Annotated in this window: 55 protein-coding genes (1 of these 55 running past the window's edge); 25 read left to right on the top strand and 30 right to left on the bottom strand. The window is 68.6% G+C overall.

Annotated elements, in window-relative coordinates; genetic code table 11:
- Nucleotides 1-44 precede the first annotated feature (44 nt).
- The 3 genes from IM25_RS03500 to IM25_RS03490 are packed head-to-tail and all read left to right on the top strand — an operon-like array spanning nt 45 to nt 2,450.
- Entirely contained in the window at nt 45-1,196 is a 1,152-nt protein-coding gene (locus tag IM25_RS03500) for an acyl-CoA dehydrogenase family protein (RefSeq protein ID WP_019290840.1), read from the top strand.
- Between the two features lie 26 nt (nt 1,197-1,222).
- A complete protein-coding gene (locus IM25_RS03495; RefSeq protein WP_065995749.1) occupies nt 1,223-1,969 on the top strand; it encodes a GntR family transcriptional regulator in 747 nt (248 codons plus the stop codon).
- A 28-nt stretch (nt 1,970-1,997) separates the two neighbouring features.
- Entirely contained in the window at nt 1,998-2,450 is a 453-nt protein-coding gene (locus IM25_RS03490) for a MaoC family dehydratase (protein WP_019290842.1), read from the top strand.
- A 3-nt stretch (nt 2,451-2,453) separates the two neighbouring features.
- Here IM25_RS03490 and IM25_RS03485 read toward each other — a convergent pair whose 3' ends face one another.
- The 4 genes from IM25_RS03485 to IM25_RS03470 form a co-directional block, all read right to left on the bottom strand.
- Nucleotides 2,454-3,575 carry a PQQ-dependent sugar dehydrogenase gene (locus IM25_RS03485; protein ID WP_033096327.1) on the bottom strand — a complete coding sequence of 374 codons (1,122 nt, stop codon included), beginning with the start codon at nt 3,573-3,575 and terminating at the stop codon, nt 2,454-2,456.
- A 56-nt stretch (nt 3,576-3,631) separates the two neighbouring features.
- The gene (locus IM25_RS03480) at nt 3,632-4,069 is read right to left on the bottom strand and encodes a MaoC/PaaZ C-terminal domain-containing protein (protein WP_065995748.1); all 438 of its coding nucleotides are present in this window, start codon (nt 4,067-4,069) and stop codon (nt 3,632-3,634) included.
- A complete protein-coding gene (locus tag IM25_RS03475) occupies nt 4,066-4,512 on the bottom strand; it encodes an FAS1-like dehydratase domain-containing protein (protein ID WP_019290845.1) in 447 nt (148 codons plus the stop codon). The genes IM25_RS03480 and IM25_RS03475 overlap by 4 nt, the downstream gene beginning before the upstream one ends.
- A gap of 92 nt (nt 4,513-4,604) precedes the next feature.
- Nucleotides 4,605-5,666, bottom strand: a complete 1,062-nt coding sequence (locus tag IM25_RS03470) for an alanine racemase (RefSeq protein WP_019290846.1) — start codon at nt 5,664-5,666, stop codon at nt 4,605-4,607.
- A gap of 71 nt (nt 5,667-5,737) precedes the next feature.
- On the opposite strand from IM25_RS03470, the gene IM25_RS03465 reads away from it, so the two are divergent.
- Genes IM25_RS03465 through IM25_RS03450 form a run of 4 tightly spaced genes read left to right on the top strand, consistent with a single transcriptional unit; the run spans nt 5,738 to nt 9,560 of the window.
- Nucleotides 5,738-7,582, top strand: coding sequence for an N-acyl-D-amino-acid deacylase family protein (locus IM25_RS03465; RefSeq protein WP_033096408.1), 1,845 nt, complete (start codon nt 5,738-5,740; stop codon nt 7,580-7,582).
- Entirely contained in the window at nt 7,579-8,220 is a 642-nt protein-coding gene (locus IM25_RS03460) for a TetR/AcrR family transcriptional regulator (RefSeq protein ID WP_065995747.1), read from the top strand. The genes IM25_RS03465 and IM25_RS03460 overlap by 4 nt, the downstream gene beginning before the upstream one ends.
- On the top strand, nt 8,210-9,082 hold the full coding sequence (locus IM25_RS03455) for an alpha/beta fold hydrolase (protein WP_019290848.1): 873 nt from the start codon (nt 8,210-8,212) through the stop codon (nt 9,080-9,082). The genes IM25_RS03460 and IM25_RS03455 overlap by 11 nt, the downstream gene beginning before the upstream one ends.
- A 4-nt stretch (nt 9,083-9,086) precedes the next feature.
- Nucleotides 9,087-9,560: a nitroreductase family deazaflavin-dependent oxidoreductase gene (locus IM25_RS03450; protein WP_065995746.1), complete on the top strand. Its 474-nt coding sequence runs from the start codon at nt 9,087-9,089 to the stop codon at nt 9,558-9,560.
- A 7-nt stretch (nt 9,561-9,567) separates the two neighbouring features.
- Here the strand turns inward: IM25_RS03450 and IM25_RS03445 are convergent, their stop codons facing one another.
- The 6 genes from IM25_RS03445 to IM25_RS27565 all read right to left on the bottom strand — a co-directional run bounded on the left by IM25_RS03445 (nt 9,568) and on the right by IM25_RS27565 (nt 14,008).
- Nucleotides 9,568-10,338 carry an ABC transporter permease gene (locus tag IM25_RS03445; protein WP_371683127.1) on the bottom strand — a complete coding sequence of 257 codons (771 nt, stop codon included), beginning with the start codon at nt 10,336-10,338 and terminating at the stop codon, nt 9,568-9,570.
- A gap of 47 nt (nt 10,339-10,385) precedes the next feature.
- On the bottom strand, nt 10,386-11,558 hold the full coding sequence (locus IM25_RS03440) for an ABC transporter substrate-binding protein (protein WP_019290851.1): 1,173 nt from the start codon (nt 11,556-11,558) through the stop codon (nt 10,386-10,388).
- Nucleotides 11,555-12,295 carry an ABC transporter ATP-binding protein gene (locus IM25_RS03435; RefSeq protein ID WP_033096325.1) on the bottom strand — a complete coding sequence of 247 codons (741 nt, stop codon included), beginning with the start codon at nt 12,293-12,295 and terminating at the stop codon, nt 11,555-11,557. Before IM25_RS03435 ends, IM25_RS03440 begins: the two co-directional genes overlap by 4 nt.
- A complete protein-coding gene (locus IM25_RS03430; protein ID WP_065995745.1) occupies nt 12,271-13,320 on the bottom strand; it encodes an acyl-CoA dehydrogenase family protein in 1,050 nt (349 codons plus the stop codon). The genes IM25_RS03435 and IM25_RS03430 overlap by 25 nt, the downstream gene beginning before the upstream one ends.
- 7 nt (nt 13,321-13,327) lie before the next feature.
- Complete coding sequence (locus tag IM25_RS03425) at nt 13,328-13,843, bottom strand: DUF4242 domain-containing protein (protein WP_016694511.1); 516 nt, start codon at nt 13,841-13,843, stop codon at nt 13,328-13,330.
- A gap of 114 nt (nt 13,844-13,957) precedes the next feature.
- Complete coding sequence (locus tag IM25_RS27565) at nt 13,958-14,008, bottom strand: hypothetical protein (protein ID WP_367880875.1); 51 nt, start codon at nt 14,006-14,008, stop codon at nt 13,958-13,960.
- A 96-nt stretch (nt 14,009-14,104) separates the two neighbouring features.
- Between IM25_RS27565 and IM25_RS03420 the strand changes: the two genes are divergently transcribed.
- Nucleotides 14,105-14,740, top strand: a complete 636-nt coding sequence (locus IM25_RS03420) for a TetR/AcrR family transcriptional regulator (RefSeq protein WP_019290854.1) — start codon at nt 14,105-14,107, stop codon at nt 14,738-14,740.
- A gap of 26 nt (nt 14,741-14,766) precedes the next feature.
- On the opposite strand, the gene IM25_RS03415 is transcribed toward IM25_RS03420, so the two are convergent.
- Nucleotides 14,767-15,885: an energy-coupling factor ABC transporter permease gene (locus IM25_RS03415; protein ID WP_019290855.1), complete on the bottom strand. Its 1,119-nt coding sequence runs from the start codon at nt 15,883-15,885 to the stop codon at nt 14,767-14,769.
- A 133-nt stretch (nt 15,886-16,018) separates the two neighbouring features.
- On the opposite strand from IM25_RS03415, the gene IM25_RS03410 reads away from it, so the two are divergent.
- Both IM25_RS03410 and IM25_RS03405 read left to right on the top strand, forming a co-directional pair.
- Nucleotides 16,019-17,245, top strand: coding sequence for an acyl-CoA dehydrogenase family protein (locus tag IM25_RS03410; protein ID WP_033096324.1), 1,227 nt, complete (start codon nt 16,019-16,021; stop codon nt 17,243-17,245).
- A 328-nt stretch (nt 17,246-17,573) separates the two neighbouring features.
- Nucleotides 17,574-18,164 (top strand): hypothetical protein, encoded by a 591-nt coding sequence (locus IM25_RS03405; RefSeq protein WP_006552714.1) that lies wholly within the window; start codon nt 17,574-17,576, stop codon nt 18,162-18,164.
- A gap of 16 nt (nt 18,165-18,180) precedes the next feature.
- On the opposite strand, the gene IM25_RS03400 is transcribed toward IM25_RS03405, so the two are convergent.
- Nucleotides 18,181-18,993, bottom strand: a complete 813-nt coding sequence (locus IM25_RS03400; protein WP_019290858.1) for an alpha/beta fold hydrolase — start codon at nt 18,991-18,993, stop codon at nt 18,181-18,183.
- Between the two features lie 22 nt (nt 18,994-19,015).
- On the bottom strand, nt 19,016-20,551 hold the full coding sequence (locus tag IM25_RS03395; protein ID WP_019290859.1) for an ABC-F family ATP-binding cassette domain-containing protein: 1,536 nt from the start codon (nt 20,549-20,551) through the stop codon (nt 19,016-19,018).
- 193 nt (nt 20,552-20,744) lie between these two features.
- Here IM25_RS03395 and IM25_RS03390 point away from each other — a divergent pair, with 193 nt between their 5' ends.
- From IM25_RS03390 to IM25_RS03380, 3 genes are all read left to right on the top strand, one after another.
- The gene (locus tag IM25_RS03390) at nt 20,745-22,571 is read left to right on the top strand and encodes a penicillin-binding transpeptidase domain-containing protein (RefSeq protein WP_065995744.1); all 1,827 of its coding nucleotides are present in this window, start codon (nt 20,745-20,747) and stop codon (nt 22,569-22,571) included.
- 21 nt (nt 22,572-22,592) lie between these two features.
- Nucleotides 22,593-24,272, top strand: coding sequence for an NTF2-like N-terminal transpeptidase domain-containing protein (locus IM25_RS03385; protein ID WP_050993558.1), 1,680 nt, complete (start codon nt 22,593-22,595; stop codon nt 24,270-24,272).
- A gap of 104 nt (nt 24,273-24,376) precedes the next feature.
- Nucleotides 24,377-25,114 carry a sulfite exporter TauE/SafE family protein gene (locus IM25_RS03380; protein ID WP_006552709.1) on the top strand — a complete coding sequence of 246 codons (738 nt, stop codon included), beginning with the start codon at nt 24,377-24,379 and terminating at the stop codon, nt 25,112-25,114.
- A gap of 21 nt (nt 25,115-25,135) precedes the next feature.
- Here IM25_RS03380 and IM25_RS03375 read toward each other — a convergent pair whose 3' ends face one another.
- The 5 genes from IM25_RS03375 to IM25_RS03355 form a co-directional block, all read right to left on the bottom strand.
- Nucleotides 25,136-26,608 (bottom strand): peptide MFS transporter, encoded by a 1,473-nt coding sequence (locus IM25_RS03375; protein ID WP_033096407.1) that lies wholly within the window; start codon nt 26,606-26,608, stop codon nt 25,136-25,138.
- A gap of 129 nt (nt 26,609-26,737) precedes the next feature.
- Entirely contained in the window at nt 26,738-27,118 is a 381-nt protein-coding gene (locus IM25_RS03370) for a DUF3054 domain-containing protein (RefSeq protein WP_006552707.1), read from the bottom strand.
- Between the two features lie 134 nt (nt 27,119-27,252).
- Nucleotides 27,253-27,807 carry a YceI family protein gene (locus tag IM25_RS03365; protein WP_033096323.1) on the bottom strand — a complete coding sequence of 185 codons (555 nt, stop codon included), beginning with the start codon at nt 27,805-27,807 and terminating at the stop codon, nt 27,253-27,255.
- Between the two features lie 89 nt (nt 27,808-27,896).
- Nucleotides 27,897-29,018 (bottom strand): lysylphosphatidylglycerol synthase transmembrane domain-containing protein, encoded by a 1,122-nt coding sequence (locus IM25_RS03360; RefSeq protein WP_232333388.1) that lies wholly within the window; start codon nt 29,016-29,018, stop codon nt 27,897-27,899.
- An 84-nt stretch (nt 29,019-29,102) separates the two neighbouring features.
- Nucleotides 29,103-30,602 (bottom strand): adenylate/guanylate cyclase domain-containing protein, encoded by a 1,500-nt coding sequence (locus IM25_RS03355; RefSeq protein ID WP_033096322.1) that lies wholly within the window; start codon nt 30,600-30,602, stop codon nt 29,103-29,105.
- Nucleotides 30,603-30,776: 174 nt separating this feature from the next.
- Here IM25_RS03355 and macS point away from each other — a divergent pair, with 174 nt between their 5' ends.
- The 3 genes from macS (at nt 30,777) to IM25_RS03340 (ending at nt 33,342) form a co-directional block, all read left to right on the top strand.
- Complete coding sequence (gene macS, locus IM25_RS03350; protein ID WP_065995742.1) at nt 30,777-31,979, top strand: MacS family sensor histidine kinase; 1,203 nt, start codon at nt 30,777-30,779, stop codon at nt 31,977-31,979.
- Complete coding sequence (locus IM25_RS03345; protein WP_006552702.1) at nt 31,979-32,605, top strand: response regulator; 627 nt, start codon at nt 31,979-31,981, stop codon at nt 32,603-32,605. The genes macS and IM25_RS03345 overlap by 1 nt, the downstream gene beginning before the upstream one ends.
- A 62-nt stretch (nt 32,606-32,667) precedes the next feature.
- Nucleotides 32,668-33,342: a DUF1707 SHOCT-like domain-containing protein gene (locus IM25_RS03340; RefSeq protein WP_006552701.1), complete on the top strand. Its 675-nt coding sequence runs from the start codon at nt 32,668-32,670 to the stop codon at nt 33,340-33,342.
- A 57-nt stretch (nt 33,343-33,399) separates the two neighbouring features.
- Here IM25_RS03340 and IM25_RS03335 read toward each other — a convergent pair whose 3' ends face one another.
- Genes IM25_RS03335 through trmB form a run of 3 tightly spaced genes read right to left on the bottom strand, consistent with a single transcriptional unit; the run spans nt 33,400 to nt 38,201 of the window.
- Nucleotides 33,400-36,756 (bottom strand): MMPL family transporter, encoded by a 3,357-nt coding sequence (locus tag IM25_RS03335; protein ID WP_033096321.1) that lies wholly within the window; start codon nt 36,754-36,756, stop codon nt 33,400-33,402.
- 9 nt (nt 36,757-36,765) lie between these two features.
- Nucleotides 36,766-37,458 carry an NYN domain-containing protein gene (locus IM25_RS03330; RefSeq protein WP_006552699.1) on the bottom strand — a complete coding sequence of 231 codons (693 nt, stop codon included), beginning with the start codon at nt 37,456-37,458 and terminating at the stop codon, nt 36,766-36,768.
- Nucleotides 37,455-38,201 (bottom strand): tRNA (guanosine(46)-N7)-methyltransferase TrmB, encoded by a 747-nt coding sequence (trmB, locus tag IM25_RS03325; protein ID WP_006552698.1) that lies wholly within the window; start codon nt 38,199-38,201, stop codon nt 37,455-37,457. Before trmB ends, IM25_RS03330 begins: the two co-directional genes overlap by 4 nt.
- Nucleotides 38,202-38,336: 135 nt before the next feature.
- On the opposite strand from trmB, the gene IM25_RS03320 reads away from it, so the two are divergent.
- The 4 genes from IM25_RS03320 (at nt 38,337) to IM25_RS03305 (ending at nt 42,892) form a co-directional block, all read left to right on the top strand.
- A complete protein-coding gene (locus tag IM25_RS03320; RefSeq protein WP_033096405.1) occupies nt 38,337-38,981 on the top strand; it encodes a hypothetical protein in 645 nt (214 codons plus the stop codon).
- Nucleotides 38,978-40,363: a hypothetical protein gene (locus tag IM25_RS03315; RefSeq protein ID WP_052039943.1), complete on the top strand. Its 1,386-nt coding sequence runs from the start codon at nt 38,978-38,980 to the stop codon at nt 40,361-40,363. Before IM25_RS03320 ends, IM25_RS03315 begins: the two co-directional genes overlap by 4 nt.
- A gap of 38 nt (nt 40,364-40,401) precedes the next feature.
- Nucleotides 40,402-40,779, top strand: coding sequence for a DUF6802 family protein (locus IM25_RS03310; protein WP_006552695.1), 378 nt, complete (start codon nt 40,402-40,404; stop codon nt 40,777-40,779).
- A 280-nt stretch (nt 40,780-41,059) separates the two neighbouring features.
- Nucleotides 41,060-42,892, top strand: a complete 1,833-nt coding sequence (locus IM25_RS03305) for a phosphoenolpyruvate carboxykinase (GTP) (protein ID WP_033096320.1) — start codon at nt 41,060-41,062, stop codon at nt 42,890-42,892.
- 420 nt (nt 42,893-43,312) lie between these two features.
- Here IM25_RS03305 and IM25_RS03300 read toward each other — a convergent pair whose 3' ends face one another.
- Genes IM25_RS03300 through IM25_RS03290 form a run of 3 tightly spaced genes read right to left on the bottom strand, consistent with a single transcriptional unit; the run spans nt 43,313 to nt 45,584 of the window.
- On the bottom strand, nt 43,313-43,789 hold the full coding sequence (locus tag IM25_RS03300; protein WP_019290872.1) for a VOC family protein: 477 nt from the start codon (nt 43,787-43,789) through the stop codon (nt 43,313-43,315).
- Between the two features lie 59 nt (nt 43,790-43,848).
- Nucleotides 43,849-45,018, bottom strand: a complete 1,170-nt coding sequence (locus IM25_RS03295) for a zinc-dependent alcohol dehydrogenase (protein ID WP_033096319.1) — start codon at nt 45,016-45,018, stop codon at nt 43,849-43,851.
- Nucleotides 45,018-45,584 carry an SRPBCC family protein gene (locus IM25_RS03290; RefSeq protein ID WP_019290874.1) on the bottom strand — a complete coding sequence of 189 codons (567 nt, stop codon included), beginning with the start codon at nt 45,582-45,584 and terminating at the stop codon, nt 45,018-45,020. Before IM25_RS03290 ends, IM25_RS03295 begins: the two co-directional genes overlap by 1 nt.
- A gap of 471 nt (nt 45,585-46,055) precedes the next feature.
- Between IM25_RS03290 and cysK the strand changes: the two genes are divergently transcribed.
- Nucleotides 46,056-46,991, top strand: a complete 936-nt coding sequence (gene cysK / locus IM25_RS03285) for a cysteine synthase A (RefSeq protein WP_033096318.1) — start codon at nt 46,056-46,058, stop codon at nt 46,989-46,991.
- Nucleotides 46,992-46,999: 8 nt separating this feature from the next.
- Complete coding sequence (epsC, locus tag IM25_RS03280) at nt 47,000-47,578, top strand: serine O-acetyltransferase EpsC (RefSeq protein WP_006552687.1); 579 nt, start codon at nt 47,000-47,002, stop codon at nt 47,576-47,578.
- Between the two features lie 88 nt (nt 47,579-47,666).
- Here epsC and IM25_RS03275 read toward each other — a convergent pair whose 3' ends face one another.
- Both IM25_RS03275 and IM25_RS03270 read right to left on the bottom strand, forming a co-directional pair.
- Entirely contained in the window at nt 47,667-49,115 is a 1,449-nt protein-coding gene (locus IM25_RS03275) for an aldehyde dehydrogenase (protein WP_006552686.1), read from the bottom strand.
- Between the two features lie 73 nt (nt 49,116-49,188).
- Entirely contained in the window at nt 49,189-49,710 is a 522-nt protein-coding gene (locus IM25_RS03270) for a nucleoside deaminase (RefSeq protein ID WP_033096317.1), read from the bottom strand.
- Between the two features lie 110 nt (nt 49,711-49,820).
- On the opposite strand from IM25_RS03270, the gene IM25_RS03265 reads away from it, so the two are divergent.
- Nucleotides 49,821-50,237: a hypothetical protein gene (locus IM25_RS03265; RefSeq protein WP_006552684.1), complete on the top strand. Its 417-nt coding sequence runs from the start codon at nt 49,821-49,823 to the stop codon at nt 50,235-50,237.
- Between the two features lie 6 nt (nt 50,238-50,243).
- Here the strand turns inward: IM25_RS03265 and IM25_RS03260 are convergent, their stop codons facing one another.
- From IM25_RS03260 to IM25_RS03250, 3 genes are all read right to left on the bottom strand, one after another.
- The gene (locus tag IM25_RS03260; RefSeq protein ID WP_024102052.1) at nt 50,244-50,675 is read right to left on the bottom strand and encodes a CBS domain-containing protein; all 432 of its coding nucleotides are present in this window, start codon (nt 50,673-50,675) and stop codon (nt 50,244-50,246) included.
- Nucleotides 50,676-50,781: 106 nt separating this feature from the next.
- Nucleotides 50,782-51,684: an ROK family protein gene (locus IM25_RS03255; protein WP_033096316.1), complete on the bottom strand. Its 903-nt coding sequence runs from the start codon at nt 51,682-51,684 to the stop codon at nt 50,782-50,784.
- A 22-nt stretch (nt 51,685-51,706) separates the two neighbouring features.
- Nucleotides 51,707-52,462, bottom strand: a complete 756-nt coding sequence (locus IM25_RS03250) for a class I SAM-dependent methyltransferase (RefSeq protein WP_006552681.1) — start codon at nt 52,460-52,462, stop codon at nt 51,707-51,709.
- Nucleotides 52,463-52,627: 165 nt separating this feature from the next.
- On the opposite strand from IM25_RS03250, the gene IM25_RS03245 reads away from it, so the two are divergent.
- Nucleotides 52,628-53,857, top strand: coding sequence for a glycosyltransferase family 4 protein (locus tag IM25_RS03245; protein WP_033096315.1), 1,230 nt, complete (start codon nt 52,628-52,630; stop codon nt 53,855-53,857).
- Here the strand turns inward: IM25_RS03245 and IM25_RS03240 are convergent.
- Nucleotides 53,768-55,519 (bottom strand): hypothetical protein, encoded by a 1,752-nt coding sequence (locus IM25_RS03240; RefSeq protein ID WP_033096314.1) that lies wholly within the window; start codon nt 55,517-55,519, stop codon nt 53,768-53,770. The two genes, IM25_RS03245 and IM25_RS03240, sit on opposite strands and share 90 nt — an antisense overlap.
- 42 nt (nt 55,520-55,561) lie before the next feature.
- Between IM25_RS03240 and IM25_RS03235 the strand changes: the two genes are divergently transcribed.
- Nucleotides 55,562-56,796 carry the 5' portion of a lipopolysaccharide biosynthesis protein gene (locus tag IM25_RS03235; RefSeq protein ID WP_084294953.1) on the top strand. Its footprint extends 67 nt past the window's final position, so 1,235 of the gene's 1,302 nt are visible here — the first part of the coding sequence; its start codon is at nt 55,562-55,564; its stop codon lies beyond the right edge, outside the window.

Genomic DNA, 56,796 nt, shown 5'->3' with positions numbered 1-56,796 from the left:
AAGTTGCCGGGTCCGTGTGGCCCGTCCCCAACGAAGGATGCCCCGTGACCTACCTGAACGACGAAGAGACTTTTCTGGTCGAGACCGTCCGCGACTTCATCGATCGGGAGGTCAAGCCGTCGGTGCAGGAGGTCGAGCACGCCAACGAGTACCCCGAGAAGTGGATCGAGCAGATGAAGCAGATCGGCATCTACGGGCTCGCCGTGCCCGAGGAGTACGGCGGCTCGCCGGTGTCGATGCCCTGCTACGTCCAGGTCACCGAGGAACTCGCCCGCGGATGGATGTCGCTGTCGGGTGCGATGGGCGGGCACACCGTCGTCGCCAAGCTGCTGACCCTGTTCGGCACCGAGGAGCAGAAGAGCAAGTATCTGCCCAAGCTCGCCACCGGTGAGATCCGGGCGACGATGGCGCTGACCGAGCCCGGCGGCGGCTCCGACCTGCAAGCGATGACGACGACCGCCAAGCGTGACGGCGACGAGCTGGTCATCAACGGTGCCAAGACGTGGATCACCAACGCGCGTCGCTCGGGGCTGATCGCGCTGCTGTGCAAGACCGACCCCACCGCGCAGCCGCGCCACAAGGGCATCTCCGTCGTGCTCGTCGAGCACGGCCCGGGCCTGACCGTCTCACGCGACCTGCCCAAGCTGGGTTACAAGGGCGTCGAGTCGTGCGAGCTGAGCTTCGATGGCTACCGCATCTCCGCCGACGCGATCCTCGGCGGCGAGCCCGGCAAGGGCTTCGCCCACATGATGAAGGGCCTCGAGACCGGCCGTCTGCAGGTCGCCTCCCGCGCCCTCGGTGTCGCGACCGCTGCACTCGAGGATTCCCTCGCCTACGCGCAGCAGCGCGAGAGCTTCGGTCAGCCGATCTGGAAGCACCAGTCCATCGGCAACTACCTGGCGGAGATGGCCACCAAGCTCACCGCGGCCCGGCAGCTGGCGCGCTACGCGGCGGAGAAGTACGACAGCGGCGAGCGCTGCGACATGGAAGCCGGTATGGCCAAGCTGTACTGCTCGGAGATCGCGATGGAGATCGCCCTGAACGCGGTGCGCATCCACGGCGGCTACGGCTACTCCACCGAGTACGACGTCGAGCGCTACTTCCGCGACGCGCCGCTGATGATCGTCGGCGAGGGCACCAACGAGATCCAGCGCAACGTCATCGCGAGCCAGCTCGTAGCACGCGGCGGACTGTGACGACCGGCCGCTAGGATCGGTCCGTCATGGACTACAAGGTGCGGGAAACGGAACCGGCCTACGCGCAACTCGCGCGCCAGCTCCGGGAGGCCGTCGAGGCGGGACGGTACAGCGACGGCACGCGGCTGCCCACCGAGGCCGAACTCGCCGAGGAACACGGCGTGAGCCGGCAGACGGTGCGTCGCGCCTTCCAGGATCTCGTGGCCGACGGCATCGTCTACCGTGTTCCCGGCCGCGGCACCTTCGCGAACGAGTCGGGCCGGCGTTATCGGCGCCAGCTCGGCTCGATCGAGGATCTGCTCGCTCTGTCGGCCGACACGGTCATGCAGATCGTCTCGCCGTTGCGGCGCGGGGTCGACATCGATGCGGCGAGCCGGCTCCGCCTCGACACCGACGTGCTGTACACCGCGGTCTTCAAGCGTCTGCACGACGGAATCCCCTTCGTACTCACCACCGTTCATCTGCCCGAACCCGTCGCCGCGCACGTACTCGACTCGCCGGAGCTCCAAGCGGGTGCGTCCAGCCGGAACACGATGATCGGCCTGCTCGAACCCCATCTCGACAGTCCCATCGTCGAAGCCGCACAGTCCATCACGGTCGCGCTCGCCACCGAACAGGTGGCGACCGAACTGAATTGTGAAGTAGGACATCCCTTGCTGCGCGTCGACCGGTTGTACTCGAACGACGATGGCGTGCCCACCGAGTTGTCGGTGAGTTACTTTCTGCCCGAGCACTACACCTATCGCGTCCCCCTCAGGCGAGCCGGTCTCTGACCGTCGCCGCACATCGACAGGAGCAACAATGCGGGTTCTCAACGGAATCGACGAGGTCGAGAAGGCCGTCGGCGAGCACCTCGGCTACAGCGATTGGCTCGAGATCGACCAGAAGCGCATCGACCTGTTCGCCGAGGCCACCGGTGATCACCAGTGGATCCACGTCGACCCCGAGCGTGCGAAGGACGGCCCGTACGGCAAGACCATCGCCCACGGTTACCTGACCCTGTCGCTGCTGCCGGTGCTCGGCACCCAGATCTTCTCCCTCGAGGGCCTGAAGATGAAGGTCAACTACGGCAGCAACAAGGTTCGCTATCCCGCGCCGGTCCCCGTCGGCTCGCGGATCCGTGCCGGCGCCGAGTTCACATCGCTCGAGCGCACCGCCAAGGGTGCGAACCTCGTCGTCGGATACACCATCGAGATCGAGGGTGGAGCGCGTCCGGCACTGGTCGCCGAGACGGTGGTCGTTCTCGTCCCCTGATCGTCAGGAGATCTCGATCCGGAGGATGCGGTCGTCGTCGTCGGTCGGGCTGCCGCGACCGTCCCGATTGGACGTCGTCAGCCACAGTGAGCCGTCCGGCGCGGCGACGACGGTCCGCAATCGTCCGTACTCGCCGACGAAGAAGTCGGTCGCGGTGACTGCGGTGTCCTGCACATCAGTATCCGGGATATCGATGCGCCAGAGGCGTTCTCCGCGCAGGCCTGCCATCCACAGGCTGCCGTCGAACCATGCCAGGCCCGACGGCGACGCCTGCGAGACCGGCCAGGTGAGGACCGGATCGACGAATTCGCCGGAGCCCCCGGCCCCTTCGGTCACGGGCCAGCCGTAGTTCGCACCGGCCGTCACGAGATTCAGCTCGTCGACGTCGTTCTGCCCGAACTCCGACGCCCACAACCGTCCCCGGTCGTCGAATGCGAGTCCCTGCACGTTGCGGTGACCGAGCGAGTACACCGGCGACGCCGGATCTGGGTTGTCGGGCGCGGGTTCGCCGTCGCCGGTGATGCGAAGAATCTTGCCGCCGAGTGATTCCGGATCCTGGGCGAGTTCGCGCTCGCCCGCCTCGCCGGTCGCGACGTACAGCATCCCGTCGGGACCGAAGATCATCCGCCCGCCGTCGTGGATCCGTCCGGCCGGGATACCGTCGAGGATCACCTCCGGTTCGGCGAGCGTGGTGCCGTCGAAAACGGCTCGGAGGACCCGGTTGTCGCTGCCGGTTGTCACGTACAGGTACACGAAGCGGTCGGTGTCGAAGGTCGGCGACACCGCGATTCCCAGCAGTCCCGATTCGCCCTGCGCGAGGGTCTCTCCGACGCGACCGACCTCGCGGACCTCGCCGTCGGTGATCTCGACGATCCGGCCGGTGTTGCGCTCGGTCACCAGTGCAGAACCACCGGGAAGAAAAGCAACTCCCCACGGAGTGTCGAGACCGGACGCGACGGTGCCGGTCACGCGCGGAGTACCTGTCCCGGGCGTCGAGGGCTCGGTGACGGTACGGCTCACCCCGGCGGGACCCTCCTCGACGGACGGACTCGACGGGGACGCACATGCCCCGAGGTACACGGCTGTTGCTGCGGCGGCCAAGCCGGCGAGAAGTGTCCGCGACATGGGTCGATCCTCTCTTACCGAGGTCCGTTCCGTCGGCGAATTCCCGGCGCTCGGAGTCAGGACGAGAACGCGAGCCGGACCTGGGTCTTGCCGAGCACCCGCCGGTCGTCGACGGATACGGTGATATCGATCCGTGCGGTGCGCTCCGCCTCGTCGAGGTGGCCGACCTTCGCAGACACCGACAGGACGGCACCGTGCATCGGGTCGACCACAACGGGTCGCGTGAACCGTGTCTCGTAGGAGACGCCCACGGTGGGATCGCCGAGCCGTTCCGTGAGGGTCTGCAGGGCGAGGGCTGCGGTGAGCATTCCCTGGCAGAGCACGCCGGGGAGCCCTTCGCCGGCTGCGACGACGTCGTCGTAGTGGATCGGGTTGAAGTCGCCCGAGGCACCGGCGTAGCGGACCAGATCGCTGCGGGTCACCGTCAGTTCGGTCTTCGCGATGACCGCACCGACCTCGAGTTCGTCGAATCGTATTGCGGTGCCGAGTGTCATGCGTCGTCTCCTCGGTGAAGCAGTGTCGAAGTGACTACCGCGACCAGATCGTCCGTGTCGTCCCGGATCTCGCAGATCGTGGACAGGATGTGGTTGCCGGCGCGTTCGGTGACCTCCGTGATGGTGAGCGTCGCGGTCAAATCGTCGCCGGCCACGATCGGGCGCCGGTGCTCGACCTTCTCCGACCCGTGCACCACCCGGTGCAGCTCGAGACCGGTACCCGGCGTCTCCAGAAGCTGTGTCACCGACGGACTCTGGACGACGGTGGTGAAGGTCGTAGGAGCCACGACATCAGGGAAGCCGGCGGCCCGGGCTGCCTCCGGGTCGAGATGGATCGGATGCGTCGATCGGACGGCGCGGGCGAATTCCCGGATCTTCTCCCGGCCGACGAGATAGGACGTCGGCGGAAAGATGCGTCCGGCAAGGTCGGGGTTCAGCGGCATCAACGCAGCGTAGCGACGTACGGGGAGGATCGGTGTCGTGTTCGTGACCTACACGCCGAATTCGAGGTGATCGTGTGGGGACCGTCTCGGGATCACGTGTTGCACCCTCGTGCCGCGACCTTCCATCGCTCGACTACCGCGTCGCCGGAGACCGTGATCAACTCGTCCGCGAGGTTCACGGCATTGCACACGTGGTTGGGGATCACCCGCACCCTGTCGCCGAGTTGTGGGCGGGTCGATGCCTCCGGCCACTGCACCGTCGCGTGATGCTCCGACAGTGCGGTGATGCGCGCGTCCGGTTCCCCGAGGATGCGTCCGTACCCCGTGGCCCACGCGGCTCGATCGGCGCCGAGCACCTTGGAACCGGCATCGAGCACGATCACCTCGTCGCGAGCGGAAACGACGGTCGCCAGGGCGGTCAGCGCGATGTCGGATTCGCTCACCGCGCCGAGTTCGAGTTGCTGCGCATCACCGAAGACGTACACGCCGGGACGCAACTCGGTTGCAACCGTGGGCACGTCGAGATGTGCCGTGGGGGAGGAACCCCCACTGATCACGGTCGGCTCGATCCCCGCTGCTCGTAGCGACGCCGCTGCTGCCGCCAGTGCGTCGGCTTCCTCCCGTGCTGCGCTGTCGGGCGCGTCGGGTGCGTACGAGTGGCCGGGGAAGGTGAAGACGCCGCGCACGTCGAGGCCCGCCTCGCGGGCCGCCGACGCCACGGTTCCGGCCTGTTCGGGCAACACGCCGGTGCGGTGGTGCCCGCTGTCGATCTCGACGAGCACCCCGATCGCGGTGCCGGCGTGCTCGACGAATTGCCGGGCTCCGGTCGCGGAATCGATCCCGACCGTCAGGCGCACCCGGTCGGTCAACGCGCGCAGCCGTGCACCGCGGGCAGCGTCGACCCACAGCGGGTACGCGACGAACAGGTCGTCGAAACCCTCGTCGGCGAAGACTTCGGCTTCGGAGACGGTCGCGACCGTCAGGCCGCGGGCTCCCGCACCGAGCTGGCGTCGTCCGATCTCGGAGCACTTGTGCGTCTTCGCGTGGGGTCGCAGCGACAGGCCTCGTGAGGCGGCGGACTGCGCCATCCGCGCGATGTTGCGGTCGAGGATGTCGCGGTCGACGAGCAGTGCCGGGGTGGTGTCGAGGTCCATGGCCGAACCGTAGACCGTCGGAACCGGGAATTTAGAGAGTGCGCGGCCTCTTTTTCATGTACCCTCGCGCCATGAGTGGTGTGGATCACAATTATGGGGATTTCGACGTCATCGTCCGAGGTGGTCTCTGGTTCGACGGGACGGGCGCACCCGGCGTCGTCCGCAACCTCGGTATCCGCGACGGAGTCGTCGTCACCGCGACCTCCGACGACCTTCCTGCCGGCCCGAACACCGAGGTCGTCGACGCGCACGGCCGCTGGGTGATGCCGGGCTTCGTCGACACCCACACCCACTACGACGCCGAAGTGCTCGTGGGTCCGGGTCTGTCCGAGTCGGTGCGGCACGGCGTCACGACCGTGCTCATGGGCAACTGCTCGATCTCGACGGTCTTCGTGCCGCCGGTCGACGCTGCCGACCTGTTCAGTCGCGTCGAAGCACTCCCGCGCGAGCACGTCCTCTCAGCCCTCGAGAAGTCCAAGACTTGGAGCACGCCCCGCGAATACATCGAGGCGCTGAACAAGCTTCCGCTCGGCCCGAACGTGACGGCCTTCGTGGGACATTCGGACGTCCGCGCGTCGGTGATGGGGCTCGGACGCTCTACCGAGTCGGCGAACCGACCGACCCGGGCCGAACTCGCCGAGATCGACGCCCGCATCGAGGACGCCCTCGACGCGGGCTTCCTCGGCGTGTCGACGATGACGAACCCGTGGGACAAGATGGACGGCGACCGCTATCGCTCGCGCACCCTGCCGTCGACCCACGCGTCGTGGTCGGAATTCCGCCGCCTGCACAAGATCCTGCGCCGACGCGGTCGCACCCTGCAGGCCGTGCCGAACCTCAACACCAAGTACGACGTCGTGTTCTTCGCCCTCGCCGGCACGGGCATCGGGCGCAAGCCGATGAAGACGTCGGTGCTCGCAGCGGCCGACACGAAGGCCGAACGGTGGGTCAACCGCATCTTCGGTCCGATTGCATTCGCGGCCAACCGGATCGGCAAGGGTGCCTTCCGCTGGCAACACCTGCCCACGACCTTCGAGGTGTACTCCGACGGCATCGACCTCGTCGTCTTCGAGGAATTCGGATCAGGCCGTGCCGCACTGCATCTGCAGGACGAACTCGTCCGCAACGACCTGCTGCGCGACGAGGCCTACCGCCGCTGGTTCCGGCAGGACTTCGAGAAGAAGTTCTCACCGCGCGTGTGGCACCGCGATTTCGACGACACCCGGATCGTCGAATGTCCCGACGCCTCGCTCGTCGGCCGGTCGATCGGCGACGTCGCGCGCGAGAGGAAGCTGCATCCTGTCGACACCTTCCTCGACCTCGTCGTCGAGTACGGCAGGAAGTTCCGGTGGCACACCGTGATCGCCAACGACCGAAGCAAGGTCGCCGACCGGCTCATCCGCACGCCCGGCGTCACCGTCGGGTTCTCGGACGCCGGCGCCCACCTGCGGAACATGGCCTTCTACAACTTCGCGATCTGCCTGCTCCGCCGCGTCCACGACGCCGAGAAGAAGAGCGTCCACGACGCCGAGAAGGCGGGCAGGCCGTTCCTCCCGCTGCCCGAAGCCGTCCACAAGCTCACCGGCGAACTCGGCGACTTCTACGGAATCGACGCCGGCCACCTGCGGGTGGGCGACCGCGCCGACTTCGTCGTCGTCGATCCTGCCGGACTGAACGCCGACGTCGATGCCTATCACGAGTCGCCGCTCGAGGAGTTCGGCGGAATCCGCCGCATGGTCAACCGCAACGACCGCGCGGTGACGGCGACGGCGGTCGCCGGCCGGGTGGTCTTCCGCGACGGCGAGTTCGTGCCCGGTTACGGACATACCGTCGGCACCGGCCGGTTCCTGCGCGCCGGGGTGGAGGAGCGCGGACCCGCGCCGATGCGCATCTCGGCGGGTGAGCCCGTCGCGTGAGTGCATCCGTAGTACGCCGTACCCAGCAGGAGCGCAGGGAGGAGACGATCGGCCGCATCCTCGACGCGACCATCACTGCCCTCGCCGAGCTCGGTTGTACCGCGACCACGATCGGTGAGGTGTGCCGGCGCTCGGGGGGGTCGTCGGGTGGGGTGTTCCGGCACTTCCCCACGCGACTCGACCTGATGATCGCGGCGGCCGACGCCGTCCGGGAACGCCAGTTCGCGAACTTCGAAGCGGGTCTCGCGGCGCTCGGTGACGAGCACGCGGACATCTCCGAGTCGCTGCGGGTGTGCCTCGAACTGCTGCGCACCGCCTGCCGGGCCCCGATGAACGCAGCCTGGTACGAACTGCTCGGCGCGGCGCGCACCGACCCGGCGTTGCGGGAGCATCTAACGCCGATGGCCGAGCGCTACCACGCCCAGATCGTCGATCTCGGCAGGTCGCTGCCTGTCGCGGCACGGTTCCCGGCCGACGTCTTCGACACCCTCCTGCTGTCGCTCGTGCACATGTTCGACGGCGAAGCGCTGGCGTCGACGGTGCATCCGCAGCCGGAACTCGAGGTGCGACGGATCGAACTGATGGCCCGGATGTTGGCGCTCGTCACATCTGACATAAGTTCGAATAATGAGCAATAGTGGATCTGCTCCTCAGTGGTTCGTCGACGCCCTGGCCACGCCCGTCGAGACCGGGAAGGTCGAGGCAGCCGGTGCGACCATCGCCTACCGGGCGTGGGGCGAATCCGGTCTGCCGGGCATCGTGCTGGTCCACGGCGGCATGGCGCATTCGGGGTGGTGGGACCACATCGGCCCGCAGCTTGCCGCCGGACGTCGTGTCGTCGCGCTCGATCTGAGCGGTCACGGCGACAGTGACCACCGCGAGCACTACACCCTGGAAGCGTGGTCCGCGGAGGTCGTCGCTGCGGCCCGCGCCGGCGGTATCAGCGGTCCACCGGTCCTCATCGGTCACAGCATGGGCGGGATCGTCTCGTTCGCCGCCTCACATCTCCACGGCGACGAACTCGCCGGTGTGGTGATCATCGATTCGCCGATCCGCGACATGACGCCCGAGGAACTCGAGATGCGCGCGAAGGCCGTCGCGAACGCCGGACCGCCGAAGGTGTACGCCGCGGCGGAGGACGCCGTCGCCCGATTCCGCCTCGTGCCGCCGCAGGACGACGCCGAACCCTACGTGCTCGAGCACATCGCCCGCGGATCGCTGAAGCAGGTCGACGGCGGCTGGTCGTGGAAATTCGACAATCTCCGCATGGGACGTGAGGGGCGCCGTAGCCTCGAGGCGATGAGTCCGGGATGCGCCGTCGCCTACTTCCGCTGCGAACGCGGCATCATCGACGACGCGCTCTACGGGCGGATGGTCGACAATCTGGGTCCTGATGCGTTGTTGATCGATCTTCCGGCCTCGGGCCACCATCCGATGATCGATCAGCCGCTGGCCGTCGTCGCCGCAGCCCGGACGCTGCTGGCAGCCTGGGGGAGATGACCGCATGAATCCGCTCCGACCGGTCGCCGTCCGTATCGGAGCGTTGCCGTGGTTGCCGCGGTATTCACAGCCGATCATCGCGGTGGACAAGACCATCCAACGGGCCACGCGCGGCAAGGTCACCCTGCTCGCGATCGCGGGACTGCCCTCGCTCGTGCTCACCGTGAAGGGCCGCAAGAGCGGGGTGCCGCGGTCCACACCGCTGCTGTGTGTGCCGCACGACGGGGGATGGCTCGTGGTGGGGTCGAACTGGGGACACCCGAAAGCCCCGTCCTGGGCGATCAACCTGCGCGCGGCCGACCAGGCGCAGGTGCTGTACGACGGGCACGAGCACGCGGTGTCGGTGCGGATCGCGGAGGGCGACGAACGCGCGCGGCTGTGGCAGGGGCTGCTGGAGACGTGGCCGAACTACGCGCTGTACGCGAAGCGCACCGACCGGGTGCTCCCCGTCTTCGTACTGACGCCGCTCGAGTCCTGATCGCAGGTCAGAGCGGGCGGTCGGCTTCCTCGACGCTCACCGGCCTCCGCCGTTCGCGCAGCAGGTGCCGCGCCGCCCAGTCGAGCCAGAACCCGAGGAAACCGATCACGACGATCACGGCCATGACCTGGTCGTAGGCGAGCTGGTCGCGGGCGTTGAGGATCTGGTAGCCGAGACCGGACCGCACGCCGAGCATCTCGGCGGGGACGAGCACGACCCACGCGATACCGAGACCGACCCGCAGACCGGTCTGCACCTGCGCGCGGATGGCCGGCAGGACGACGGTGATGAGCAGTTCGAGTCGCGTCGCACCGAACGAGCGGGCCACCATCAGATAGCCCTGGTCGATGCCGTGCACACCGGCCGCCGTGTTGATGACGATCGGCCAGATCGCGGCGGCGGCGATGAGGAAGAATACGGGCTGGTGGCCGATGCCGAACAACGCCACGGCGATCGGCGCCCACGACAGCGGCGAGATCATCCGCAGGAACTGCATGATGGGCATCGTCGCGCGCTCGACCAACGGGTTGAGTCCGATCAGCAACCCGAGCGGGATGCCGAGCGTCGCGGCGATCAGCAGACCCACCAGCAACCGCCACAGGCTCGCGAGCGTGTCGGGCAGCAGGACGCCGCGTGCGAACAGGTCGACGATCGCCGGGAAGACGTACTGCGGGGCGAAGTCCCGCACGAGCGAATCCGGCGCGACGAGCACCGTCGTCACCAGCCACCACAAGGCGATCGCGATGACGATGGCGACGGCCTGGGGGACGAGGGGCAGCTGCCGGACGGTGCGGGCCGTCTCCGGCGCCGTGCCGGTCGGGGCGCTCACGAAGGATCGACCTCCTCTGTGCGGGTGAGATCGGCGGGAAGGCCGAAGGCATCGGTGCCGTCGACGCGGGTGAGGGATGTGCGGACGAAGCGGTCGTCGACGAGGTCGTCGTGCACCGTCGCAGGGTCGAGACGAGAGAGGAACCGTGTGTCGCCGTCGACGACGGTGTCGTGCATCGCCTCGATCAGTGCCGCGGTGAAGGTCGGGAAGGGGAACGGCTGGTACCCGATGCGTTGCGGCTGCCACTGCGGGTGCATCGTGCCGGCCTCGCGGTCGGGATAGGTGAGGGCCTTCGTGATCGCGGGCAATGGCTGCGGAAGGTATCCGGCGGACAACATCGCGGCCGCGGCCTGACGGTCGGCGCCGATCTGCAACTGGGCGGAGACCACCGAGTCGGTGAGGGACTGTACGGCGACGGGGTCGCGTTCGATCAGGTCCTCGTGCACGAGCAGGGCGCAGCACGCGTGGTCGCGCCACACATCACCGAGGAAACGGTGGATCCGCCCCACCCCGCGGACCTCCGCGGCGGCGTTGAACGGATCGGCGACGGTGAACGCGGCGATCGAGCCGTTCGCCAGGGCCGGGATCATGTCGGACGGACCCATCACGACGAGGCCCACGGTACGGGCGGACTTCGACGGCGCCTCCCGCACGACCGGTGTCAGTCCGTGCGCCCGCAACAGCTGTTGCAGAGCAATGTTGTGGATCGACCACCAGAACGGGATCGCCACCGTCTGACCTGCGAGATCGCTCAGGTCGGTGATGTGCGGGGCGACCGTCAGCGCCGAGCCGTTGGTGTGGTTCCAGCCGAGGATCCGCACGGAACTACCCAGGCCGTACCGCAACTGGACCGCCATGGGCATGAGCAGGTGCACGACGTCGACGCGCCGGCTGATGAAGGCTTCGGCGAGCGACGCCCAACTGCGGAAGAGCACCGGCTTCGCGGAATCGACGACGCCGGAGGGATACAGGCTCGACCCGTGCGCGACGAGCAGCGGCGCGGCGTCGGTGATCGGCAGGTAGCCGATGCGCAGTTGCCCCGTGCGATTGGCGCGGTCGGTGGTCGCGGTGCGCGCGAGGTCGATCGTGCCGGCAATACCCCCGGCTGCCGCGAGGCCGAGCGCACCGCGCATGAGGGTGCGACGGCTGAACAGGCCCGGATCGGTCATGTCGCGGACAGCGACGAATCGCGGTAGTGCGCCAGGATGGCCGGACGCAGCGCGTCGCGGTCGAGCGCAGACATGCCGCCGAGCGCCCATTCCTGCTGCACCACACCCGAACTCCCGAACAGTGCGATGCGGTCGGCGAGTTCGAGCGCCTCGTCGATGTCGTGGGTGACGAGGACCGTCGTGAAACCGAGATCGCGCGCGAGTTCGCCGAGCCACGACCGCAAATCGGAGCGGGTGGCCGGGTCGAGGGCGCTGAACGGTTCGTCGAGCAGCAGCAGTCGCGGACGCACCGCGACGGCGCGGATGACGGCGATGCGCTGGGCCTGACCACCGGACAGCTGGTCGGGGTAGTAGCCGGCGAGCGCGGAGAGGCCGAAACGCTCGAGGAGCGAATCGGCGTAGGCGGTGTCGAACCGCTCGCGGTGCGCGGCGAACCGTCCACCGAAGGCGATGTTCTCGCGCACGGTGAGCCACGGCATCAGGAAGGGCTGCTGGAAGACCATCCCGGTGTGCGGACGGTTGTCGCCCTCGGTGTCGGGCCAGTCGACGGAACCGCGATCGAGGTGATCGAGACCCGCGACGATCCGCAGCAGCGTCGACTTGCCGCTACCGCTGCTGCCGAGCACCACGAGGAACTCGCCGGCCGCGATATCCAGATCCACCCCCTGGAGAACCGGGCTACGGCGACCGGCGAAACTCTTGTATCCGTTCGCTATTCGTACTGCGACAGTTCCCACCGCAGCTGTCCTTCCGACGGCGATTGAATGGGCAGGAAGGCCGCCTCACGGAATCGGCGGTTGGTGGCGCTGGCCGTCGCGTATCCGGCACCGCCGCGCAGTGTCGCTTCGAGGCGGGTCGCGGCGACGGCGACGACCGAACCGTCGAGACGCAGGCGGATGAACTCCGCAGGAGCGATCGAGGTGGGATCGGTGGCGAAGCGGTACAGCCGTTCGCGCAGTGACTCGTACTGCGCCGAAAGCTCTTCGTACTCACCGGTGAACTGCTCGCCCAGTCCGTGCAGACGGCCGACGGCCTCAGTGAGCGATGCGCGTGCCATGCCGACGCAGAACGAGGTCTGCAGCATCATGAAGGTGGGCCGGATCGAACCGCAGAAGTTTGCGAGATCCTCGGTGAGGATGTGCGACTGCGGAATCCGCACACCATCGAGCTTCAGCGAGGTCGACGACGTGGCGCCGAGTGCGAGCAGTTCGGGTGAATCCGCGATGGTGATGCCCTCGGCGTCGGCGCGGACGACGGCGACGAGGCGATCACCGTCGGCGGTGCGGGCCGGGAAGACGATCACCGAGTCGGGAAAGACGTTGGACGCCCAGTGGATCGGGCCGGTGACGGTGATGCCGTCGTCGGTTCGTTCGGCGACGGGGGGGAGCTCGCCGAGACCGGCAAGATGCTTGAGCGCCGCGGCCATGGCGGTGACGCCGATCGTGCGGCCGGACGCGAGGTCGTCCCGGTAACGATCGCGCAGGAACTGCGGTGCGCGATCGATGTATTCGAGCGCCATGCGCTGCGCCCACAGCGAGAAGCCGACGGTGAGCGATTCGGCGGCGACCTCGTCGATGACCGCGACCATCTCGGAGAGACACTCCCCGCTCAGCCCCTTGCGGAGCAGGCCGAGCTCGCCTGTACGGGCGATGTCGGTGCGGATGTCGGTTTCTCCGCGATCGAGAGCAGCTGCGCGATCGCGTACGAACTCTGCGATCGCCGCGCGCTGTTCCTCGCTCGTCCGGTCAATGGCCGCGGTCATCGGATGCTTATCCTTCGAGGGAGTGGAGACGGTCGATGGGCGTGCTGACGACCTCGCGGGCGCGCACGACGGCGGCCTCGTCGGGGGCGTTGTAGAAGCACAGGCACTTGTCCATGTCCTCGCGGACGTAGGTGCGCAGGAAGCTCACCTCGGGGACGTCGGCGTACTTCGGTGAATTCGCCTTCTTGCGCGCGAGGTAGGTCTCCATGTCGATGGTGTCGGGGATGTCCCACTCGACGAGGTAACCGGCCTCGGGGCGGGTGGCCTTGATCTGGTCGAGCTCGGCGCCGACCAGACGGACCTCGTTCGGGCCGACGATCTCGGCGACATCGAGGGAGGCCGACTCGAGCTGGGCGGGGCGGCAGGCGTCGAACTCGGCGATCGCGAAGACACGCGTGCCGCCAGTGGTGACCTGCGATTCGATCAGTTCGCCGCCGGCGGCGACGACAGCATCGTCGAAGGCCTTGATGGCAGCTTCGGCCTGGCCCTCGGTGGGGACGAGTTCGTAGAGATACAGCGACATGGGGTCACCTTCCGGGAAAGCGGGTTGGAACTGTGACCGGTCCGGGCACGGCGGGGCGCCGTTTCGTCTTCGGACGGGGCGACTACGGCATGCGGCGCACGCAGACGAGGCCGGTCAGAGAGAGGAGCGACAACACGCAGCAGTCGACACCCGCACGAGATCCACGTGCAGGCGGCGAGTCAGAAGGCTGTGTGTCACGTGCTCCACCGTACTGTGAATAGAACGGTCTGTCTATCGCGCCCTGTCCGTTACTCTGGGTACGTGCGTACGTTCGTCGAGAGTGAATCGATCGGCACTCCGAAGGGCACGGCCGGTCCGAAGGGGAGAGCCGAGCGATCGCCGTCCAAGCCCTCACCCTCCACACGTCTGCTCGACACCGCGAGCACGCTCTTCGCCGAGCACGGCATCCGTGCGGTGGGCATCGACCGCATCCTCGCCGAGGCCGGCGTCGCCCGCGCGAGCCTCTACTCGTCGTACGGGTCGAAGGATGCACTGGTGCTCGCCTATCTGGAGGATCTCGACCAGCGCGACCGGCAGCGGTGGCACGCCGCCGCCGAACCGCTCGACGATCCGATCGCGAAGATCCTCACCTTCTTCGATCTCGCGATGCAGTCGGCGCCGAAGAAGAACTTCCGGGGATGCCAGTACGCCAACGCCGCGACGGAATTCCCCCAGGAGCCTCTCGAACCGGTGCTCGCGCACCGGGAATGGCTGAATTCGACGCTCGTCGACCTGCTGAATCTCGCCGGGGTGACCGAATCCGAGGTGGTGGCCGGGCGCGTGCAACTGATCTACGACGGTGCCTTGTCCGGCAGCAAGTTCGAGCACTCCGTCGAACCGATCCGGCTCGGCCGCGACATGGCTGCAGCGGTCATCGAGACGCATCTCCCCCGCTGACCCGGGGTCCGCGTCGACCTGTGGACTCAGCCTGCCGAGTTACTCCGTTGCTGTGTGCGGCGCTCCGTGGTCGCGGAGATTGCCGGCCGCGGCACGAGAGCGCGGAAACACACGCTGGCCAACACGAAGGTGCCGAGCGTCCCCAGCACCGCGGCCACACCCGTCGAACCGGGACGGTCGTCGATGGTGTAGTCGGCCAGTGCGCTGTCGGCGAGCCGATGTTCCTCGACGTCCCGTGCCATGCAGTCGCCTGTGAGATCCTCGGCGAGCGAGTCGATCTCGCAGCCGCGTGAGGTGGCCACCTCGAGAGCGCCGGGGGTGTCGACGGCGAGCGGCGCGAGGATCCCCGCGACGACGAGCGAGGTGAACGCCAGGCCGATGAACAGCGTCCCGCGAGCGCGCGGACGCGGAGGCGGGGGCGGCGAGGCGGTCGCGTCGAGAGGATTGACCGGAAGCCGGGTGAGATGGACGGATTCCGGGGAGATCCGCGCAACGGCGAGCACGACGGCGGCCGTCACCACACCCTCGACCAGCCCGACGGGAATGTGCGTGGCGTAGAGGAATCCGATGTTCGACACCGGAACCGCAAAGGTGCCGCCGAGGGCGTACTCGACGACGAAACCCGTCACCGCCGCGAGGACCGAGACGAACCCTGCGACGAACGAGACCAGACCGAGCATGACGAACCGCCGCACCCCGTGGTGTTCGCACAGTGCGCGCAGCGCCGTCGCGGCGAGGAAACCGGCGGCGATGGCGACGAGCACCATGTTCGTGACGTTGGCGCCCAGTGCCGACAGGCCGCCGTCGGCGAAGACGAAGGCCTGCACCACGAGGACGATCGTCAATGCGACCGCACCCACGAACGGGCCGAGCAGGATCGCCGCGAGCGCGCCGCCCACGACGTGGCCGCTCACGTCCGGCAGCACCGGAACGTCGACCACCTGCAGGGCGAACAACAGGGCGCAGACCACCGCCGCAGTGGGCACCGACCTCTTGCTCAGGTCGCTGCGTGCGTACCAGGCGGCGATGCTGACCCCGATCACGGCGATGACGAAGAACCACGCGGACGCGCGGTCGGCGATCAGGCCGTCGCCCATGTGCAGGGCGAGGACGTCCGTGCCGGCGAACCCACTCGTATCGACCATCTCCGATGTCCCTCCCGCCGACGGAGTGCTCTGCGGCGAAGGCTAGTACCGGCATCGGGGAGGCGGAGCGTTTTCGAGAGCTCGGCGGGACGGGAGCCTGGGCAAAAAGTGAAACCCGTTCTATATTTGCGTCATGTACGAGTGGTCCGACACAGACCTCATGTTCCGCGATGCGCTTCGCGGTTTCATCGAGAAGGAAATCCGCCCGCACGTCGACAGTCTCGAATCGGGAGAACTGCCGCCGTACGACATCATCCGGAAGTTGTACGCGACTTTCGGCATCGACGAGATGGCCCGTGAGTCGCTCGAACGCGCCCTCGCGAAAGAGGAACGCGGAGAGAAGCCTTCGGGGTCGTCCGGTGGTACCGGCGGGTCGCCGGGGATGGCGGCGTTGCTCAATATCGAGATCGCCGGGGTGAGCCTCGGGCTCATCGCCTCGCTGGGCGTCAGCCTGGGCCTGACCGCGGGCACGATCCGCAGCCGCGGCACCCTCGCGCAGAAGAAGCGATGGCTGCCCGAGTTGGTGACCTTCGAGAAGGTCGGAGCGTGGGCGATCACCGAACCCGATTCGGGTTCGGACGCCTTCGGCGGGATGAAGACGACGGTGCGCCGCGACGGGGAGGACTACGTCCTCAACGGCCAGAAGACCTTCATCACCAACGGTCCGTACGCCGACGTGATCATCGTGTACGCGAAGCTCGACGAGGGCGACTCCTCGGTGGATCGCCGCGACCGCAAGGTGCTCGCATTCGTGCTGGACAAGGGCATGGAAGGGCTCACCCAGAGCCCGCCCTTCAAGAAGATGGGCATGAACTCCTCGCCGACGGGCGAGCTGTTCTTCGACAACGTGCGCCTGACCCGCGACCGGCTGCTGGGTGAGACCGAGGACGGCGGTCGCAGCGACGGCAAGGACAGCGCGCGCGAATCCTTCGCCACCGAACGTATCGGCATCGCCTATCTGGCCCTGGGCATCATCGAGCAGTGTCTGAAGCTGTGCACCGAGTACGCGAAGTCGCGGAAGCTGTGGGGCAAGGAGATCGCACAGTTCCAGTTGATCCAGCTCAAGCTCGCCGAGATGGAGATCGCGCGGGTGAACGTCCGCAACATGGTCTTCAGCGCGATCGAACGTACGCAGGCGGGGAAGCCGGTGAGCCTGTCGGAGGCGTCGGCGATGAAGCTGTACTCGTCGCGGGCTGCGACCGAGGTGGCGATGGAGGCCGTGCAGCTGTTCGGAGGAAACGGATACATGGCCGAATATCGCGTCGAACAACTTGCGCGTGATGCGAAATCGTTGATGATCTACGCCGGTAGTAACGAAATTCAAGTAACACATATCGCGAAGGGATTGCTCGCACAGTAAGCCCTGAATACGACCGCTCGAAATTAGCAAAAAGGACAATTTTCGGAGGGGGGATGACAATTCCCCCACTGTGTCGACTATTGTTCGCCATGAGAAAAGTTATGCCGGTCGCCGACGAGGGGAGCGACCGGTCCGGAGGGGAGTCCGAGCGGAAATCGGGGGAGCGATGTACGCGGAACGAAGGGACGGCGAAAAGCCGTCGGTCACGACGGACGGCAGGAGCGCTCGCGCAGAGCGCACCCGGCAGGCCGTCATAGAGGCTCATATCGCGCTCATCAGGGCGGGAGAGCTCAAACCCACAGGGGCGCAGATCGCCTCGCGGGCCGGGGTGTCCCTGCGATCGTTGTGGGGACACTTCGGCGACCTCGAGACATTGTTCGCCGTCACCGGCGCCGAGCTGATGCGGCGCCAGGTCGACGCCTACGAGCCGATCGATCCGTCGCTGCCGCTCGAGGAGCGGATCGACGCCTACTGCAGGCAGCGGGCGGAGATGCTCGAATACATCGCGCCGTTCGCACGGTCGTCCGAGATCCGCGTGCCGTTCTCGCGCGAGTTGCAGCGCAACCGCGTGCGTTATCTCGACCGGGCGCGATACGAGATCAGGGCGTTGTTCTCCGACCAGTTCGAGGGCGTCGACGGCACCGTCCGCACCCACATCGAGAACCTGCTGGGTGTGTCGACGACCTGGCCCACCTGGGTGTCGCTGCGGGACGTACTGCGTTTGCCGGTGCCCGAAGCCGTCGAGGTCATGAAGCGGTCGGTGTCGGCGCTGCTCGCGGAGGCATCCGGAGCCGGCCGGCAGCAGGCGGTGGCCCGTGTTGCGCAGGAGAAGGCCGCGGTCGCACCGCACCGGAGGGCGCAGCAGTCCCGGCCGGTGCCGGCGATGACACCGCGGGAACAGGTCGTCGTCCCGGCCTGAGCGCCCGGCCTGAGCATCAGAGCGTGTCGGTCGGTTTCCGACCGGCGCGTGCCGAGAGAAAGGTCTCGACCGCAGGCAGCGCGGCCGAGACCGTCTCGGCATGGTCCACCCCGCGCAGGATCGCGAGTCGCGCACCGGGGACGGTGCGCGACAACGCGCGGGTGTCCTCCACGCGCAGGCGATCGTCCGACCCGACGACGGCGAGCACGGGCACGTCGATGCCGGCGAGCATCTCGTCGTCGATCCCCGGCTCCCGATCCGACCGGCGGAAATAGGCGGCGAGAGCCTGCGCGTCGTTCTTCAGGAAGGCCGAGCGCGTCGCGGGATCGACCGGCGTGCGACGCCGCTCCTCCCAGGCACGGACGAAACCGTCCATGCCCTCGCGCTCGAGCACGTCGACGGTGCCGGGGAAGAACATCGCGTCCATCGATCCCGCCTGGGGGCGTGCGCTCCCGCCGAGCAGCGTCAGACTCGACAGTCTGTCCGGAGCGTCGACGGCGAGCGCGAGTCCCGCACGGGCGCCGAACGAATAGCCGACGTAGTGCACCCGGTCGACCCCGGCCGCATCCAGGACGGCCAGCAGGTCCCCGACGATCGCGTCCATCGCGTAGGCGTCCTCGTCGTGAGGGGTGTCGCTGCGGCCGTGCCCACGCAGGTCGGGCATGACCAACCGGAAATCCCCACTGAGCGCCTTCACGTAGCCGAAGGCCCGCCACACCGCCGACGACAGGGCACTGCCGTGGACCAGCAGCACGACCGGTGCCCCCTCGGGACCTGCCGTGGTGAACCGGATCCGGGTGCCGTCGGCGGGATTCGTCGCGTGGCTCATCCCAGCAGTATCGCCGAACGGCTCACCGCCCGAGATCGACCGACCGATCCACCTCCACCTCCTCCAGGAATCGTTCGTCGTGCGAGACCACCACGAGCGCACCGCTGTAGGCACGCAGGGCCTGGGTCAGGTGCGCGAGACCGGCCAGGTCGAGGTTGTTGGTGGGCTCGTCCAGCAGCAACAACTGCGGAGCGGGATCGGCCGCGAGCACGATCGCGAGCGCGGCCCGCAGTCGTTCCCCACCCGACAGTGCCCCCACGGCGACCTCGGCGTGCCGGCCGCGGAACAGGAAGCGCGCCAGACGTGCCCGCACCTGCTGCGGAGTCAGGTGCGGCGCACGATCCTCGGCGTTCTCCGCGACCGAACGATCGTCGTCGAAGATGTCGAGCCGCTGCGGGAGCAACGCGAAGGGAACGTGGGGTTCCGCCTCGACGATGCGGTGCAGCAGGGTCGTCTTCCCCGACCCGTTGGGGCCGCGCAGCGCGATCCGTTCCGGCCCGACGATCTCGAGCGGTGCGTCCGCCACACGCCGGCCGGGTGGAACCGCGGTTCCGGGCAGGTCGATGCGGATCTCCGGATCGTCGCGCACGGCGTCCTTCGCGCGATCGAGGTTCTCCCGTGCAGTGGTCAGATCCTCCTCGTGCTCACGGCGGAATCGCCCGGCGGATTCCTGCGCCTGCCGTTTGCGCGCGCCCATGACGATCTTGGGTTCGCGCTTCTGCTCGTACATCTTCTGCCCGTAGCGTTGCCGCCGGGCGAGCGTGACGTGCGCCGCCGCCAATTCGCGTGCCTGGCGCCGCACGTCGTTACGGGCGTCCCGCACTGCGGCCCGTGCCGCCTCCTGCTCCTCCGCGACGATCCGTTCGTACTCGCCGAATCCGCCGCCGAACAGGCGCAGAGCCCCGTTGCGCAGTTCGGCGATCGAGTCCATGCGGTCGAGCAGTTCCCGGTCGTGCCCGGCGACGAGCACCGTGCCGGGGAACCGGTCGAGCGCATCCTGCAGGCGCGCACGTCCGTCGGCGTCGAGATTGTTCGTCGGCTCGTCGAGCAACAGCGCGTCCGGCTCGTCGAGCAGGCGTGCGGTGAAGGCGAGCAGCACCGTCTCCCCGCCGGAGAGCTGACCGACGGTGCGGTCGAAATCCCCGACGTCGTGCAGGATCCGGTCGAGGCCGACGCGATGCATGAGCGCAAGAGCGCGGTCCTCGATGTCCCACCGATCGGCTACGACCTCGAAGTCCCGATCGTCGAACGATCCTGATTCGATGTGGCGCAGGGACTTTCGGATATCTCCGATGCCGAGGACGGAATCGACCGGCACCGTCGGATCGAGGGTCACGTCCTGAGGGAGGTAGGCGACCCGTCCCCGCACCGTCGACGAACCGGAGGTCGGGCGGAGTTCACCCGCGATCAACCGGAGCAGGGTGGTCTTCCCACTTCCGTTGCGTCCCACCAAGCCGATCCGCCCCGCCGGGACGACGGCGTCGAGATCCTGCACGGCGATGGTGCCGTCCGGATGGGCGTACGAGAGTGCGGACAGCGTGATACCGGATGAAGACATGATGGCTCCCGAAGGGTGAGGGTCGATTGCGCGAGTGCGCGGGGGACGGGACCTCTCACAGGAGCAACGGACTTCTCCGATCGACGGGTACGGGATGCGAACACCATGGTGAGCTCGCACCGTCCGGGATGCAACCGAATATTTCACCCCGACTCCTACCTGCGATAACAGGCACGGGCTCGAAAGTGCAGGCATGATCGGGACCGTGTGGATCCGACTGATCGGTATGGGAGTCGCGACAGCCACGGTGCTGTCGCTGTCGGCGTGTGCCCTCGGCCCCGATCAGCCCGAGACGATCGCGGAAGAGTTCGCTGCCGCTCTCGACGCCGGCGACGTCTCCGGAGCGGCAGCGCTGACCACCGATCCGGTGGCCGCGGAGTCCGCGATCGATGTCCTCTTCGCCGGCCTCGGCCACGACGACCCGACCGTGAGTGTCGCGGGGACGGGCGACGGCGACACCTTCGACCTCGACGTGACGTGGAACTTCGGGGAGGGCCGCGACTGGTCGTACCGCACCACCGGCAGCGCGACGGAGGACCCCGAGGCCGACGCGTGGCGGGTCCGCTGGGACCCCACGGTGCTGTCACCGGAACTGGCGGGCGGCGCGTCGCTGGAGTATCTGACCACCGTCGGCGCCCCGCCGACGATCTTCGACCGGGCCGGGCGGCCGCTCATGGGGGAGCAGGTCGTCACCGTCGTGAACCTGGATGCCACCGCCGATCCCGCCGCGGTCGCTCCCGTGCTGGCCACGGTCGTCCCGACGATCACGGCGGAGAGTCTCGCCGAGCAGGTCGCGGTGGCCGCCGGCGGCGCTGCGGGAGTGATCACACTGCGTGAGGAGGACCTCGCACCGATCGAGGATCGCCTCGCCGCGCTGCCCGGCGTGACGCTCGTGCCGCAGACCCGTCTGCTCACCACCGAGCGCGACCTCGCCTCGCCCGTGTGGTCCGGCCTCGCCGAACTGTGGCAGGAGGGGCAGGACGCCTCGGCCGGCTGGGTGATCCGGCGGGGCGCGGCGGACGGCACGACGAGCCAGGTCGCCGGCGAAGCCGGACCGGAGGCACCCGACCTGACCAGCACGATCGACCTCGACCTGCAGCGACGGGCCGAGGAGGTCCTCGCGGGTTTCGACACGCCCGCGGTGATCGTCGGGATCGAACCCTCGACGGGCGCGATCCGCACGATGGCCCAGAACGACGCGGCCGACGCCGAGGGGCCGATCGCCGCGACCGGCCTCTATCCGCCGGGGTCGACGTTCAAGGTGGTGACGACGGCGGCGGCGCTCGATGCCGGGCTCGCCGAACCCGACACCGTGCTGCCGTGCCCGGGCGTCGCCTCGGTCGGCTCACGAACGATCCCGAACGACGAGAACTTCGATCTCGGCCCCGTGCCGCTGCACACCGCGTTCGCGTTCTCGTGCAATACGACCATGGGGCAGCTCGCTCTGGACCTGCCGCCCGACGCCCTGCGCGCCACCGCGGAACGCTTCGGTCTCGGCATCGATTACGTCACGCCCGGTCTCGTCACGGTCACGGGTAACGTGCCGGTCGCAGACACCGATGCTGCCCGCGTGGAGGCAGCGATCGGACAAGGTCGGGTGACGGCGTCGCCGTTCGGGATGGCGCTGGTCGCAGCCTCGGCGGCGAACGGCCGCACGCCGGTTCCGACGATCGTGGAGGGGCAGCCGGCGACCGCGGATCGGGAGGCCGAACCGATGCCCGGGGACGTGCTGACGGCACTGCGAGAGATGATGCGCGAGACTGTGATCGAGGGTACAGCCGGCACGTTGCGCGACATTCCCGATCTGACGGGGAAGACGGGGACGGCGGAGTACGGTGACAACGTCGGGGCGCACGGCTGGTTTATCGGATCACAGGATAATCTTGCCTTTGCGGTGTTCGTGTCGGGGGCGGACGGCTCCGCCCCTGCCGTCGAGGCGGCGGGGCGATGGCTGAGGGGGGAGGACGGGTGGCGCAATTGTGATGTGTTCGTGCACAATGCGTGCTGGTATCTCGTGTGACTGAAGTGAAGGTTGTTACATATGAGATTTCGTGATTGGCGGGGGAAGCGGGGGCGCATCGTCGCGCTGGCCGTGTGCCTCGTCGTGGCTGTCGTCGCTCTGACGACGGTTGTGTTCTCGGATTCTCGAAGCGAGGCGCAACGCCTCGTCGACGACTTCGTTGCCGCCCTCGACGATCGTGATGCGGGCGCAGCGGCGGCCCTGACCTCCTACCCGAACGCGGCGGAGGAAACGATCTCGCAGATGTACGACGGTCTGTCCGACGGCACCGTCGACTACGACGTCACCCAGCTGGTCGAACTCAACGACGACTCGGGATACTTCACGCTCTCCGCCGGCTGGAATTTCGGTGAGGGCAAGGACTGGTCGTATCAGGTCACCGGTTCGGTGCGGAAGCTCGCCGTCGGCTGGCGTGTGTCCTGGGACCCGGAGGTCGTCGTCCCCGACCTGTCCGGCGGACGCACCGTCCACCACGTGCGCACCGACGCCGCGCCGCCGAAGATCTTCGACCGCACGGGCCGCCTCCTCATGGAGGAACAGACCATCAACGCCGTGGTGCTCGACCCGGCGGCGATGCCCGACCCCGTCGACACCACCACTCGTCTCGCGGCGGTTCTCGAGCCGGTCGCACCCGTCATCACCGCCCAGCTGATGCAGGAGCGGATGGCGGAGAACCCCGGAAACCGGATCACCGCGGTCAAGCTCCGCGACCAGGACTACCAGTTCCTCGAGGGCGGCATCGTGTCGATCCCCGGGGTCGAGGTGCTCACGACACCCACCCTGATCAGCGCCGATCGGCGGATCTCCACGCCGCTGCTCGACTCGCTGCGCTCGGCCTGGCAGCTCGAACGCGACCGGACGGCAGGCTGGGCGGTCACCCTCGAGGATCCCGAGGAGGGCCCGATCCAGGTGGCGGGCTTCCAGGGCCCGCCGCCTCCGGACCTGCAGGCGACCGTCGACTCCCAGGTGCAGCTCGCCGCGAAGGAAGCGGTCGTCACCGCAGGTACCCCGGCCGCGGTGGTCGCCATCCAGCCCTCGACCGGTGGCATCCTCGCCGCCGACGTCAACAACTGGGCCATGGAACTCGGTCCCGTCATCACCCACGGTCTCTACCCGGCCGGCGGCGTTCTCGATCCGGTCCGGCTCGCGGCCGGCCTCGAGCACGGCGTCGATCCGAACGACGTGGGATCCGATGACGTCGCCTCGACCGCCCGTCGCCTCGGCCTCGGCGTCGACTACGACGTGCCGGGCTTCGAGTTCGAGACCTCGCAGATCGGGCACAACCGCTCCGGAGTTGTCCAGTTCGCCGGATCGGATTCCGACGAGAACCTGATCACGCCGCTCGGCGCCGCGGTGCTGGCCGCCTCGGTCGCACGGGGCAGCGTCGCTGCCCCGACGATCGTGCAGGGCCAGGAGACGGTCGTCCACGACGCCCCCGAGGCGCTGCCCGGTTCTGTGATCGACGCCCTGCGCGGCATGATGATCGACAACGTGCAGAACGGTCCGGCGTCCTTCCTCCGCGGACACGCCGGTCTCGCGGGTATCGCCGCGGCGAGCGGTGAGGACCGCTGGTTCTTCGGCTACACCGGCGGCGACCTGGCCTTCGCGGTCTTCGTCGCCGATGCCGACGGCGGCGACCGCGCGATCAAGATGGCCGACACCTTCCTGCGCAAGCTCGGAGAACCCCTGCTCGGGGAGTGATCGGCCGGAGGCCGGTCCATGGTGCGCTGATCCGCCGGAGGCCGGTCCATGGTGCGCTGATCCGCCGGAGGCCGGTCCGCGGCGTACAGGTACGTTGAGCGACCGTGACCGTCCTCGACCTGGCACTGCTCGTGGTTGCCGGATTCTTCGCGGGTGTCGTCGGGTTCGTCACCGGCCTGGCGTCGATCGTCTCGTATCCGGCGTTGCTCGCCGTCGGCCTCCCGCCGGTCGCGGCGAACGTCACCAACACCGTCGCGATGGTCGGTGTGGGTGTCGGGGCGCTGACCAATTCGGCGCGGGAGGTCGTCGACACCGGCCCCCGCGTGTGGTGGTGGACGCTCTACGCCGCGCTCGGCGGCGTGGTCGGCGCGGCTGTCCTGCTCGTCGCGCCGCCCGACTCGTTCGAGGCGATCGTTCCGGGTTTCGTCGCGCTCGCCGCTCTCGCGCTGCTGCTCCAACCACGCATCCGCACCCTGGCCGGCGGTCGCGACCTGCCGCGGGTGTTCTCCGTGGCGGTCTTCGTCGTCGCGGTCTACGGCGGATACTTCGGTGCCGGCGCCGGCGTCGTCTTCTACGCGCTGGTGCTTATCTGCACTTCCGAGCAGATTTGGCGCGCGAGCATCCTCAAGAGCTACCTGCTCGGCGTCGCCAACCTGGTCGCGGCGATCGGGTTCGCAGTCTTCGGACCCGTGCACTGGGGTGCGGCGGCCGCCATGGCCGTCGGCGCGTTCGCGGGTGGCTACTGCGGTCCGCCGCTCGTGCGGCGCATACCCCCGAACCTGCTGCGCGTGGGTGTCGCGCTCGCAGGGTTCGGGTTGGCGGTATGGCTCGCTCTCCGCTGAGCAGCGTCCTGTGCAGTGGTGCTACTGCACGCCGTGCATGAGCTTCTTGATGTGCGGCGCGAAGAGGGCCAGCACGATGCCCACTGCGATCGACGCTCCGCCGATCCACAGGTAGTACGGCACCTCGTTGTTCTCGTCGTAGAACCCCGCGAGGGTGCCGGCCATGGCCGTACCGCATGCGACGGACAGGTAGAACAACGCGACCATCTGCGTGTGGAAGTTCTTCGGCGCGAGCTTCGTCGACAGCGACAGTCCGACGGGGGACAGGAACAGCTCGGCGAAGGTGAACAGCAGCAGGATGAAGACCAGTCCGAGCAGCGGAGCGCTGTTGGGGCCGCCACCGGCCATGGGGATGAAGCACAGGAAGGCGATGCCCATGATGATCGTGCCTGCGGCGAACTTGATGGGCGACGAGGGCTGACGCGGTCCGAGTTTGGTCCACACGGCGGCGAAGACACCCGCGAACAGGATGATGAAGACCGGGTTGATCGACTGCACCCAGGACGGCGGGAACTCCCACCCGAACAGATTACGGTCCAGGCGTGTGTCGGCGTAGACGGCGACCATCGTGAACTGTTGCTGGAAGAGCGACCAGAACACCGCGCTCGCGATGAACATCGGGATGAACGACAGCACCCGGCTGCGCTCGACCGGCGTGATCTGCTTGCTCGACAGCATGAGGACGAAGTAGGTGATCGTCGCGATGATGGTCAGGGCGACGACGATGTCGGACATGTTGCTCGTCGTGACGAGGCCGGTCAGCGCGGCGACCGCGATGAGGACCACGGCGACCAGGCCGATCCCGGCGGCTTTCGTGCGCGTCTCGGCGGGAAGCGGATGGGGTGGCACCTTGCCGATGTCGCCGAGATGCTTGCGGTAGATCGTGTACTGCAGCAGGCCGAGGAACATGCCGACCGCGGCGAGACCGAAGCCCCAGTGGAAGCCGTAACGTGTCTGTAGGAAGCCGGTGAGCAGCGGGCCGACGAGCGCGCCGATGTTCACGCCCATGTAGAAGATGGAGAAACCGGCGTCGCGTCGCGGGTCCTGCTCGTCGTAGAGATCGCCGACGATCGACGTCGCCGTGGCCTTCAGACCACCGCTACCGAACGCGACCAGCACCAGGCCGATACCCACCCCGACGAAACCGGGCAGCACCGCGAGCGCGATGTGGCCGAACATGATGAGCACGGCGCTGTAGAACAGGGTCCGTTCGGAACCCAGCAGCCGGTCGGCGATCCACGCCCCGAGAATCGTCGACAGGTAGACCGTGCCGCCGTAGGCGCCGACGATGGAGGTCGCAGCCCCCTGGCTGATCCCCAGCCCGCCCTCGGATGCCGAGTAGTACAGGTAGTAGATCAGGATGCCTTGCATGCCGTAGAAGGAGAATCGCTCCCACATCTCGACACCGAACAGGTTGGCCAGGGGTAGTGGCTGACCGAAGAACCGATGGTCGGATCGTGACCCGGTCAGAGTAGGTGGTTCCAGCGTGGACATGATCTCCACTGTTCCACCGCACGGGGCGCGAGCGCGAAAAATTCGCGTATCCCGCGGTCGCAGATCACACTTCGCGTGTGAGTGCGAGAGCTGCGACCGGAGGGTCGGTACTGGTCGACCTCGGCGAGGTCAGTGAGCGTCGACTTTGCGGTGCTGGAGCAGTCCGACGACCACGCGCCAGCCCACCAGGAACAGGCCCAAGAAGATCGTCGCGACGATGATGAAGGCGGTTGCGGTGCCCTGACCGGTGACGGCCCGCAGCAGCATCCCCACGACGAGGGTGCTCACCCACACGAGCAGTCCGGTGGGAACGGCCGCGAAGGCGTCGAACTTGTCGCGGTAGAGCCACGCGGTGAAGAACCATCCGACGGTGAGGCCGCCGAGGAACGGCCACGCCGTTCCTGCGAGCCCCACGAGATCGAGCACTTCGTCGTGACTGGAACGACCGAGCACGGCGAATACGACGACGAGAACGACGTCGATCGCCAACGCCGGGATGTACTTCTTCACGGGTCCAGAGTAGCGGCGGCGCGGGGCGCGTCGGAATCTCCGGCGCGTGCTCTCGAGCACGATCCGGACCGGTAGAGCGGGTGGAACGCGGCAGCGGCCCTGCCGGAGCAGGGGCGCTGTCTGTGCGAGAGGGGTCAGGCCTGCAGGCCGGCCTCGATCTCGAGGGTGATGGTGATCTTGTCGCCGACGACGGCTCCGCCGCCTTCGAGCGGCATTTCGATGCTGATGCCGAAATCCTTGCGGTTGATGACGGTGGTGGCCTCGAAGCCGGCGACCGGGCCCTGGCCCATGCCGGGGTTGACGCCGTTGAACTCGAGCTTCAGGTCGACCGGGCGGGTGACGCCGTGGAGCGTGAAGTCGCCCGTGACGATGTAGTTATCACCGTCGGCACGCACGTCGGTCGAGGTGAAGGTGGCGACGGGGAACTGCTCGGCGTCGAAGAAGTCGGCGGAGCGGACGTGCGCGTCGCGGTCGGCGTTCTTGGTGTTGATCGACTTGACGTCGATCTCGGCGGTCACCGATGCGGTGCCGTCCTCGGCGACGGTGATGGCGCCGGAGAAGTTCTCGAAGGTGCCGCGAACCTTGCTGACGACGAGGTGCCGGACGGTGAAGCCCACGTTCGAGTGGACGGGATCGATGGCCCAGGTGCCGGTGGTCAGGCCGGGGAAGGTGGTGGTGGCGGTCGTCATGGTGGTCCTCCTCGATGGTCAAACTTTCAACTGCTTGTCGACAACCATGCCACCAAATAGTTGCATGCGCAACTACATCGTGAGGTGGATCACGCCGGCTCGGGATTCTCGACCGGACGACGCCGCCGCTCCAGGGCGCTGCGCTCGTGTTCTGCGCGCTCGGCGATCGGATCGATCTCGTCGGGTCCGTTGCCCCGGTACATCGCGGCGACGGTGGCCCAGCCCGCCAGGGCCACGAACGCGAAGCTCACCATCCGATACACGAAGACCGCTGCCAGCGACTGCGACGCGCTCAGCCCGGCAGCGGTGAGCGTCGCGATGAGGGTGCCGTCCACGAATCCGAGGCCGCCCGGTGCGAGCGGCACGCTGCCCACGGCCTTCGCCGCCGCGAACGCGATGAACACCCCCGCCACCGACGGGGAGCCGCCGACAGCCCAGCACGCCAGTCCGAGGCACGCGACATCGGCTGCACGGTGCACGGCCGACCACGCCACCGCGGCCACACCGTCGCGACGCGCGAGTTCGACGGACTCGAGCTGCGCGAGGGTGCGTTCGAAGACGTCGAAGCCGGTGTCCCTCGGCTTCCTCGTGATGCGGTTGACCCGACGGAGCACCCACGTGCCCGCCGCCTCGATCGACGTGGGGTTCTTCGCGACGTACCGCAGGCCGAAGATCAACGCGATCGCGCCCGCGAGCGACAACACGAGAGTGACGGGGCTGATCCGGCTGCCGACCGCGAACGCACCGATCATGCCCACCGACGCCAGGGTCACGGCCGCGATGACGCCGGAAACCGCGAGTTGCCACGAGGCGACCACGGGGGTCGCACCCCACTTGCGGGTCTGCTTGTAGGTGAAGGCCGTGGAGAAGACCGGACCTGCGGGCAGGGTCACCGCCATCGCCGTGCTGCCGTAGATCACCGACGCCGAACGCCAGTGCCCGACGCGCACCCCGCCGGCGCGGAGCAGTCGCTGCTGCACTCCCGCGAAGCCGCTGAGGGAGATCATCTGCGCCAGCACGGCCGCCGCGAACCAGCCCCAGTGCATCTCCGTGACCGCGCGCCACGAGTCGCTCATCGTCGGCCACAGGTAGATCGCCTCGACCGTCAGCAGAGCCACGAGGGCGATCGCCGACACCCACTTGATCCACCGGAACGAGCCCCGACGCGGCGTGGCGTCGGGGCATGGAGGATCGTCGTGCGGCTGCGCCACGCTGTTCACCGTAACCGACCGTCGGGTCACGAAGAGGGCGCTGTGGCCGTTCCGCGTCGTTCGCGGGTGTCGCGGGACGGACCGTCACTCGTCCGTCGAAGTGTCCGTCCCGTTCGCTTCTCCGGGGGCTCCGGGATAGCGAACCGGCCATGCGAGATGGGTCATCCGCCGCCGGCCGCGAAGCTGCACCTCGTCGCCGAGTTCCCAGTGGCTGCGCTCCTCGTCGTCCGCGAAGTACAACGCGCTCGACGACGCGAGAACCCTACTCGGACGCAGTTTCGCCAGCTCGGTCAGGCGCGAGGCCTCGTTGACCGGGTCGCCGATCACCGTGTACTCGAAGCGCTCCGCCGCGCCGATGTTGCCGGCCACCGCGAGTCCCGCCGACACGCCGATCCCGACATCGAGTCCGGTGATCTCGTCCAGAGCGAAACGCAGTTCGCGGGCCGCCGCGAGCGCCGCCGTGGGGGCGTCCGGCCGGTCGAGGGGAGCGCCGAAGATCACCAATGCCGCGTCGCCCATGAACTTGTTGACGAAGCCGTGATGATGGTCGACCACCTCGACGACGACACGGAAGAACTCGTTGAGCAGTTCGACGACCTCGCTCGGCGGGCGCTCGGCGGCCGTCGCCGTCGAACCCACCATGTCGACGAACAGCACCGCGACGTAGCGCGTCTCACCACCGAGCTCGGTGCCGTACTGCAGGGCCCGGCGCGCGACGTCCTCACCGACGTGCTGACCGAACAACTCCCGCAGACGCCGGCGTTCGTCGGACTCGGCCATCATGCGGTTGAAGCCGACCTGTAGGCGTCCGATCTCACTGCCGTCGAACACCTCGACCTGCACTCCCGAGGCGCCGCGTTGCACGCGTTCGATCGCCCAGCGCAACTGCTTGATCGGGTCGGAGATCTGCGCCGACGTCAGCAGCGACAACACGAGCGCGAGACCGATCGACGTCACCGCGAGAGCGAGCACGGACAGGGCGAGCGCGTCGGCGTCGAAGTCGGTGTTGGCGCTCAACTGCGTCACGCACAGCAGCACGATCCCGGCGACCGGCATGAGCGTGCCCAGGCCCCAGGTCATGGCCAGGCGCGTGCCGACGCCGGGAGCCATCGTCCGGTCGAAGTTTCCCTCGCTCAGCGCCCGCGCGGCGACCGGCCGCAGGATGCGTTCACCGAGCATGTAGGTGAAACCGAAGGTGCTGGTCGCGGCCATTGCGACGGTGACCGAGACCGCCACCGCGAGCGACGGCATCTCCTCGGCGGTGAGGGAGACGAAGAGCACGCCGCCGAGCAGCCACAGACCGAGGTGCACGATCGCCTGTCGCAGCGGGGCGTGCAGGGCCGCCATCTGTTCGGCCCGGGTGGGCGGGCCGCCGCGGAGCTGCCACCGGACGACAGAGCGCAGCGTGATCGCTGCGGCGCCGAGGCTCACGATGCCGGCGAAGACCAGGTACACCGCGAAGACCGCGAAGTTGCGGACCCGATCCGCGATGATGGCGTCGGTCTCGGCGATGGGGATGCCGTACCGGACGAAGGCGAACACGAGCATCGCACCGAACAGGTTCGACGCGCCCATGGAGACCATGTAGAGCGGCCAACGACTCCGCAAGGTGGCGGCGACAGCTCGGTACGACCTCAGCACGACTTCAAATCAAACCACTGTGCGGACGGTCACAGGATGGGGCGGTCACTGTTGGAGGCGCGGAGTGGTTGGATTCACTCGCCCCACCTACTGTGACGAAAGGTGCGAAACGTACATATGAGGCCGCCTCCGACCGGTCCCGACGCGGATGCACCCCTGTGGCGGGCCGCCCAGGTCTTCCGGCTCGTGACCGTCGCATATGCGGTGGGATCGCAGTTCTCGACCGTCGTGAACTACACCCGTCCGGGCTTGTCGTGGTTCTTCACCGGGGTGCTCGTGACGTGGTCGCTCGTCTCGGCGGTGTTGCTCTCCCGCGAGGCACGACTGCGCCGCACGGTCACCGTGGTGGACCAGATCCTCGCCGTCGCGTTGATGGCGGCGACCCGGCTGGTCGCCGACCACGACTGGTACAGCAACCACCAGACCATGCCCACCACGCTGTGGGTCGCCAACGCCGTGCTGTCGGCCGCGATCCTCGGCGGTCCGCTCACGGGCATCGGCTCGGCGCTGCTGATGTCCGTCGTCAGCGCGGTGGTGCGCGACCAGATCAACCTCGACCTGTGGCGCGACGCGACGGCGCCGGTGCTCGTCGCGTGCGGTGTGGCAATGGGTTTCGCCACCACCACCGCGCGTAGTGCGCACCGGCAACTCGAGCAGGCCGTGCGCGTGGCAGCGGCCACCGAGGAACGGGACCGGCTCGCCCGGCAGGTGCACGACGGCGTGCTGCAGGTGCTCGCGCTCGTGCAGCGGCGCGGACTCGAGCTGGGCGGTGATGCGACGGAACTCGCCGAGTTGGCCCGCGAACAGGAGACCGCGCTGCGCCAGCTGATCTCCGAACAGGACACCGACGTCGACCGCGGCGGTGAGCATGCCGACCTCACCGCCCTCGTCCGGGCCAGGGCCGGGACCGGTGCGACGGTGTCCGCGCCCGCCGGCCCGATCATGATCCCGCGGGATCGAGCGGAGGAACTCGCGGCGCTCACGACAGCGGCGCTGTCGAACACGCAACTGCACGCCGGCGCCGGTGCCGCCGCCTACATCCTCCTCGAGGATCTCGGCGACGAGATCGTACTCAGCATCCGGGACGACGGCGTCGGGATCGAACCGGGCAGACTCGACGAAGCTCGCGAACAGGGACGCATGGGGGGGTCCAAGTCGATCGTCGGGCGAGCGGAATGGCTCGGCGGCGTCGCACTGCTCGACAGCGATGTAGGCGAAGGAACCGAATGGGAGATCCGGGTACCGAAGGGGAATGAGTGGCCGAGCTCAGCGCGGAAACACACGAGAACAGCACAGAGGAACGCAGCACCGTCAGCGTGATGGTGGTCGACGACCACCCGATCTGGCGCAACGCCGTCGGACGTGACCTCGAGGAGGCCGGGTTCACCGTCGTCGCCGAGGCCGACGGTGTCGCGAGCGCCGCGCGCCGTGCCGCCGTCGTCCGCCCCGACGTCGTGCTCATGGACATGGCGATGCCCGACGGCACCGGCACCGAGGCGACCCGCGCGGTCCTCGAGGTCTCCCCGGACAGCCGGGTGCTGGTCCTGTCGGCGTCCTCCGAACGCGACGACGTCCTCGGCGCGGTCAAGGCGGGCGCGTCCGGCTATCTCGTGAAGAGCGCCTCGGTGCACGAACTCGTCGACGCCGTCCTCGCGACCGCGCGGGGACAGGCCGTCTTCACCCCCGGACTGGCCGGGCTCGTGCTCGGCGAGTACCGCCGGATGTCGAACGACGTCGCCGACCGGAGACCCCCACCGACCCTGACCGGCCGGGAGACCGAAGTGTTGCGTCTCGTCGCGAAAGGGTTGTCGGCGAAACAGATCGCAGCGCGACTGACGCTCAGCCACCGCACGGTGGAGAACCACGTCCAAGCGGCGCTACGCAAACTGCAGCTCGCCAACCGCGTCGAACTCACCCGCTACGTCATCGAACAGGGCCTCGAATAGCGCCCCGCACAGTGGCTCCGACGACTTCGGAGGCATACCGTTCGTCCCGTTAAGCTCAAGGCATGGAACCGAAGGATCTGCGGGTGTCGGACGCCGAGCGCGAGCACGTCGGCGAACTTCTGCAGCGGGCGGTCGGGCAGGGAATGCTCTCGCTCGGGGAGTTCACCGAACGGATGGACACCGTCCTCGCGGCCAAGACCCGAGGCGACCTGAACCAGGTGCTCGTCGACCTGCCCGGTATCCAGATCCGGCCCGAGTTCCAGGAGCAGAATCTGCCGGGCATGTCGCAGGCGCACTATCCGGCGCCGAGTGCGGCCGGCTACCCCGCGCCGAGTGCAGCTGCTTTCCCCGCGACCGGCCAGGGCGCTCCTCTCGTGATCAAGGGCCGCGTCTCCGGCATCGAACGCAAGGGTCGCTGGCACGTGCCGCCCGCCGTCGTTCTCGACACCGTCGCGTCCTCCGTGACCCTCGATTTCACCGAAGCGGTGATGCAGACGCAGGTCGTGCGGATCGACGTGAGCGACTACCTCAGCTCGATCAACATCGTGCTCCCCGCCGAGGCCACGGCCGACGTCAACGGCGTCGAGAACGTCGCGTCGAGCGTGTCGTCGAAGGTGCGCGGCGGAGCGCCGTACGGACCGCTGCACGTCGTGGTGACAGGCAAGGTCCGCGGCGGGAGCTTCAACGTCACCCATCCGCTGTCCACGCGGCTGCGGAAGTTCTTCAACGGCAGCTGACCCCGGAAACACCCGAGGCGACCCGCTCTGCGGGTCGCCTCGAGTTCGTTCGTCAGATCAGTCGCGACGCTGCCGGGCGATCAGCTCACTGACGCTGATCGAACGGCCGCTGTCGGGACCGTGGCGTCCACGCCTCCGCGACTCCGCGTCGTTCTGCTCCGGCTGCGATTCGTCCGCTCGCGCTTCCGGCCGCTCGCCGGCCGGGCGGGGCGGCTGCTCCGGACCACGGGACCGGGAGGGCAGAGGCGGACGGGGACCGTTCTGTGTCGGCGGCTGCATGCCCTGCGTCGGCGGCTGCTGAGTGCCCGGCACGGGCGGTCGGGCAGGTCCCTGCGCCGGAGGTCGCTGGGCCTCCGATGTCGGGGGACGTTGCGAGTCCGGCGCCGAGGGGCGCGGTGCGTCGGAAGTGGGCCTCGGTCGCTGGGCCGAAGACTCCCCGCCGGGCGACGTACGGCGCAACTGCGACAGCCAGTTCTCGATCGCCTGCGGATCCCGTCCACGACCGGTGCCGGGTTCGCTCGGACGCGGAGCCGGGGCACCGGGCAGAGCTTCCGCATCGCCCGGGACAGCGGGCGGTCGGATGAAGGACTGCGGCAGCGGCGGAGGAACCTCCCCGCGCTGACGGCGGGGGAGCGGAGGCACCGACGACGGCGACGACGGGTCGGACGCACCGCGCTGTGTGGCATCGAGCGCACCGCGCTGTGTCTGATCGAGCGCACCGCGCTGTGTCTGATCGAGCGCACCGCGCTGCGTGACATCGCGCTGCGGCATCTCGGGGGCACGACGTTCGGGCTTCTCCGGGACCCCCTTCTCCGGGCCTCCGAGCCCCGGAAGAGCCGAGCCGTTGCGCTCGTCCACCGGCGGCCGACCCTCCGGGCGACGACGCGGCTCCGGGATCGGACGCGACGGACGCCCCGGACCCGTACCGGGCTGCACCGGACGGCTCGCCGGCATCGGACGCCCGGCTGCGGGCGGCACCCGTTCGCCGTTCCGCGGAGCAGCAGGGGGACGACCGGACGCGGGCGCGGCCGGACGGACCGGGGGGCGGCCCGGGGCCTGCCGTCGCACCGGCGGCGGCGTGAGATCGCGGAGCTTGCGCTGTTCGGCGGCCGGCCTCGGCGGAGCGATCTTGGGCAGCGGCTGCGTGAGGTCGGAGCCGCCCTCGAAGGCACCTGCCGGGAAGCGGTGCGCGCCCGTGGCCGCGACCGTCGCCGGCCCGAACATGCCGACGGTGATGAGCTCGGGAACGTCCTCGGGCATCAGTTCGTCGGCGAGGATCGGCTCGCCCAAGCCGATCTTCTCCTGGATCCGCTTCATCCACGCCGGAGCCCACCAGCAGTCGTCGCCGAGCAGCTTCATCACGGCGGGCACGAGGAACATGCGGATGACGGTCGCGTCGATGATCAGCGCGGCGATCATGCCGAACGCGATGTACTTCATCATCACCAGCTCCGAGAACCCGAAGGCACCGGTGACGACGATAAGGATCAGGGCGGCCGCGGTGATGATGCGACCGGTGTGGGCGGTACCGATACGGATCGACTCGGTGGTGCTCGCCCCCATCGATCTCGCCTCGACCATTCTGGAGAGCAGGAACACCTCGTAGTCGGTCGACAGGCCGTACACGATCGCGATGATCAGCACGAGCACCGGCGACATGATCGGCCCCGGGGTGAAGTTGAGCAGGTCGGCGCCGTTGCCGTCGATGAAGATCCAGGTGAGGATGCCCAGCGTCGAGCCGAGACCCAGGGCGCTCATCAACACGGCCTTGACCGGCAGCACGAGCGAGCCGAACGCCAGGAACATCAGCAACGTCGTCAACAGCACGACGACCACGACCATCAGCGGCAGGGTCTCGAGCAGGGCCCCGATGGAGTCCTGCTCGATCGCCGGGGTGCCGCCGACGAGCACTTCGACACCCTCGGGCCATTCGGCTGCGTGCAGGTACTCGACGGTGTCGGCGGACTCGTTGCGGTCGGTCAGACCGGCCTTGAGCACACGGACGCCGTCCTTCGCGGGGCCGGTGATCTGGAACTTCTCGACGAGGCCGGGAGCCTCGCTGGCCGTCGTGATGATCTTGTTGAGGTCGCCGCCCTCGGCGCCGCGGACCACGAGCTTGACCGGCTCGGCGCGCTGGCCGGGGAACAGTTCGTCGAAGGTCTCCTGCGCGACGCGCGTGGGGTGCTCGGGCGGCAGGTAGGTCTCGTTGATGCCGCCGAACTTGATGCCGGTCAGCGGCATGATGAGCAGCAGCAGGCCGATGACCGTCGGGATGGTCACCTTCATCGGGTTGACCATCACCCAGCGGCACAGGCGGCCGAGGAAACTGTTCTCGACCTGCTCGTTCGACTGGATCTGCCCGAAGCGTTTCATGCCGAACTTGTCGATGCGCCTGCCGAGGATGCTCAGGATGGCGGGCAGGATCGTGATCGACAGCAGGGCAGCCAGTGAGACCGCCGAGATCGCGCCGTAGGCGACCGACTTGAGGAAGCCCTGCGGGAACAGCACGAGACCACCGAGGCTGGTGACGACCATCGTCGCCGAGAACACCACCGTGCGACCTGCGGTGACGACGGTGCGTCGCACCGCCGCCGGGGTGTCGTAACCCTCGGCGAGTTCCTCACGGAACCGCGACACCATGAACAGGCCGTAGTCGATCGCCAGGCCCAGGCCGATCAGTGAGACGACCGGTGCGACGAACGAGTTGACCTCGGTGAAGTTGGTGATCAACCGGACGATGCCGTTCGCCGCGACGATCGTGAGACCACCGGTGATCAGCGGGAGAGCGGCCGCGACGACGCCACCGAAGACGAAGAACAACAGGATGCCGACGGCCGGGATCGCGAGGATCTCCATGCGCTTGATGTCGTTGGCCATCGTGTCGTTCAGTGCGCCGGAGATCGGCTGCAGACCGGCGAGCTGCACGTCGACGCCGTCGATGTAGAAGGCGTCCTTGATCTCGCGGAAGTTGCCGGTCAGCTCCGTGTCGTCCTCGCCGGCGATCGCGACCGACGCGATCGCGTGCTGACGCGACGGATCGGCCAGCGACGGCAGCGACGGCGCGTCGTCGGTGGGCCAGTACGCACCGTTGATCTTGAGGATTTCGTCGGGATGCTCGGCGACCAGCGAGTTCAGGCTGTCGGTGACCTTCGCCGCGAACTCGGGATCGTCGACCGTGCTGCCCTCGGGTGCCGTGTACAGCACCAGCACGTCGCCCGCGGTGTCGCGGCCGAAGGTGCCGTCGGCGAGCTTGGCAGCGGCGACGGACTCCGAACCGGGATCGTCCCAGCCGCTCTGGCTGAGGTGATCGTTCAGGCTCAGCCCGTACCCGGCGAGCGCGAGCAACCCCGCGACCATCACCGCAATGACGGTGAAGCGCGCGCGGTAGACGAGCTCTCCCCAACGGTCGAACACGTAAGTCTCCTATTCGGCGACGCTCTTGCGCCCCACCAGGAGAGCAGAAAGCGGTCGGAACGGCTGCAGCCAGGCACCCTCGTCGGGCAGCGATTCCAGGCTGACGCGGGGCAGCGGTTCGCGGAACACACCGGGAATGTCCTCGAGATCGAGGAACTGGATGATCTCGGAGGTCACCGCCCAGCTGGCGTGCTCGCGGAAACCGAGCACCTGGGTCGCGATGCCCTCCTGTGCGAGCCGCTCGAGGGGTTCACGGAACGCCTGCCCGTCGGCGGAGGCCACCATGACACCCGCGAGACCTTCCCGGTGCCTCAGCTCGATGTGGTCCAGCATGTCGGAGTCGACATCGCTGTCCTCGTCGATCTTCGGCTTGGCGAACACCGCGAAGCCCACATTACGCAAGGCCTCGACCCAGGGGCGGACGACGTCCGCGCTGCCGGGGGCGATATTGGTGAACACCGTGGCTTCGGGTTCGAGGGTCGCGGAGTGCAGACGCGACAGTTCGGCGGTGCGTCCGAGCAGCCACCGGCCGAGAGCGTCGAAGCGCGGGCGGTAGGCCGCGGTGGGCCGGCCGCCGAGGATCGCGCCGAGGCCCATGTCGAGGTTGGGTGCGTCCCAGACGAGCAGGACCTTTCGGACCGGCTCGACACCGTCGATCGCGGAGGGGTCGGTCACGCCGGGAAGCTCTTCATGGACACTCATGCTCCGATCTTCCCCCAGACGAACTCGTTGATAGCGCTACCCACCTGGTGTGCCTTGTCCTCGAACTTGGTGACGGGGCGTTCGAGGCTGATCGGGGAGGTGCCGGTGAAGCGGGCGAGGCGCGGTTCGGCATCGCCCACCTCGGCGATGGCCTCGGCGTAATCGGCGTGGTCGGTGGCCACGTGCAGCACTCCACCGGGCTTCAATCGGTCGGCGATCAGGGCGAACGTCGGGGCCTGCAGGAGTCGGCGCTTGTGGTGGCGGGCCTTGGGCCACGGATCCGGGAAGAACACCCGCACGCCGGTGAGTGACGCGGTGGTCAGCATCTTCTCGAGCACCTCGACGGCGTCGCCGCGCAGGATCCGCAGGTTCCGGATCGGCGCGTCGGTGTTGCAGCTGCGTTCGATGTTCTGCAGTGTCTGGGCGATGCCGGGCTTGTAGACCTCCACGGCGATGAGGTTCACCTCGGGCTCGGCTTGGGCCATAGCGACCGCGGCGGTTCCTGTTCCGGATCCGATCTCGAGGACGAGGGGCGCGGAGCGACCGAACCAGGCGTCGACGTCGAGCGGTTCGTCGCCGACTTCCTTGCCGAGTTCGGGCCAACGACGGTCCCAGCACTGCTGCTGGGGGTCGGTCAGCGATCCACGGCGGGACCGGAAACTCGTCACCCTGGGGTATAGGCGGTTCCCGCGGGTCGGGCGCTCCTCGAGCGTCTCGGTGGTGTGCTGATCGGCTTCGTTCACCGGTCCATTGTCGCGTATTCCGAGAGTGTGTGGCGGGAGTGACCTGAGTGGCCACAGTGTTTTCTCAGGGAAGCATTCGTTCGGCTGCCTGTCAGCGATCTCTCTGCGACAATTTCCGCCGACGATCGGGGGATCATGACGGGGGAGTTGTGGCACCACCTCGCCGCGCAGGTCGAACAACTGGATGCGCAGGCAGGGCGGTTGATTCGCAGGGCGCTGACCGAGCATACGGCCGCGCTGCGGGTGCAGGTCGCGGGGCGGGCCGGGACCGGCCGGGAGAGCGTCGAGACGCAGGTACGCGAACTGCTGCTCCGCAGGGTCGATATCGAGGGTGGGCGAGTAGACGCGGCCGTGGGCGGAGTGGCAGTGGACACGCCGGACGGTCCCGACCCGGTCCTCGACGGTGACGTCGTCGTCTACGTCGTGCCGCGTCGTCTCGACCCGGCCGTCGCCCATCCGGCCGACCGCGCCGCGCTGACGGCCGTGGATCCTTGTCGCCTCGTCCTTGTGGTGACGGGTGGGACGGATGACAGCGAGTGCGCTCTCGTCGCGCGTGCGACGGGGGTGCCGCCGGATCAGGTGGTCGCGGTCCGCGATGAGGAACTGCTCGGAGAACGGCTCGCCGCGCGTGCGGTCGTGGCGCGCCGCCTACGTGACGAGGAGCTCGCCCGGGTCGTGGCGGGTGTCCCGGCGGCACCGCAGGTGCGCGAACTCGTCGAACAGACACTCGACCTGGTCGGGCTGGGCCCGATGGAGTCCGTCGCCGCGGGACTACGGTGACACCGCCGAGCGGACTCGTGGATCCGGCCGACGACGTCCTGCGCCGATGGAACCCGCGCGGATGGATGGGACTGCACCGGCCGGCCGCGACCGGCGTGCGGGTCGTCGGAGTGCCCGGTTCCGGCGCCGGCACGCTGGCAGCGGAGCTACGACCTCTGGGCGGGCTGGACATCACGGACGATGGCCGCGCCGTCACCCTCGTGGTGTTCGACCCGTCGGCGACGATCGGCCGCACCGAACTCGACCTCGTCCGCTCGGCGGCAGCCGAGTCGATCGAGGTCGTCTGCGCACTGACGGGCATCGACCGCTTTCCCGACTGGCGTGCGGTCCGCGACGCCGACGTCGAGATCCTGCAGCGGCACGCATCCTGGCTGCCGAGGGTCGTGGTCCTGCCCGTGAGCGCCGCGGCCGCTCGGCGGGCACGCGAACTCGAGGACGACGTGAGCGAGGCGGTCCGGCAGACCCTGCTCACCGCGTCCGGACTCGTCGAACTGCGGGACGTCCTGGCCGCCACGGTCCGGTCGTCGCACGACCCGCGACGAGCACGCGCCGCGGTCGTCGCCGCCACCCGGCCGATGATCGAGGAGGAGATCGGACGACTGAGCGCGGAGGACGAGGAAGGGGGCCTGCGTGCGGAGCGCTCCCGCCTCACCGCCGCAGCACCGCCCGCGACCTCCGGCCCCGACCTGCGCCGGCTGCAGGTGACGCTGTTGCAGGAGGTCGCGATGCGCGTGCGGGCGGCGTCCACCGCCGCGGGCGAGGTGCTCGAGACCGCGGACGCGGATGCGGTGGTCACGACGATCGACACCCACGTCGACGACCTGTGCGCGCGGCTCACCGACGAGGCGGCCCGGATCGCACCGGGCACTCCGGCGCCGGAACCCACGCGCACCGCCCGCCCACCGCAGACCGCGCGGTCGATGGAGGACACGCTGACGGTGGTCTTCGGTGCGTCGGCAGGCGCGGGTCTCGGCAGACTGCTCCTCACCCCGTTCGGGGACCTGCCGGGCTGGATGTCGCTGGTGGTCGCGATCGCGTGCGCGGTTCCGGCCGCCGGATGGCTGATGCGGATCCGTAGGCGAATCGCCTACCGCGACCGGATGCGGCGGTGGATCGCCGACGAGCTCGCGACCGTACGGGCGGAACTCGACACCTGGATCCGCACCCGCATCCACGAGACGGAACTGCAGTCCACCGCGCTCGCGGTCGCTGCGCGCGACCGGCACGCGACCCGCGTGCGGGAACGCGTCGCCGCGATCGACGCGGAGATCACCCGTCGCCGGGGCGAGCGGCGTGCCCGCACCGCCGCGTGCGAACGCGACCTGGCGGCACTCGGACACATCCCGGAACCGCAAGGTGCCGGGGTGCGTCCAACCGGATAGGAGCGATCCGGCGCGTGCCGGGTCGGAAAGGGGAGACGATGGCCGAGTTCGCCGGCTCGGGTGGCACACCCCAGCCGTTCACCGATCCCTTCGATCCGTCCGGGTTCGATCCGTCCGAGTTGGCCGCCTGGGCCGACGAGCTCGCCCCGACGACCGACCTCGACGGTGACGGCGCCGCCGAGACGGTCGTCGCCGATACCGAGCACTGGGGAGTCGGTGGCGACTGGGGCGACGGTCTGGTGGTGGCCACCGACACCGATCTCGACGGCAGCAGCGATCGCCTCTCGGTGATCGCGGACGACGGCCGTTACGGCGTGTGGGAATACTGTCGCGAGCTCGACGGATCGGGTCGGTGGAGTCGACTGGACACAGGTAGCCTTGAATACGACGTACACCACGGAGAAGAGTCGAAGTGATTCATATCCGGCTGCGCAGCAGGGGGAGGGGACGGTATTGTGCGCAAGTTCTGAATCGTTTCTGTGAGATTTCCGACCGGCCCCGAGTGACGCCGGTCGGCATTCCGACGTTAACCTCTATGAAAAGGACATCCGGCGCCTACTTCGCCTGTTCGGCCACGGACGAAGTAGGTGGTACCCCTGCCGAGAGGGGCAAGCCCGGGTCTGCCCTCGTCCGCACAGAAGAACGTGCAGGTCGGAGGTGGGATCCCGGTTCCGGGCACACCCCAGGAGAGTTTTGATGACCTCAGCGACCATTCCCGGTTTGAACGGTACCGACGACAAGCTCCCGACCCAGCATGCCGAGTTGCTTGCCTGGGTCCAGGAGATTGCCGAGCTCACCCAGCCCGATCGTGTCGTATGGGCCGACGGATCCGATGAGGAATGGGACCGTCTGACCTCTCAGCTGGTCGAGGCAGGCACCTTCACGCGTCTGAACGACGAGAAGAAGCCGAACTCGTTCCTGGCCAATTCCGATCCGTCGGACGTCGCACGCGTCGAGTCGCGCACCTTCATCTGCTCGAAGAACGAGATCGACGCGGGCCCGACCAACAACTGGGTCGACCCCGACGAGATGCGTGCCACGATGACCGAGCTGTACCGCGGCAGCATGCGCGGACGCACCCTCTTCGTCGTGCCCTTCTGCATGGGCCCGCTCGGAGCCGAGGACCCGAAGCTCGGCGTCGAGCTGACCGACTCGGAGTACGTCGTCGTCTCGATGCGCATCATGACCCGCATGGGCAGCGCGGCTCTCGAGAAGCTCGGCACCGACCGTCCGTTCGTCAAGGCGCTGCACTCCGTGGGTGCGCCGCTCGAGGCCGGTCAGCAGGATGTCGCGTGGCCGTGCAACGACACGAAGTACATCACCCACTTCCCCGAGACCCGTGAGATCTGGAGCTTCGGCTCCGGCTACGGCGGCAACGCCCTGCTCGGCAAGAAGTGCTACTCGCTGCGCATCGCGTCGGCCATGGCGCACGACGAGGGCTGGCTGGCCGAGCACATGCTGATCCTCAAGCTGATCTCGCCCGAGGAAAAGGCCTACTACATCGCCGCGGCGTTCCCGTCGGCCTGTGGCAAGACCAACCTCGCGATGATCCAGCCGACCATTCCGGGCTGGCGTGCCGAGACCCTCGGCGACGACATCGCGTGGATGCGTTTCGGCAAGGACGGCCGCCTCTACGCCGTGAACCCCGAGTTCGGCTTCTTCGGCGTCGCACCGGGCACCAGCGCCGACTCGAACCCGAACGCGATGGCGACCATCGAGGCCGGCAACACCATCTACACCAACGTCGCGAAGACCGACGACGGCGACATCTGGTGGGAGGGCATCGGCGGCGAGACCCCGGCGCACCTCACCGACTGGCTGGGCAACGACTGGACCCCCGAGTCCGGCACCAACGCCGCGCACCCGAACTCGCGTTACTGCACCCCGATGTCGCAGTGCCCGATCCTCGCCCCCGAGTGGGACGACCCGCAGGGTGTGCCGATCTCCGCGATCCTGTTCGGTGGCCGCCGCAAGACGACGGTGCCCCTCGTCAGCGAGTCCTTCGACTGGCAGCACGGCACCTTCCTCGGCGCGACCCTGTCGTCCGAGCAGACCGCCGCGGCAGAGGGCAAGGTCGGTAGCGTCCGTCGCGACCCGATGGCGATGCTGCCCTTCCTCGGCTACAACGCCGGCGACTACCTGAACCACTGGATCACGCTCGGCAAGAACGCCGACGAGGACAAGCTGCCGAAGATCTTCTACGTCAACTGGTTCCGTCGCGGCGACGACGGCCGCTTCCTGTGGCCCGGCTTCGGCGAGAACTCGCGCGTGCTCAAGTGGATCGTCGACCGCATCGAGCACAAGGCCGGCGCGCAGTCCACGCCGATCGGCTACGTGCCCAGCGCCGCCGACCTCACGCTCGACGGTCTCGATGTCGATCCCGCCGACGTCGACGAGGCCCTGAAGGTCGACGTCGAGGAGTGGAAGTCCGAGATCGACGGCATCGCCGAGTGGTTCGAGTTCCTCGGTGAGAAGGTGCCCTCGGGCATCCGCGACGAGTTCGAGGCCCTCAAGCAGCGCCTCGGCTGAGTCCGTACACGACGACGAATGCCGTTCCCGGTTTCCCGGGGGCGGCATTCGCCGTCTGTGGGGTGAAATCCGGGAAATCGTTCACAGCGGATATCTCGGTTGTGCCACGCCGACCGGTGACGTAGTTCGACGATGCACTGCAACTACTTCCGTCGGCGAGTGGGTCGTCTCGTGCGTGGTTCGAGTCGTATCGGTCGGAAGTGTGCGGCACTGGTGGGGGCATTGCCGGGCGACGGCGCAGTCCGTGCGCTGTCGCCTTCCCTTGACGAAATAGCCCAGGGCCATCACGCCGTCGTCGAATCGCTTCTGCGCACGCCTCTTGTCGAACACTGATCCCCCCGGCTCTCGTACAGAACATCCGGGAGGAAGATCCTAGTCAGCGTGCACCGAAGGGTGCTCCGTGGGCAACTGCTTTACACCTCACGCGTTCTGCGTTGCCGCCCACTCGTCGAGCCGTCGCTTCGCTTCCTCCGCGGGCACGTTCTCGACCCGCGTCATCACGGCCCACCGATGACCGAACGGATCGAGGATCGACGCGAACCGGTCGCCGGTGACGAAGGTCGACGGTTCCTCGAACACCCGGGCACCGAGGGCGACGGCCCGCGCGAACACGGCGTCGGCGTCCGCGCAGTACAGCACGTACGAATGGTCGACGTCGTTCGTTCCGCTCGGCGCGTGCAGGCCGATGCCGGGATGGGGATCGCTCAATTGCAGTCGGCCGTTGTCGAAGTCGAGCTCTGCGTGCATCACCGTCCCGTCGGGGCCGTCCATCCGCTCGACGACGGTCGCTCCGAACGCGTCGCAGTAGAAGTCGATCGCGCGGGAGGCACCGTCGACGACGAGGAAGGGGGTGAGGGAGGTGTATCCCTCGGGGATGGGGTTCACCGAATTCGTCATGGCGCCAGTGTCGGACGCCGACCGTGCGCTCGTATTGAAGAAATCCGACCGGTGACGACCTAGGGGCGGAAGACCGCGCGCAGGCAGTCGTCCTCCTTGTTCTTGAACATCTCGTAGCCGCGTACCGCGTCGGTGAGCGGAAGGTCGTGCGTCATGAGCCAACTCGGGTCCAACCTGCTCTCGAGGACGTGTTCGAACAGGGTGGGCATGTACCGCTGGCCGTGTTGCTGCGCCGTCCGCAGGGTCAAGCTCTTGTTCGTCAGCACCGCCATCGGGAACTTGTCGGTGACACCGTAGATGCCGAGCACCGACACGACTCCGCCCTTGCCGCAGGACAGGATCGCCTCGCGCAGGGAGGTCGCGCGGTCGCTCTCCATCCGCAGCGCCTGCTTGACCTTGTCGTAGGCCTGCATGACGCCGGTTCCGTGACCCTCCATGCCCACAGCGTCGATGCAGGCGTCCGGTCCGCGTCCGCCGGTGCTCTCGCGGAGCGTCTCGTAGACGCTGTCGACCTCGGCGTAGTCCACGGTTTCGGCGCCGACCTTCTTCGCGGCGCGGTCGAGGCGGTCTCGGAAACGGTCGATCACGATCACCCTGTCGGCGCCCATGATCTTCGCGCTTGCCGCGGCCATGAGACCGACGGCGCCGGCGCCCCAGACCGCCACGGTGTCGCCCGGGGTGATGTCGCAGAAGTCGGCGCCCATGTAGCCCGTCGGTACCGCGTCCGACAGGAACAGGGCCTGTTCGTCGCCGACACCGTCGGGGATCTGGAAGCAGTTGACGTCGCCGAAGGGCACGCGGATGTACTCGGCGTGCGAACCCTGGTACCCGCCGAAGGGATGGGTGTAGCCGTAGATTCCGCCGGTGGGATAGCCCAGCACGGGTTGCTGCATCGCGGCGTTCGGGTTGGTGGTGTCGCACACCGCGTGCAGGCCGTCGGCGCAGTACGGGCACTTCCCGCATCCGATGAACGACGGCACGACCACCCGGTCGCCGACCCGCACGTTCGTCACCTCCGGGCCGGTGTCGACGATCTCGCCCATGAACTCGTGGCCGATCACGTCGCCCTCCCGCATCCCCGGCAGGTACCCGCCGAGGAAGTGCAGATCGGACCCGCAGGTCGTGGTGAGGCGGACCGCCACGATCACGTCGTGCGGGTTGACCAGGCCGGGATCGTCGACCGTCTCCACCGACAACTCGTTCACCCCCATCCAGCACAGGGCTCGCATCACGCGTCTCCTTCCGATTCACGGGCACTCGGACTGCCCTGCAGGGTGGGGATCTCACCGGTCTGCATGAGAGCCCGCGCACGGTAGAGCGCAGTGAAGGTCAGGGCGCCGGTGACGAGATCGGGGACGGGAACCTCGGCGCGCAGGGTCATCTCGGTGCCGCCCCGGGGCGCGTCGGACACCGCGAGCACTACGCGCGGACCCGGGGTGTCCGCGTCGTCCTCGCCGACGAACGCGAGTCCTTCCGAGGTGACGTCGACGCGGGTGTCCCAGGTCGTCGTCCCGCCGGGGCTCTCCCAGGTCCAGCGCAGCCGGTTCGCTTCGACCGTCTCCACCCGGACGTGGTCGCCGAAGACTCTGCTCAGGTTCTCGGGATCGCGCCAGAACTGCATGACCTGTGCGCGCGGAGCCGCGACGGTCACGGTCTGCGGTTTCCGAGCGTCGACGGGCCGGTCGACGGCGCGCCGGACGAATCCGCCCACCGAGCGACCGGCGTCGTCGATCGCCCTGTTCGCGTTCTCCACGACTCGGCTCGCGTTCTGCACGACTCTGTTGAAGTCGACCACGGTCGTCTCCTTGCTCGGATGCTCGGATGCTCGGATGCTCGGGTCGGTGTTCGGTGTTCGGTGTTCGGTCTAGTCAGGGTCTTCCGCGTTTCGGCGTCTGTTCGGCGACACCGTGCCGTAGCGGGGGGTGATCGTCCACTGTGCTTCGTCGAGTGCACGGATCCTCGGCGCGAGCGTGCCCGGCGCCAGTTCGTTGTAATCGGGGACGGGAAGATCGTGACGACTCATATGGTCGGCTACCCGTGCTCGGTGGCCGGGCAACCCCGGTCGAGCCGGTCCGAAATCTCGCGGGGCACGAACCCGTCGAGGCCGGGCCGGGCGACGACACGTCGACTCGCCGGGGAATAACGACGGCGTACGGATACGTTCGTACATCGATGGGCCCGCCGAGTCGTCCGATGACGGCGAAATGGTGCAATAGACCGAGACCGCGACCCGAGCCGCCGTGTGTGGCCATGAGGAGGATCGAGCATGAGCAGGATCTACGACAACGTCACCGAGCTGGTCGGACGGACCCCGATCGTCAAGCTCAACCGTCTGACCGAGGGAGCCGGCGCCACCGTCGCCGCGAAGCTCGAGTTCTACAACCCGGCCAACAGCGTCAAGGACCGCATCGGTGTCGCGATCGTCGACGCCGCCGAGAAGTCCGGTGAGCTGAAGCCCGGCGGCACCATCGTCGAGGGCACCTCCGGCAACACCGGTATCGCGCTCGCCATGGTCGGCGCTGCGCGCGGCTACAAGGTCATCCTCACGATGCCCGAGACGATGTCGACCGAGCGTCGCGTGATGCTCCGCGCCTACGGCGCCGAGATCGTCCTCACCCCCGGCTCCGAGGGCATGAAGGGTGCCGTCGCGAAGGCCGAGGAGATCGTCGCGAACACCGAGAACGCGATCCTCGCCCGCCAGTTCGGCAACCCCGCGAACCCGGAGATCCACTACAACACCACCGGTGAGGAGATCTGGAAGGACACCGCCGGTGAGGTCGACATCTTCGTGGCCGGCATCGGTACGGGCGGCACCATCACGGGCGCGGGCCGCAGGCTCAAGGAGTACAAGCCGGACGTGAAGGTCGTCGGTGTCGAGCCGGTCGACTCGCCGATCCTCAACGGTGGCGAGCCCGGACCGCACAAGATCCAGGGCATCGGCGCCAACTTCGTGCCCGACGTGCTCGACCGCGAGGTCTACGACGAGATCGTCGACGTGTCGTTCGAGGATTCGATTCGTATCGCGCGCGATCTGGGCACCCAGGAAGGCATTCTCGGCGGCATCTCGTCGGGTGCGATCGTCTGGGCGGCCCTCGAGCTGGCGAAGCGTCCCGAGAACGCCGGCAAGCTGATCGTCGCCGTCGTCTGCGACTTCGGTGAGCGGTACATCTCCACCCCGCTCTTCGAGCACATCCGGGACTGATCGCCGTCGTGGGTATCCTGCACACTCTCCGGGAGGATCTGCAGTCGGCGCGCGGCCACGATCCGGCCGCGCGCAGCGACGCGGAGAACGCCATCGTCTATTCGGGGCTGCACGCGATCTGGTCGCACCGCATCGCGCACCGGATGTGGCAGGTGCCCGCCCTGAAGGGACCTGCGCGGATCCTCGCGCAGTTCACCCGGTTCCTCACCGGCATCGAGATCCACCCCGGCGCGACCATCGGCCGGCGCTTCTTCATCGACCACGGCATGGGCGTGGTCATCGGAGAGACGGCCGAGATCGGCGACGATGTGATGCTCTACCACGGCGTGACGCTCGGCGGCCGGTCGCTGGCGAAGGAGAAGCGTCATCCGACGCTGGGCAACCGGGTCACCGTCGGGGCGGGGGCGAAGGTCCTCGGCCCGGTGGTGATCGGGGACGACAGCGCGATCGGCGCCAACGCCGTGGTCACCCACGACGTGCCGGCGGATTCGATCGCCACGGGTATCCCCGCGACCGTCCGGTCCCGCAAGAAGCACGAACCGCTCGTGGATCCGACGACGTACATCGATCCCGCGATGTACATCTGAGGTCGCGTCCTCCCGAAACACGAAAGAGGGGAGGATATGTGCGAGTTCTCCGTCGAGAACGTACATATCCTCCCCTTTTTTTCCGGGATCAGCCCTCGTAACCGAGCGGGTACAGCACCGACTTGGTTTCGCAGTACGCCTCGACGCCCTCGGGACCGTTCTCGCGGCCGATGCCGGAGTTCTTGTAGCCGCCGAACGGTGAACCCGGATCGAATGCGTACCAGTTGATTCCGTACGTGCCGGTGCGCACGCGCGAGGCGATCTCGAGGCCCTTCTCGACGTCGGTGGTGTACACCGAACCGGCCAGGCCGTAGTCGGAATCGTTGGCGATCTTCACGGCCTCGTCGACGCTGTCGTAGGGGATCACGCAGATGACGGGTCCGAAGATCTCCTCGCGGGCGATGGTCATGGAGTTGTCGACGTCGGCGAAGATCGTCGGTTCGACGAAGTAGCCCGTCTCGATGCCCTCGGGGCGACCACCGCCGAGCACGAGACGCGCGCCTTCCTCCTTGCCCTTGGCGATGTAGGACTCGACGCGATCGCGCTGCTTCGCGGAGATCAGCGGACCGAGTTGTGCGCCTTCGGTATCGGGCAGTCCGACGGGGAAGAAGGCCGCGGTCGCGGTCATCTTCTCGATCACCTCGTCGTAGCGCGACCGCGGCGCGAGGACGCGGGTCTGCCCGACGCAGGCCTGACCGGTGTTCATCAGGCCGGACATCACCAGCATCGGCATCGTCGAGTCGAGGTCGGCGTCCTCGAGGATGATCGCTGCCGACTTGCCGCCGAGTTCGAGCGAGCAGCGCTTGAGTCCGCGCGCGGCGATCTCACCGATGTGACGACCCACGGCCGTCGAACCGGTGAAGGTGATCTTGTCGACGTCGGGGTGCGAGACCAGGTACTCGCCGGTCTCGGCGCCGCCGGGCACGAGTGAGAGGACGCCCTCGGGAAGCCCTGCCTCCGTGAAGATCTCGGCGAGGACGTTCGTCGTCAGCGGCGATTCGGGAGCGGGCTTGAGGACCACCGTGCATCCGGCGAGCAGGGCGGGTCCGAGTTTGTTGAGCATCAGGAACAGCGGCACGTTCCACGCGATGACGGCGGCGACGACGCCGACGGGTTCGCGGCTGACGCGGCTGCGACCGAACAGGCCGGTGCGCTCCTCGGTCCACGGGAACGAATCGGCAAGCCCCGCATAGTAGTCGAGTGTGGCCAGGCCCGACGTCAGCTGCATCATCTCGACCGAGGCCGGCGGCTGGCCCATCTCCGCGGTGAGCGAGGCGCCGATCTCCGCACGACGCTCCTCGATGAGCTTTGCTGCCTTGCCGAGGATCTCGGCGCGCTCGCTCGGGGTGGTGCGCGACCACGGGCCTTCGTCGAAGGCCGTGCGGGCGGCGGACACCGCGGCATCGATGTCCTGCGGTCCCGCGACGGGCACGGAACCGACGCGCTCTTCCGTGGCGGGGGAGAACACCTCGAGTCTCTCGTCGGTCGACGGTGCCACCCATCGGCCGCCGATGAACAACTTGTCGTAGTCGGTCATGTCGCTTCCTCACCTGGCTGTGCTCGTGTATCGGCCGCATTCGTGTGACCTCGAACACTAGAACACGTTACAACTATTGACCAGGGGGTGACCAGACCGGACGGGATGGGAAGGCTCGATCCCCGAGATGGCAGCGACGGTGCAGGAGCCGAATCTCCTGCTCGAACTCGGGAACGGGCCCGTCGACGACGGCCTCCGGCACGACCTCGCGGATCGGCAGCGGACGGACCGGTGCCGGCGGCACGCCCATCTCGCCGAGCCACCGGACCAGTTGCTCGGAGGACGCCGCGTAGACGATCCGCCCCAGGCCCACCCAGCCGTGCGCGGCCGCGCACATCGGGCAGTGCTCACCGGAGGTGTAGACGGTGGCGGCGGCACGCCGGTCGGGTTCGAGATGTTCGGCCGCCCACCGCGCGAGCGCGAACTCGGGATGCCGGGTGCGGTCGCCGCCGGCGATGCGGTTGCGGTCCTCGGCCAGGACCGTGCCGTCCGCGTCGACGAGCACCGACCCGAACGGCTCGTCCCCTGCCGCGACCGCCTCCTCCGCGAGTTCGACGCACCGCCGCAGATGCTGCAGATCCGTGTCGTTCACCATGGACGTCTCCTTCCTCCCTCGACTGCACCGTAGGGCGGGGGAGGAGCCGGGTGGCGCGAATCGGCGACCGTCACCACACTGGAGGGTGCCCAACGGTCAGGAGACATGTCATGGCGGAGAACAATCCGTTCGGGTTCGACCCCGAAGATCTCGACCGCGTGGTGCGGGAAGCCGGTGAGGAACTGCGGGAACTGAAGGACCGTATCTTCTCCTTCCTCGAACCGCCGGTGGCGCCGACGCGCACGCAGCCGCGGCCCGAGACCACCGGTGAGAAGGGCGACGGCGTCTGGGTCGTCTACACCACCGAGGACGACGGCGTGGCCCGCGTCGACCAGGTCCATCGCACCGAACTCGACGCGCTGCGCACGCTCAAGGGCAACACCGACCCGCGACGCTCGGTGCGGTTCCTGCCCTACGGGATGAGCGTGAGCATCCTCGATCGCCCGAGCGCCACCGAGGGCGGTGCCGCAGAGGAGAGTGCCACCGGCGACACCGCTCCCGACGACGCCGCGACCGGCGAGAACTGATCAGTTCTAGCCACCATCGTGGATGTAGGAGGCGAGCTGGTCGCGTTCGGTCTGTAGTTCGTCGATGCGGCTCTTGACCACGTCGCCGATACTGACGATCCCCACCAGCCGAGCGTCCACCACGACCGGTAGGTGCCGGATCCGTTGTTCGGTCATGGTCTCGGCGAGACTGTCGACCGAATCGGTGGGCAGGCAGGTCGTCACCGTCCGCGACATCAGTTCGTGTGCCGGGGCGGCGAGGATCGACGGTCCGCGTTCGTGCAGGGCGCGTACGACGTCGCGTTCGGTGACGATCCCGGCGACGGTCTTGCCCTCGCACACCACCATCGCGCCGATGTTGAACCGCGCGAAGTCGCCGATGAGCTCGCACACCGTGGTGTCGGGCTCGACCGTGTGCACCGCCGAGCCCTTGTTCCGCACAATGTCAGCAATCCGCATCCGGTACCGCCGATCTGCTCGCAGAGCATCCCGGCGGCCCCTCACCGGTTTCCGCCGGGACTCCGATGTGGTCCTCAGGGTAGGCCGGAAAACCGGGTGTGCCCGGTCAGGTTATCCAGTCGTGACCTGCGGCGACGATCGATGCGCCGGTGAGGGTGCCCAGTGCGCCGAGTTCGGCGGGGACGATCTGCAGGTCCTGCACGAACCGTAGGCGGGCGTGCCGGGCCGCCGACGCGAGCATCGGCCGCCACAGGTGCCCGCCCGATTGCGCGAAGCCGCCGCCGACGACCACGCGTCCCACATCCGTCAGTGCCGCTGCCGACGCGATGACCTGGCCCAGTGCCGTCCCGGCCCGTTCGAGGGCCGCGGCGGCGACGCCGACCCCGGCCTCGGCGTCCGTGGCCAGCGCGACACCGTCGGCGCCTTCCCAGCCGTGGGCACGGGCCCAGCGCACCGCCGACGGGCCGCTCGCCACGGTCTCGATGCAGCCGACGCCTCCGCACGCGCACACCGTCGTGCCGTAGGGCGAGACGACGTGCCCGATGTGGCCGGCGTTTCCGGTGCGGCCGCGCACGATCCGGCCGCCGAGCACGAGACCGCCGCCGATGCCGGTGCCGAGCACGACCCCGAGCAGGTCGGCGACATCGCGTCCGGCACCGAAGCGCTGTTCGGCGAGGGTCGCGGCCGCGCCGTCCATCACCGGATCGACGCGGGCGTCGGGGAACACCGAACGCACGGCGTCGACGAGTGCGAAGCCGGAGCTCCACTCGGAGATGTTGATCGGGCCGATCGTCCCGGCGTTCGTGTCGACCGGTCCTGCCGCGGCGATACCTACGGCGGTCACCGGTCCCTCGCCGATCTCCGCGACCTCCCGCAACAGTCCCGCGCACGCGCCCCACACGTCCTTCCGGGGGACCGGCACGGATCGGGCTTCGAGCGGGGTGCCGTCGTCGGCGGCGACGGCCGCGGCGAGCTTGGTGCCGCCGACGTCCAGGGCCAATGCGGTCATGGCGACGACACTAAGCGACGGGTCAGCGTCGGCGCAGGACCAGTACCAGGTTGCTGGCGAGGAACTCCCGGACGCCGGGCACGTCCACGAGCCACCACGCCCAACTCGGGTGGTAGCGGGGGAAGGCCGCGAGCAGTTCGCCATCGGGTGTCGAACGTGCCCAGCGCAGACCGTCGCTCGCGCCCACGTCGAACAGCGACACCCCGTACCGGTTCTTCGGCTCCCTGCCGTGCTTGCGCGCGTAGCGCCGGGCCGCGTACTCGCCGCCGAAGGCGTGCCACGGACCGGTCTCGTGCCCGCCGAACGGTCCCCACCACAGGGTGTACGACAGCACCATCAGTCCGCCGGGCCGCGTGACGCGCAGCATCTCGTCGGCCATCACCCACGGCGTCGCGACGTGTTCGGCGACGTTCGACGAGAAGCACACGTCCACCGACCCGGTGCGCAACGGCAGCGCCAGGCCGGAGCCGCGGATCGCGCCGCCCACCTGCAGACCGGCGGCGTGCATCTCCGACGGGTCGGGCTCGATCGGCACGTAGCGCGAACCCACCTCGGTGAACACGTCGGCGAAGTAGCCCGGTCCGCCGCCGACGTCGACGACCGTGGTGCCCGTCAGATCGGCGCCGGTCAGACCCGTGTAGAGATCGCCGATGAGGTCGACGGTGTCGCGCGCGAGACCGCCGTAGAACTTCTCGGGTGCCGTCTGCTCGAACCGGAAGCTGCCGAGCAACCCCACGGAGCGGCGCAGTGTGGCGCGGCGGGCGAACAGCCGGGTCACGTCGGTGCGGGGTCGGGTCGTCGATGGCACGTCCAGTCACCTTAGTGCGGCCCTCACACTCGTCCCTCACCTGTTGCCGCCCGGCACCCGCTACTGTGTCCCTGTCATCGTCCGAGTCACATCTGCCCGGCCGGGTGGTCGAGTCGACATACAGGGGGTCACCGCGTGCGGGAGGTTCTGCTGCTTTGCTGGCGCGATAGCGGACATCCGCAGGGTGGTGGCAGCGAGCGGTATCTCGAACAGGTCGGGGCGCAGCTCGCGGCGCGCGGCGTCCGCGTCGTCCTGCGGACTGCCTCCTATCCCGGAGCCGCCGAGCGAGACCGGATCGACGGCATCACCGTCAGCCGCGGCGGGGGGCGGCTCACCGTCTATCCGCGCGCGCTCGCCGCGATCCTCGCAGGCAGATTCGGTGTCGGCCCCCTCGCCGGTATCCGTCCCGACGCCGTCATCGACACCCAGAACGGCATTCCGTTCTTCGCCCGGCTCGTCGCCGGTGCGCCCGTCACGGTGCTCGTGCACCACTGCCACCGCGAACAGTGGCCGGTCGCGGGCAGGCTGATGGCCAAGCTCGGCTGGTGGATCGAGTCGTCGCTCTCGCCGCGCGTGCACCACCGCAACCAGTACCTCACCGTCTCCCTTCCGTCCGCCGACGAACTGCGCGCTCTCGGGGTCGACCGGGAGCGGATCGCGGTGGTCCGCAACGGTGTCGACGCCGTTCCCGCCGGTGTCGCGGTGGGTGGCGACGACACGCGCACGGCCCACCCGAGCGTGTGCGTGCTCTCGAGGCTGGTGCCGCACAAGCAGATCGAGGACGCCCTCGCCGCGGTCGCGGCGCTGCGCGGCACCGTCCCGGGTCTGCATCTCGACGTCATCGGCGGCGGCTGGTGGGAGCAGAACCTCCGCGATGCGGCCGCCGAACTCGGCATCGGCGACGCCGTCACCTTCCACGGCCATGTCGACGAGCAGCGCAAGCACGAATTGCTCTCCCGCGCTTGGATTCACGTGATGCCCTCGCGCAAGGAGGGGTGGGGACTGGCGGTGGTCGAGGCCGCCCAGCACGGTGTGCCCACCATCGGTTACCGCAGCTCCAAGGGATTGACCGACTCGATCATCGACGGCGTGACCGGTGTGCTCGTGGACTCGCCCGCCGAACTGACCGCCGCCGTCGCCGATCTGATCGCCGACGCCGACCGTCGTCGTCAGCTCGGCACCAAGGCCCGCATCCGCGCGGGCGAGTTCTCGTGGGAGGCCACGGGAGAGGGCGTGCACGAGGTCCTGTCCGTCACGACCTTCGGGCACACCGTCTCAGGACTGTTCCCGCGCGCCGACGAGCCGTCGACGCTCGCCGACCCGCTGCCCGAGCGCGCAGCCAGCGCCGCCGGCCAGTACCAGTAGCCACACGACGTGCGCCCCGATCGCCAGGGCGCGATGGGGTGACGGAGTCGAAGTGACTCCCTCCACCCGGTACAGGCTCAGATCCTCGTCCTGATAAGCGGTCTCGAGGGCTCCGAGCGTGCTCTGCGCGTCACCGAGTTCGCCCGGCGTGCCGTGCTCGACGAGCACCCAGCCCACCCCGCGGGCGGCGAGCGCACTCGGATCCGCGCCGGACAGCAGCAGGGCTTCGACGTCCTCCGCGCGACGACCCTCCCCGGCGACACTGCCCTCGGCGACGATCAGGGTTCCGGTCTGCAGGACGTCGGCGCGCAGCATGCGCGGGGACGGATCGAGCACCGGTACGGGCCCGGAGAAGTCGAAGACCCGGAACATGCCCACGGGCAGCACCGCCACGTCGCCGTCGTCGGCCGTGACGATCTGCGACACCTTCTCCCAGCCCAACGGATAGCGCACGGGCTGCAGTTGCCCGCCCACACCCCACACCAGGTCGGGCAGCGCGACCAGCACGGCGGCGATCGCGGCCGCCGCCCACACCGGTTCGGGCGCCACGAAGCGCCGGGCGAGGACGGTCGTGCCGGCCGCCGCGGCGAGCGCGTAGGCGGGCATCGCCCACGCGACCCACTTCTGGGTGTCGCGCAGCAGTCCCGCGCCGGGCACGTTCACCATCGCCCATTCGCCGACGGCGAGTCCCGGGCCGGTCGCGGCGAGGGCGATGACGAGCACCGCAAGGACGGCAGGCACCGCGACCGCGACGATCACGGAGTTCCTACGTCGCCGCCACAGTGCCGGCACCCCGCACGCCACCACCGTGAGCAGCAGCAGGGTGCCCATCAGCGCCCATGCGGTAGTGCGCGAGGTGGGGACGGATTCGGCGTTCCAGATCCCGCCGAGCCCTGCCACCGAACCGATCGTGCCGAGCAGTGGTTCGGCCCGGGCGGCGAAGGCGCGCACACCGGCCGGGTCCGCTTCGGTACCGCCACCGGCGAGCGCCGTCGCGATCAGCCACGGCAACGACACCGCGACACCCAGCGCGAGTGCGCCGCCCACGCGCGGCAGCACCCGCGTCCGCCCACCGGGCGCGACGAGGACGGCGCAGGCCGTCACGATCGCCAGCAGGGCACCGGTCGGGGTCAGCCCCGCAGCGGCCAGGCAGACCGCCAGCGACGCCCAGCCGCCGCGTCTCCGTCGCCGGATCGCGACGGCCGCACAGATCGTCCACGGCAGCGCGGCGTACCCGGCGAGCAGACTCCAGTGGCCCTGCAGCAGCCGCTCGGCGACATAGGGATTCCAGATCGCGACCGTCGCCGCGACGAGCCGGGCGCCGGTTCCGCTCGTCGGCAGCACCACCGCGACCAGCCGTGCCGCACCCCATCCCGCCGCCCACAACGACGCGACGAGCAGCGCCGTGACCGCGACACCACCGTCGACGACGGTGCTCACCCACGCCAGCAGGGCGTCCTGCGGCACCGCGCGGGCGGCGGCGTCGGACAGACCGAGCGCAGAATCGGTGAGGAACGATCGGGGAGTGCTCACCGCGTCGCGGAAGAGCAGGTAGCCGGGGGAGACGAGGAACGGACCGAGCACCGCAACCGTCAGGACGAGGGACCAGACCGCCGGGAGAGCCGCCGTCGTGGACATGCGGGACGACTCCGGGCGGGACATGGCGGCAGAATACGGTGTCGTTCCGGATGGGAGGATGAGCGGATGCCGCGAACACCCCGACCCGCGTCGGAGGGAACCGAGACCACTCGTGGTTCGACGACGGGAACCGCCGTCACCGGCATGACACTGGTGACGGTCGGCGCGATGACCGCGAACCTCGCGTCTTATCTGTTGCACCTGCCGGCGGGACGCTGGCTCGGGCCCGCCGGATACGGCGAGTTCGCGAGCCTGCTCGCCGCGCAGCTCGTCCTCGCCGTGCCGGCACTGGCGTTGCAGACGGTCGTCGCCCGGGAGGCCGTGCACGGCACCGGCGCCGCGGCGCTGCGTCGTCTCGGTTACCGCTGCGCCGTGCTCGCCATCGTCGTCGCGATGCTCCTCGTGCCCGTCGTGGCGTGGGCGCTCGACACGAGTGTCGGCGGGGCGTTCGGGTCGCTCGTCACCGCGCCGCTGCTCGTCCTCCTCGCCGCCGAACAGGGCCTGCTGCAGGGGCGGGGCAGGTTCGCAGCGCTCAGCGTCGTCCTGTCCGCCGCGGGCGTCGCGAAGGTGGTGCCGGCCGTGGCGGTGCTCGCCGTCGGAGGCGGCCCCGGTGCCGCGCTGTTCGCCGGGGCGCTCGGCACGGGTGCGGTCGCGCTGGCCGCGAGTGTGCTCGTGGGCCGGACGTCGGGTGGACGGACGGAACCGGTCCCGACCGCCGGGGCGGTGCTGCGTGCCTCCCAGGTGCAGCTGGCCCTCATCGCGCTCACGTCGCTCGACCTGCTGCTCGCCCGCATGCTGCTCGATCCCGATTCCGCCGGGTTGTACGCGCTGGGGGCGGTGGCGACGAAGGTCGCCTTCTGGTTGCCGCAGGCGGTCGGTGTGGTGCTCTATCCGCGGATGGCGAATCCCGCCCAGTCGGCGGCCGCGGTGCGGTCGGCGCTCACCGTCCTCGTCGCGATCGGCGCGGTGCTCGTCGCCGGCGCGGCGATCTGCGCACCGATCGTCCCGATGCTGGTCGGCGACGCCTACGGGCCGGTGCAGTCGCTGCTGTGGCTGTTCGCACTGCAGGGCGCGTGTCTGGCCGTCCTGCAGGGCGCGCTGCTGTCGGCGATCGCCGGGGAACGTACCCATCTCGCGCTCGTCGCGTGGGTGGGCCTCGCCCTCGAGGCGGTGCTGATGTTCACGGTGGCGTCGACCCTGCGGCAGTTCATCGCCGTCGCTGTCGGTGTGGCCGCCGCGACGGCCGCGGTGGTCGCGGTGCTCGCTCTGCGCGGTGCTGCAGTGGCCCGGTCGTCCACGGA

It is taken from the genome of Rhodococcus sp. p52 (assembly GCF_000763325.2).
Classification (GTDB): Bacteria; Actinomycetota; Actinomycetes; order Mycobacteriales; family Mycobacteriaceae; genus Rhodococcus; species Rhodococcus pyridinivorans.
This window is presented reverse-complemented; position numbering and strand designations above follow the sequence as displayed.

Excerpts from the sequence above, each read along its gene's own strand:
- IM25_RS03275 (WP_006552686.1), bottom strand. The coding sequence starts at position 49,115 with ATGACCGACTACGACAAGTTGTTCATCGGCGGCCGATGGGTGGCACCG.
- IM25_RS03265 (WP_006552684.1), top strand. The coding sequence starts at position 49,821 with ATGGCGGAGAACAATCCGTTCGGGTTCGACCCCGAAGATCTCGACCGC.
- IM25_RS03355 (WP_033096322.1), bottom strand. The coding sequence starts at position 30,602 with ATGGTCTCCATGGGCGCGTCGAACCTGTTCGGTGCGATGCTCGTGTTC.
- IM25_RS03375 (WP_033096407.1), bottom strand. The coding sequence starts at position 26,608 with ATGTCCACGCTGGAACCACCTACTCTGACCGGGTCACGATCCGACCAT.
- IM25_RS03415 (WP_019290855.1), bottom strand. The coding sequence starts at position 15,885 with ATGGTCGATACGAGTGGGTTCGCCGGCACGGACGTCCTCGCCCTGCAC.
- IM25_RS03465 (WP_033096408.1), top strand. The coding sequence starts at position 5,738 with ATGAGTGGTGTGGATCACAATTATGGGGATTTCGACGTCATCGTCCGA.
- IM25_RS03385 (WP_050993558.1), top strand. The coding sequence starts at position 22,593 with ATGAGATTTCGTGATTGGCGGGGGAAGCGGGGGCGCATCGTCGCGCTG.
- IM25_RS03430 (WP_065995745.1), bottom strand. The coding sequence starts at position 13,320 with ATGACCGCGGCCATTGACCGGACGAGCGAGGAACAGCGCGCGGCGATC.
- IM25_RS03345 (WP_006552702.1), top strand. The coding sequence starts at position 31,979 with ATGGTGGTCGACGACCACCCGATCTGGCGCAACGCCGTCGGACGTGAC.
- IM25_RS03340 (WP_006552701.1), top strand. The coding sequence starts at position 32,668 with ATGGAACCGAAGGATCTGCGGGTGTCGGACGCCGAGCGCGAGCACGTC.
- IM25_RS03395 (WP_019290859.1), bottom strand. The coding sequence starts at position 20,551 with ATGTCTTCATCCGGTATCACGCTGTCCGCACTCTCGTACGCCCATCCG.
- macS (WP_065995742.1), top strand. The coding sequence starts at position 30,777 with ATGAGGCCGCCTCCGACCGGTCCCGACGCGGATGCACCCCTGTGGCGG.
- IM25_RS03470 (WP_019290846.1), bottom strand. The coding sequence starts at position 5,666 with ATGGACCTCGACACCACCCCGGCACTGCTCGTCGACCGCGACATCCTC.
- IM25_RS03295 (WP_033096319.1), bottom strand. The coding sequence starts at position 45,018 with ATGCGAGCCCTGTGCTGGATGGGGGTGAACGAGTTGTCGGTGGAGACG.
- IM25_RS03240 (WP_033096314.1), bottom strand. The coding sequence starts at position 55,519 with ATGTCCCGCCCGGAGTCGTCCCGCATGTCCACGACGGCGGCTCTCCCG.
- IM25_RS03310 (WP_006552695.1), top strand. The coding sequence starts at position 40,402 with ATGGCCGAGTTCGCCGGCTCGGGTGGCACACCCCAGCCGTTCACCGAT.
- IM25_RS03480 (WP_065995748.1), bottom strand. The coding sequence starts at position 4,069 with ATGACACTCGGCACCGCAATACGATTCGACGAACTCGAGGTCGGTGCG.
- IM25_RS03455 (WP_019290848.1), top strand. The coding sequence starts at position 8,210 with ATGAGCAATAGTGGATCTGCTCCTCAGTGGTTCGTCGACGCCCTGGCC.
- cysK (WP_033096318.1), top strand. The coding sequence starts at position 46,056 with ATGAGCAGGATCTACGACAACGTCACCGAGCTGGTCGGACGGACCCCG.
- IM25_RS03270 (WP_033096317.1), bottom strand. The coding sequence starts at position 49,710 with ATGGTGAACGACACGGATCTGCAGCATCTGCGGCGGTGCGTCGAACTC.
- IM25_RS03320 (WP_033096405.1), top strand. The coding sequence starts at position 38,337 with ATGACGGGGGAGTTGTGGCACCACCTCGCCGCGCAGGTCGAACAACTG.
- IM25_RS03410 (WP_033096324.1), top strand. The coding sequence starts at position 16,019 with ATGTACGAGTGGTCCGACACAGACCTCATGTTCCGCGATGCGCTTCGC.
- IM25_RS03485 (WP_033096327.1), bottom strand. The coding sequence starts at position 3,575 with ATGTCGCGGACACTTCTCGCCGGCTTGGCCGCCGCAGCAACAGCCGTG.
- IM25_RS03330 (WP_006552699.1), bottom strand. The coding sequence starts at position 37,458 with ATGAGTGTCCATGAAGAGCTTCCCGGCGTGACCGACCCCTCCGCGATC.
- IM25_RS03365 (WP_033096323.1), bottom strand. The coding sequence starts at position 27,807 with ATGACGACCGCCACCACCACCTTCCCCGGCCTGACCACCGGCACCTGG.
- IM25_RS03390 (WP_065995744.1), top strand. The coding sequence starts at position 20,745 with ATGATCGGGACCGTGTGGATCCGACTGATCGGTATGGGAGTCGCGACA.
- IM25_RS03425 (WP_016694511.1), bottom strand. The coding sequence starts at position 13,843 with ATGTCGCTGTATCTCTACGAACTCGTCCCCACCGAGGGCCAGGCCGAA.
- IM25_RS03495 (WP_065995749.1), top strand. The coding sequence starts at position 1,223 with ATGGACTACAAGGTGCGGGAAACGGAACCGGCCTACGCGCAACTCGCG.
- IM25_RS03255 (WP_033096316.1), bottom strand. The coding sequence starts at position 51,684 with ATGACCGCATTGGCCCTGGACGTCGGCGGCACCAAGCTCGCCGCGGCC.
- IM25_RS03475 (WP_019290845.1), bottom strand. The coding sequence starts at position 4,512 with ATGCCGCTGAACCCCGACCTTGCCGGACGCATCTTTCCGCCGACGTCC.
- IM25_RS03440 (WP_019290851.1), bottom strand. The coding sequence starts at position 11,558 with ATGACCGATCCGGGCCTGTTCAGCCGTCGCACCCTCATGCGCGGTGCG.
- IM25_RS03260 (WP_024102052.1), bottom strand. The coding sequence starts at position 50,675 with ATGCGGATTGCTGACATTGTGCGGAACAAGGGCTCGGCGGTGCACACG.
- IM25_RS03490 (WP_019290842.1), top strand. The coding sequence starts at position 1,998 with ATGCGGGTTCTCAACGGAATCGACGAGGTCGAGAAGGCCGTCGGCGAG.
- IM25_RS03450 (WP_065995746.1), top strand. The coding sequence starts at position 9,087 with ATGAATCCGCTCCGACCGGTCGCCGTCCGTATCGGAGCGTTGCCGTGG.
- IM25_RS03305 (WP_033096320.1), top strand. The coding sequence starts at position 41,060 with ATGACCTCAGCGACCATTCCCGGTTTGAACGGTACCGACGACAAGCTC.
- IM25_RS03300 (WP_019290872.1), bottom strand. The coding sequence starts at position 43,789 with ATGACGAATTCGGTGAACCCCATCCCCGAGGGATACACCTCCCTCACC.
- IM25_RS03400 (WP_019290858.1), bottom strand. The coding sequence starts at position 18,993 with ATGAGCCACGCGACGAATCCCGCCGACGGCACCCGGATCCGGTTCACC.